The following is a 57671-nucleotide window of genomic DNA, read 5'->3' as shown; positions in this document are numbered from 1 at the left end:
CTGGCGGATCAGCTCCTGGAGCAACTCGTTGGCGGCGGCGTCCCGGCGGTTGTTGTCGAGCAGCTGGTTCGGGTCGATGTAGCGATCCAGCTTGGTGCTCTTCATGACCTTCTTGATCAGGGCGCGCGCCAGCATCTGGCTGTTATGGTAGCTGGCGAACGCACGCGCACCGCCGGGCATCGCCTCGTCCATCTGCGCCAGGGCTTTCTGGCTGATGTTTTTTGCCCAGCTCGATTCCGTTCCGGCCCCCATGATCGCCCAGGTCAGGCTCTGGGCGCTGCCTTTGTTTTGCGGCAGGGCGGCCCATTTGCCGACGGCCTGAAACAGCGGCACCAACTCCTTGGGGACCCGCTCGGAGACGTGCCAGATCTCGAAGGCATCGTCACGCCCCGGCGCGGGGAGCGAGGGGTCCATGCAATAGCCTTTCTGCACGTAGGACAGCATGTGACCGTGGGGAATCGTCACCACGGTTCCGCGCCGCTCCACCTGCCGGCGCGGCGCGGCCGGCTTGCTGCGGGCCGTCTTGAGCGTCTGGGTGTCCCGCTCCTGGGCGGCGATTTCGTTGAACAGGGTGCGCAGGACGCCTGCCACGGCGGGGCCGACCAGCGTCGCCGTATCCTCGTAGCTGATGCGTTGCCCCGGCGCCAGGGACGCCAGCAGCGTCCGCTTGGTTTTCTCGTAGCCCTTTGCCGCGGCGATCAATGGCGCGGAGAGACCCTGGGGTGCTTGCGCCGGGACGACCGGCTGCCGGTTGTCGACCTGCCTGAAGATTGCCTGGGAGGCGGCGCGCGCCTGTGCGCCCTTGCGTTCGAACGCTGGCACCCTGGGCGTCAGCACGCTGTCGTCCTCCGCCGCCAGCTGGCGCAGCGCCGGAGGCAGGGTTTCGCAACCGGTCAGCGCAGAGAGGCCGACCGAACCGGAATAGATCAGCGCCTTTCGTCTATTGCGAAAAAACGCTTCCTGCTGGGCAGGCGAGCGCCTGGCCTGGGGTGAGGTCTTCTTTGAAAACATGACGATCCTGAAAATGCGCAGCGGCGTGCCGAAGAGAAAAATCGGAGCTTATGGGGTGGGATGGGCCGCGACAGCGGCAGCGCCCTCACATCGCTGATTGCGTACCGGGCGGACGCGGCAAACGGGGGCTGGCGTGGGCGCCCGGCTACTCGTGTGCGGCCCCGGCTTCGGCGTCGGAAAAGCGCCGGGCGATGGCCTGGAACTCGTCCTGGATGGCCAGGAAGGCATCGACGACGTCCGGGTCGAAATGTTGACCGCGGCCCGCGACGATGATCTCGGCGGCCTGCGCGTGGGACATCGCAGGCTTGTAGATCCGCCGGCTGATGAGGGCGTCGTAGACGTCGGCCAGCGCCATCAGGCGGGCCGACAGGGGGATGGCGTCGCCCGCCAGCTGCTGGGGGTAACCCGAGCCGTCCCATTTCTCCTGGTGGGACTGGGCGATATCCTTGCTCATCGACAGGAAGTCCACCTGCATTCCCAGCAGCTGCTCGGCGTGCTCGATGGCCTGCCGGCCCAGGGTGGTGTGGGTCTTCATGATCTCGAACTCTTCCGGGCTCAGGCGCCCGGGCTTAAGCAGGATGGAGTCGGGGATGCCGACCTTGCCGATGTCGTGGAGCGGCGCCGACTTGAACAGCATCTCGATGTAGCGCGGGGTGAGGATGGCGGCGAGGCCCGGGTTCTCGCACAGGCGCCGGGCCAGCGCCTTCACGTAGAACTGGGTGCGACGGATGTGGTTGCCGGTCTCCGAGTCGCGGGTTTCGGCAAGCGACGCCAGGGTGTGGATGGTGACGTCCTGGATGGCCCGGATCTCCCGCGTGCGCTTGTCCACCTCCGCTTCGAGGAAGGCGCTCTTGTCGCGCAGGAAATCAGCCTGCGCCTTGAGCGCCAGGTGGGTCTTGACGCGGGCCAGCAGCACCGGCGGGTTGAAGGGCTTGGTGACGTAGTCGACGGCGCCCGCCTCCAGGCCGGCCCGCTCGGCTTCGGCGTCGGCGCAGGCGGTGAGGAAGATCACCGGGATGTCCCGGGTGGCCGCCTGCAGCTTGAGCTGCCGGCAGACCTCGTAACCATCCATCCCGGGCATCATGATGTCGAGCAGGATGAGGTCGGGGGGAGGCGCCGCGGCCGCGATCTTGAGGGCCTTGGCGCCGCTGTTGGCGAGCTTGACCTTGTATTGCTTGCTGAGCAGGTCGTTGAGCAGCGCCAGGTTGTCGGCGGTGTCGTCGACGGCCAGCAGGGTGGGTTTGATGAGGGTGTCGTGGGTGGTGTCCATGGTCGCCTCCCGGCGTGTGTTGCGTGTCAGCTCGATGGCGAGCCAAGTGCGTCGCCGCATGCGCGAAGCGCGTCACGGGCGAGGTCGAAGTCGAAATCGGCCAGCGCCGCAGTTACGGCCCTGGCGTGGGTGGGGCATACCGCATCGAAGTGCCCGGCGTGCGCCTCCCAGAACCCGACGGCGGCGCCATCGGAGTCGGCCAGCAGCGCGTCGAGCTGCTCGATGACGAGCGTGAGGGCCGGTGTGTCCGGCGGCTCGCCCTCCGCCGCCGTGGCCTGCACCGGGCTGGCCTCGCCCAGCCCGCCGAGGCCGTCGATCACCGGTTCGAGCTGGGCCAGCACCTCGTCGAGGCGGGCCTGGAGTGCATCGCCCGGGGCGCCCTGGTGGCACGCCAGCTCAAGCCGCGATGCGGCATCCTGCAGGCTGCGCGCGCCGATGGTGCCGGCGGTGGACTTGAGCGTGTGGGCGCAGCGCTCCTGCCCGGACGGGTCGGCCGCCTGCCCGGCCTCGGCAAAGCGCCGGGCGAAGTCTGCCTGCCCGGCGCGGAAACGCAGCAGCATCTTGCGGTAAAGCCGCGGGTCACCCTGGGCCAGGGCCAGCCCGGCGGCGGTGTCGACTCCGGGCAGGGTCGGCGGCACCGACGCGGCAGAGGCCATCGCGGGGGCATCCTGCGGCGCCGGGCTCGCCGGGGCCCGGGAGGCGGCGGGCTGTATCCATCTGGCCATGGTGGCAAACATCACCCCCACGTCGAGGGGCTTGGCGATGTGGTCGTTCATGCCGGCGTCGAGCACCTTCTGCTGGTCGCTGGCCATCGCGTTGGCGGTCATCGCCAGCACCGGCAGGTGGCGCAGCAGCGGGCTGGCGCGGATCTCGCGGGTAGCGCTGTAGCCGTCCATCACCGGCATCTGGCAGTCCATCAGCACACCATCGAAGTCGCGGTCGCGGGCCAGGATGTCTAGCGCCTCCTGGCCGTTGTTGGCCACGACAACCAGCAGGCCGGCCCGATTGAGCAGCTCGACGGCGAGCTCCTGGTTCATGTCGTTGTCTTCAACCAGGAGCACCCGCGCGCCGCGCAGCCGGGCCACCGCGGCCTCGCAGTTGTCGATGCGGCGCGTCACGTGGGTGTCGGCCATGATGCCCTTGTCGAGGGCGCGGCCGATGGCCTCGAGCAGCGTTGACGGCGAGGTGGGCTTGTTGAGGACGTTCTTGACGTGCACACCGCTCTTCTCGATCTGGGTGAGGACGCCGTCACGCCCGTAGGCGGTCACCATCACCATCGCCGGGATCGCGAAGGGGTACTCGGCCTCGACCCGGCGGACGGTCTCGACGCCGTCCATGCCGGGCATCTTCCAGTCGAGCAGGAGCAGGCTGTAGGGCTGCTTCGCCTGCGCCGCGGCGCCGATCTTCTCGAGGGCCTCGGCGCCGGTGCTGACGACGTCGGTGTCGAGCCCGAAGGAACGGGTCATGCTGGCCAGGATCTCCCGGGCCGAGGCGTTGTCGTCCACCACCAGAACGCGCACACCGCGCAGCTCGTCGGCGTAGAACATGCGGTAGGGGTAAGGGTTCTTCTGAACGCCGAAGCGCGCCCGGAAGTGGAAGGTCGAGCCGCGCCCGAGGTCGCTTTCGACCCACAGCTGCCCGCCCATCATCTCGACCAGGTTTTTGGAGATCGCCAGCCCCAGCCCTGTTCCGCCGTAGCGGCGGGTGGTCGAGGCGTCGGCCTGGTTGAAGGCCTCGAACAGCTGGGTGGTCTGATCCCTGCTCATGCCGATGCCGGTGTCCTTGACCCAGAAATGTAGCTCGGCCCCGTGCTCGTCCTGCGAGACGACCTCGACACCGATGACGACCTCGCCCTTTTCGGTGAATTTGGCGGCGTTGTTGCCGAGGTTGATCAACACCTGGCCGAGCCGCAGGGGGTCGCCCACGAGGGCGGTGGGCAGGTCGGCCTTGACGTCGAAGAGCAGCTCGAGGCCCTTCTCCTCGGTCTTCAGGGTGATCAGGTTGGCGAGGTTGTCCATGACGTCCTCGAGCCGGAAATCGATGGACTCCATGACCAGCTTGCCGGCCTCGATCTTCGAGAAATCCAGGATGTCGTTGATGATCCCCAGCAGGTTCTGCCCCGCCCGTTCGACCTTCTCGAGGTAGTTCCGCTGCTGGCGGTCGAGGTCGGTCTGCAGCGCCAGGTGGGTCATGCCGATGATCGCGTTCATGGGCGTGCGGATCTCGTGGCTCATGTTGGCCAGGAACTCCGACTTCATGCGCGTGGCCTCCTCGGCTTCGTGGCGGGCACGCTTGATGGCCTCGGTGGCCTGCCGCTCGTAGGAGACATCCTCCATCAGCCACACCACGCCCTCGTCGGGGTCGTCGGGGTCGACGGCGCTGCCGATAAGGTGGCACTGGAAGGTCGAGCCGTCCTTGCGCTGCAATTCAATATCGCCCTGATAGGTTTCGCCCCGCTCGATGACCGGATAGGCCTCGGCGCCGATCGCCTGGTAGTGGGCATCGTCGATGTGCAGCACCCTGGCGTTCTGGCCGAGCAGCTCGTCGGCCCTGTAGCCGAACAGCTTGAGGAAGGCCGGGTTGGCATGCACGATGGTGCGGCGCTTGAAGAGCACGATCCCGGTGCGGGCCGATTCGAAGATCGCCGTCTGCTCGCGGTTGGCCTTGTTGAGCGCCTCGGCCGCGGCCTTGCGTTCGCTGATGTCGAGGATCGCGGCAAACACGCTGCGGCCATGGCCTTCGAGGGCCGGCAGGCGGTCGAGGATCAGCTCGAGGGGGATCACGTGGCCGGCCTTGTGACGGCCCACCACCTCGCGCACCAGGATGCCCTCGTTGACGTGGCTCGTCCCGCGGATGAAGCCGTCGCGCAGCGCGACGTGGCTCTCCCGCCGGTCGAGGGGCAGCAGGGTCTCGATGGGCTGCCCTTCCAGCTCGCTGCGGGCGTAGCCGAGGAGGCGCTCGACCGTCGTGTTGCACAGCGTGACGTGGCCCTCTTCATTAACCACCAGGATCCCCACCGGCGCCGATTCGATGATGTTGCGATACCACGCCTCGGTGGTCTGGATCTGCCACTGCTGGGTGGCCAGGTCGGCGGTCTGCTGGGCCAGCTTGTCGGTCTGGAGTTGTAGCGTGTGGGCCTGGCGCTGGGTTTCGGCCAGCAGATCCTGGGTGTGCAGGGTGCGCTGCAGCACCATCAGGCGCGGGGTGACGGCTTCTGAGAGCTCCTGCACCAGCGCCCATTGGGTGTCGTCGGGCGCGCTGAACAGCGCCAGCTCGAGGACGCCGACGACGAGATCAGCGTCTTTCAGCGGGACGAGCACCAGCACACCGGGCTCCTTCTCGCCCAGCCCTGAGGCCAGCAGCAGGTAGCCCGCCGGCAGGTCGTGGATCACCCGGGGCTGCGCGTCGCGAGCAGCCTGGCCGAGCAGCCCCTCGCCCAGCACGAAGCGGCGTTCACCCAGCGCCTGCTCCTGCACACCCCAGCCGCCGCAAAAGGTGCAGGCGTCGGTGTCGCACAGGTAGAGCGCAGCGGCGCCTCCGCCGAACATGGGCATGAGCGGCGTGAACAGGCGCTGGGCGAAGTCGGCCAGGGTGTCTGCCCGCTGCAGCGACGCGCCGATGTCGGCCAGACCGCTGCGCACCCAGCGTTGCCGGGCGGCTTCGGTGCTGGTGCTGCGGTAGCGGTCGAGGGCCCGCGCCAGGTCGCCGATCTCGGTCTTGTTGTCCAGGTGGGCGATCTCCGCCCCCAGCTTGCCGGCGGACATCTGCTCGGTGCTGGCCGTCAGCCGGATCAACGGCAGGATCAGCTTGCGCCGCACGAAGATCAGCGACACCGCCCAGAACAGCAGCAGGTTGGCGATCAAGAGGCCCAGCGCAGCGCTGGAGGCCAGGGACGCCTCCCGGCTGATCAGGTTGATGTCATCCTCCAGCCGCTGCAGCAGGGCGGCGCGCAGCTCCAGGGCGGCGTCGAATTGCGTCGCGACGAGGCTACGGAACTCCAGCCCGGACACCATCTCGGTGGCCTTGGCAAGCTGGCCGCGCTGGGCCGCATCGACGATCCGCGCCGACAGGGCCAGATAGCTGTTGTAGCGCTCCTGCAGGCGCTGCAGGCTGAGGCGCTCGTGCTGGTTGAGCGGCGCACCGCGGAGCAACTCGAAGGCCGCCTCGCGCTCGAGGCCCATCGTCAGCTCGGTCTGGAACTGGCTGCGCTGGGCGATATCGCCGGTGGTGGCGTACAGGTGCAACGCGCTGTTGGTCTTGTACAGGCTGCGCTGGATGTGCTCGAGCCCTTGCGAGATCTGGGCCCGGTAGTTCTGGGCCTGCAGGCGCGCATCAAAATAATGCAGCGACAGCGCATACGAGCCCAGCGTCAGGGCCGAAACCAGGGCACTCAGCGCAATGAGCCAACGATGAACGCGCAGAATCGACATTTGGACTCGCCTTTACACAAATACCCACATCCAGAGACACCCGCACCGACCACCGCATGGTCGAAAATTTGGGCTTCAGCCAGCCGTTTACGGCACGACTGCGCCAATCCGAAGGGTGCCTGGACGTATATAGTGAAGAGCCCATGTGGCAGACAGCACATCGGGCACAGCTGTCTGCCCGGCACACTTACAACCATGATGAAGGGATCTCCGTGAAACCCTCCTTCGTCCGGCTCGGCCTGGCGACGCTCCTGGCCATCATCGCCACGGCAGCGGCAGCCCAGGAAAAGACCCTCCGGATCGCCACGCAGAACCCCCGCGGCCACCCGATCGTGCTCGGGCTGGAGCGCTTCGCCGAGCTCGTCGAGGCGCGCTCCCGCGGGCGCGTCAAGGTCATGGTGTTTCCTGGCGGCACGCTGGGCTCCGACGAGGTCAGCATCGCCGCACTCCAGGCGGGCACCCTCGAGATGGCGTCCCTCAACTCGGGCATCCTGGCCAATCAGGTCAAGGCCTTCGCGGTGTTCGACCTGCCGCTGCTGTTGTCGGGCGACGGCGATGCCGACGCGCTCCTCGACGGGCCCTTCGGGCGGTCGATGCACGACGCCCTGCACGATAAGGGGCTGGTCGGCCTGGCCTATTACGAGCTGGGTTTTCGGCAGATCACCAACAGCCTGCGGCCGATCCACACCGTCGCCGACCTCCAGGGCCTGAAGCTGCGCGTGATCCCCACCCCGCTCAACCTCGACTGGGTCAGGGCGCTGGGCGCGCAGGCCGTGCCGATTCCCTTCCCGGATGTCTACGCCGCCCTCGAAACCAAAGCCGTCGACGGGCAGGACAACCCCGTCACCGTCATCGACGCCAACCGCTTCGACCGCGTACAAAAGTACCTGCTGCTCAGCCGCCACCAGTACAACCCCCAATCGGTGCTCATCAGCAAAAAGGTCTGGGACGGCCTCGACGCGGCCCACAGATCGATGCTCGCCGACGCTGCCCGCGAGTCGGCCGCGTTCCAGCGCGGCCGAGCGCGCAGCATGGAAGGCGCTGCGCTCGAGAACCTCAGGAAACGCGGCATGGTCGTCACCCGGCTGCCCGATGGCGAGGCACGCAAGATGGCCGACCTGCTGCGCCCGGTCACCGACAAAACCCTGAAAGCCCTCCCCCCGGGCGTGGTTGCCGGGCTCAAGCAGGCACGCGGAGCAAGCACCGGCAAATGAGCCCCCCAGGGCCGGGCTCCGCCACCCCCGTGGGGTCCTTGAGAGCCGCCATCTGCGCGCAAAACCCTTATAACGCAGCACATTTAGCTTCCTGGGCTTCGTCCAACCGACGGGCCCGCCCATGCAGAAGAAGCCCGCCGGGCAACTCCCAGCTGTCGGACAAGGCCGCCGCGCGCCCGACGAACATCGCGCTGCCCTTCAACTTGAAAACGGCAGTCGACCGCTTTCCGCAAGGTCAAGCACCGCATGAGCACTCACTTTCCTACCTTCCGAGGGTGAGCACGCGACACGACCGCCGGCACGCCTGGACATCCGTCGGGCCTACTTGTGGTCGCTGCCATTGAAGCTCGCCAGCAGACGCAGCCCGGCGCGCAGCGCGTCGAGCGCGTCCCGAAACATACTCTTCGCTTGCGGCTCACTAACCCCGACGGCCGGGGCCGGCATGAGCACCGGGTTGTACACACCGCCCCACCGAGCGAAGCCCGGCCGCCGCACACCAGCGATGGGCTAGAATCAGCGGCCCTTCCCGGGCCGATCGCACCCACCACCCCACCAGGAGAACACCATGAGCATCCGCATCATCGCCCGCCTCATCGCCCGCCCCGACGCCATCGACGCCCTGCGCGCCGAGTGCCTGGCCATGCTCGAACCGACCCGCAAGGAAGCCGGCTGCGTCCGCTACGAGCTGCTCGCCAACATCGCCAACCCGGCCGAATTCACCTTCGTCGAAGAATGGGCCGACCAGGCCGCCATCGACGCGCACATGGCCACCGCCCACCTCAAGGGCCTTGTTGCCAACACCCAGGCCCTGCTCGCCGAACCCCTCGACGTGCGCCTGTACACCCTCGCCTGAGGCGCGTGCCCCGCCGCCCCGGCAGGTCATGCCGACGGCCCGGGCGACGGCTCTGCACGCGTTAACAGCGCTGCAGCCTTCCCGTCGCCGGGCTGTCATCCAGGGCCCCTAGCATCGCCATCAACGCTGGCCCGGCCAGCAGCGACAAGCCCTGGAGCAGAGCATGCACATCGTCGAAGCAACCCTTAGGCAAACCTGGCAGCGCCTCTTCGGCCCCGAGATCACCGCGTTTCTGGTGGACGACCAGTGGCCGTCGCTGCTGTTCGTGCCCGATCTCGACGCCTCCCGGCCCACTCCGGCAAGCCCCAGCCCCAACGACAACGCCGCCTGGCCCGAAGACGGAACCGAGGCGGCGCTGGCAGCCTGAGGCCACCGCGGCAACGCGGCGGCCGGGCGAGCCCGCTTACCAGTGGGTCTCCCGGTCCGGCGTCGCGGTGATCTTGTGGATCGTCAGGTCGGCGCCGTCGAACTCCTCCTCCGGGTCGAGGCGGATGCCCACCAGGGTCTTTAGCGTGCCGTACACGATGGTGCCGCCCGCCAGCGCCACCACGATGGCCGCCAGGGTGCCGATGAGCTGAGCCGTAAAGCTCACCCCGCCCATCCCGCCCAGCGACTGGATGCCGAAGATCCCCGCCGCCAGGCCACCCCAGGCACCGCACAGCCCGTGCAGCGGCCACACGCCCAGCACGTCGTCGATCTTCCAGCGGTTCTGGGTGATGGTGAATAAATGCACGAAGAGCCCCCCGGCGATCAGGCCGGTGATGAGCGCCCCCACCGGGTGCATCAGGTCGGAGCCCGCGCACACCGCCACCAGCCCGGCCAACGGCCCGTTGTGGATGAAGCCAGGGTCGTTCTTGCCCAGCACCATCGCCGCCAGCGTGCCGCCCACCATCGCCATCAGCGAATTGAGGGCCACCAGCCCGCTCACCTTGTCGAGGGTCTGGGCCGACATCACGTTGAAACCGAACCAGCCCACCGTGAGGATCCACGCCCCGAGGGCCAGGAAGGGGATGTTGGACGGCGGGTGGGCCGAGACGTGGCCTTCCTTGGTGTAACGGCCGCGCCGGGCGCCCAGCAGCAGCACCGCCGGCAGCGCGATCCAGCCGCCCATCGCATGAACCACCACCGAGCCGGCGAAGTCATGGAACTTGGCGCCGAAGGTGGCCTCCAGCCAGGGTTGCAGGCCGAAGTTGTCGTTCCAGGCGATGCCCTCGAAGAAGGGATACACAAAGCCCACCAGCATCAGCGTGGCGATGCTCTGGGGGTGAAACTTGGCCCGCTCGGCGATACCGCCCGAGATGATCGCCGGGATCGCCGCCGCGAAGGTGAGCAGGAAGAAGAACTTCACCATCTCGTAGCCGCTCTTCTGCGACAGCACCTCGGCGCTCGCGAAGAAGTGGGCACCATAGGCGATGGTGTAACCGATGAAGAAATAGGCGATCGCGGAAACGCAGAAATCCGTCAGGATCTTGACCAGGGCATTGACCTGGTTCTTCTTGCGCACCGTTCCGACCTCAAGGAAGGCAAAGCCTGCGTGCATGGCCAGCACCATGATGGCACCGAGCAGGACGAAGACCACATTGCTGGCGTGACTGACTTGCTCCATTTTGGGCTCCAGAATCGAAGTGCGGCACTATGCAAGTGCCGCGCCAGCTGAGCCCACACAACAAATCAAGTCAAATCAACAACTTGAAATTCTCCCCCCCAAGCACGACGCACCATGAACGTGCATGACGGCTCACCACGCACCAATTAAAGGCACGCGCCGCTCACCCAGGCACCGTTTGCGGGCACGTCACCAGGCGTTTTCCACCGCGATCTGCGCCGGAGCTGCCAGCCGGCTGAGCCGAAAACCCCGCTCCATCAGCGCCTTGTGGCAATCACGCACCATCTCGGGGCTACCGCAGATCATCACCCGCGATTCATCCAGGCCGAGGGGCAGGCCCACCGCCGCCTCCAGGCGCCCATCGCGGATCAGCTCGGGGATGCGCGCCGGCAGCGCCCCGGCCAGCGGCTCCCGGGTCACCACCGGCTGGTAGATCAGCTTGTGGCCGTGCTCGGCCCACAGGGGGTGGGCCCGCAGCGCGGCGATCTCGTCGCGGTAGGCCAGGTCGACCGCCTCCCGCGCGCCATGCACCAGAATCAGCCGCTCGAAGCGCTGCCAGGTCGTCTCGTCCTGCAGAATCGCCAGGTAAGGCGCGAGGCCGGTGCCGGTAGCCAGCATCCACAGGTCGCGACCATCGGCGAAGCGGTTGGTGGTGAAGAAGCCGTTGGGCTTACGCTCGATCATCAGGCTGTCGCCCACCTTCAGGGCCACCAGCTGCGACGTGAATGCCCCGCCCGGCACCAGGATCGAATAAAACTCCAGATAGTCGTCCCAGCTGGCCGAGGCCATCGAGTAGGCCCGCCACACCGGCACCCCGTCAGCGCTCACGCAGCCCAGGCGTGCAAACTGCCCCGGCACGAAGCGAAAGCCCGGCTCGCGCTCGATCCGGAACGACAACAAGCGCGGGCTCCAGCGCCGCACCCACAGGATGCGGGCCGAAGCGAACCTGTCATTACCGTCCATGAATCCATCCTCCATTCCCGGCCAGATCGGTGGCCCATGTAGCGGAGACAAGGCCCACCCGCGATTCGTTCTGCCCGATTTTGTCAGACGGACTGCCGAAAATTGTCACTATCTGACGCTGCTGCCGTGCCCGGCGGATCGAAACCCGCTCAAGAAAGAAATCCAGGCTGCTGTATTACAAGCGATTTTCAATTTAGTTCGATTTCTGGCACGCCGATTGCATTGGACAACCCGTCGGGTCCAAATCCCGTTCGTCATCCAACCAAACGGAGAATCTCATGCAAAAGAGAAAGCAAGCCGGTTTTACCCTGATCGAACTCATGATCGTCGTTGCCATCATCGGCATCCTGGCCGCGGTCGCCGTGCCCCAGTACCAGCAGTTCCAGCGTAAGGCGAAGTTCTCGGACCTCATCTCCCAGACGGGCGGTTACAAGTCTGCCGTTGAGCTTTGCATCCAGAACAACAACGGCGCGACGGGCTGCGACGGCGGCGCAAAGGGCGCTGACGGCAGCTGGTCGATCCCTGCGGACATCGCTGCAGGGTCTGGGGTCGGCAGCGTCGCTACCCTTGCCGTCAAGAACGGCATAATCACCGCCACCGCAATCGCCACCGGCGGCCTGGGCGGCGAAACCTACATTCTGACCCCGACTGCCACTGCGGGTGCGGCTTCGATCACCTGGGAAAAGACGGGCTCCTGCAAGACGGCCAGCCCCCCGATCTGCTAATTCCCATGCACCCGGTCGCCGCATGGCGACCGCGTGATCAAGGCCCGGAACGGCGCAAGCCCTCCGGGCTTTTTCATTGGCTATGTCACCGTTACCTGTGGAGTCTTTTGAAAGCCCGTGCCCAGGCCGCATTGCTGGCACAACGTGTAGGGGCGAGCTTGCTCGCCCGCGGAGGCGAAACAAGGATTACGCGCTCTTCAACCCGCGCTGTGCGAGCAAGCTCGCACCTACAGGGAGCATCCCCGGGTTGGTGTATTTCCACAGATAACGGTGACAGAGCCTTTTCATTGGCGCCGGCCGCGTGATCCCGCAGCATATTCCGGGGCCAGGCCTCCAGCCACATCGCCAAGTCCGACAGCCGTGCGGATCGCCCCGGCGATTGCGCTGCGCCCGCCGGCCCGCCATAATTTTCAACGATTCGTTTCAACCGACTTCCCACCGCACTTGCCCCGGAACAAGGTTCCCGTGCCGCCAGAGGGCGTATAACAACGCTCCCAGCTTCAGTCTCCCCGAGACGATGAACCAGAAAGTCATTCCCCTCGCCGACGAGCGTCAGCTCCGGCAGCAGCCGGTGGTCCCGGCCGAACTCCCGCCCCCCAGCGGCCGGCTGGTGGACAGCCGTGGCCGGGCGGTCAAGGATCTGCGCATCTCGGTCACCGACCGCTGCAACTTCCGCTGCGTGTATTGCATGCCCAAGGCGGTGTTCAACGACGACTACCGCTTCCTGCCGCGGCAATCCCTGCTGAGCTTCGAGGAGATCACCCGCCTCGCGCGCATCTTTGCCGCCCACGGCGTCAGCAAGATCCGCCTCACCGGCGGCGAGCCGCTGCTGCGCCGCAACCTCGAACGCCTGGTCGCCAGCCTCGCCGAGATCCCCGGCATGGAGGTGACCCTCACCACCAACGGCGTGCTACTGCCCAAGAAGGCCGCCGCCCTCAAGGCCGCCGGGCTGGCCCGGGTCACGGTCAGCCTCGACTCCCTCGACGACGCCACCTTCCGCGCCATGAACGACATGGACGTGCCGGTCTCCGACGTGCTGGCCGGCATCGCCGCCGCCGAAGCCGCCGGCCTCGCGCCGCTCAAGGTGAACATGGTCGTCAAGCGTGGCCTCAACGACCACGAGATCATCCCCATGGCCCGCCATTTCCGCGGCAGCGGCCACATCCTGCGCTTCATCGAGTTCATGGACGTCGGCAGCTCCAACGGCTGGCGCATGGACGATGTGGTGCCCTCGGCCGAGGTGGTGCGGCGCATCCACGAAGCCTTACCCCTCGAAGCCATCGACCCCAATTATCCGGGCGAGGTGGCCGAGCGCTGGCGCTACACAGACGGCGGCGGCGAAATCGGCGTGATTTCGTCGGTCACCCAGGCCTTCTGCTCCACCTGCACCCGCGCCCGCCTGTCCACCGAGGGCAGCCTGTACACCTGCCTGTTCGCCCAGCAAGGCCACGACCTGCAGACCCTGCTCCGCCAGGGCCGCAGCGACGCCGAGCTGTCGGCGGTGATCGGCCGCCTGTGGCAGCAGCGGGGTGACCGCTACTCCGAGATCCGCACGGCCGAGACCGCCGCGCTGCGCAAGATCGAGATGTCCTACATCGGTGGATGATGACGCGATGATCCCCCCCACCCCCGAACGCATCACCGGCCTGGTGCTCGCCGGCGGCCTCGGGCGCCGGATGGGCGGTGTCGACAAGGGCCTCAGCCTGCTGGGCGGCGAACCGCTGGTGGAGCACATCATCCGGCGCCTGGCACCCCAGGTCGGGCAGCTCATCATCAACGCCAACCAGAACCACGACATCTACGCCGGCTTCGGCTACCCGGTCGTCGGCGATCGCATCGAAGGCCACGCCGGGCCGCTGGCCGGCCTCGAAGCGGGGCTGGCCGCGTGCACCACGCCCTACCTGCTCACCGTGCCCTGCGATTCGCCCTTCCTGCCCGCCGACCTGGTGAGTCGCCTCGCGGCCTGTCTCACGGCTCACAAGGCCAGCATCGCGGTGGCGCGCACCGGCGAGCAGCTGCACCCGGTATTCAGCCTTATCCGCAGCGACGAGCTGCCCGAGCTGCAGGCCTTCATCAACGCCGGCGGGCGCCGCATGGAGGCCTGGCTGCGGCGCCTGTGCTGGGCCCCCTGCCCCTTCGACGACTGCCCCGAAGCCTTCGCCAACATCAACACGCCGGACGAGCTCCGCGCGCACCAAGCTGGAGACACCGCCCGGTGACATCCCTCGCCCTGCAGTTCCAGGCTCACGCCGACTATCGCCCCGAGACCCTGTCGGTGGACACCGGCCGCCAGCTCATCATCGACGCACTCAGCCCCATCGCCGGCACCGAACACATCCCGCTGCGCGACGCCCTCGGCCGGGTGCTCGCCGAAAGCGTGATCTGCCCCATAGACGTCCCCGCCCACGACAACTCGGCCATGGACGGCTACGGCCTGCGCGGCGCCGACCTCGCCGCCGACGGCCCGACGACCCTCGAGATCGTCGGCACCGCCTACGCCGGCCAGCCCTGCGACGCCAGCGTGGGCCCCGGCCAGGCCGTGCGCATCATGACCGGCGCCCGCCTGCCGGCCGGTGTCGACACCGTGGTGATGCAGGAAGCCGCCCACGCCGAAGGCGGCCGCGTCACCCTCGCCCCGGGCCAGCGCGCCGGCCACAACATCCGCCGCGCCGGTGAAGACCTCCACGCCGGCCAGGTGGCGCTGGCCGCCGGGCGCCAGATCCGCCCGGCCGAGCTCGGCCTCGTCGCCTCCCTCGGCATCAGCGAGGTGGCCGTGCGGCGGCGCCTGCGGGTGGCCTTCTTCTCCACCGGCGACGAGGTGGTCACGCTGGGCAGCGCCGCCCGTGACGGCCAGATCTACGACAGCAACCGCTACACCCTGTTCGGCATGCTCACCCGCCTGGGCGTCGACGTGATCGACATCGGCGTCGTGCGCGACGACCCGGACGCCCTCGAGACCACCCTGCGCGAAGCCGCCTCGGTGGCCGACGTGGTGATCACCAGCGGCGGCGTCTCGGTGGGCGACGCCGACTTCACCCGCGACATGATGGCCCGCCTCGGCGAGGTGCTGTTCTGGAAGATCGCCATGAAGCCCGGCCGACCGATGGCCTTCGGGCGCATCGGGCGCGCGGGCGACTCCGCCTGGCTGTTCGGCCTGCCCGGCAACCCGGTGGCGACGATGGTGAGCTTTTACCAGTTCGTGCAGCCGGCCCTGCTGCGCCTGGCCGGCGTTCATCCGCTGCCGGCACAGCCCATGCTGCAGGCCCCATGCACCACTCCGCTGCGCAAGGCCCCCGGGCGCACCGAGTTCCTCCGCGGCGTGCTGTCTCAAGAGAGCGGCGCCTGGCAGGTGCGGACCACCGGCGCCCAGGGCTCCGGCATCCTCAGCTCGATGGCCGACGCCAACTGCTTCATCGTCCTCGGCCCCGACCAGACCAGCATCGCCGCAGGCGAGCCGGTGGCGGTCCAGCTCTTCGACGGGCTGGTTTAAGTTCCTCCACGAAACCGAAATTGACAGTCGATTGCGTCCGCTGGCGTTTTATGGTGCAAAATTTGAGCCTTGGACGGCCAAGCCGCCCCGATCAACCACCCCGAGCGGACCATGGATAACACTGTTCCGGAAGGCACTCGTCGGATCATCGACGGGCGCGAGCGCGTCTTCTACTCAGATTACTGGGTCAAGACCTACACCGTCCCCGAAGACACCCTGCAGGCCAAGCGCAAGCTGATCGGCGCCCTCACCCGGCGCCTGTTCAACCACGTCGAGCACGGCCTCAACATCCCCGGCAGCCGCCTCAACGAAGCGCGCAAGAGCTATGAGGACGAAACCGATCCCGAACGCCGCCGGGTCAAGGGCGCGATGCTCGCCGGCGCCCTCTTCAACCGGGCCGCCGACATCTTCACCAAGCTCGTCGAGCTGCAGAGCGTCGGCATCGAGATCCAGTCCGACAACGCCCTGATGCGCGAATGCGGTCGCTGCCTCCAGGAAGCCCTCGGCCTCGGCCGGCTGGTGCTGCACCGCTCCGGCGAGGAGGGCATCGACGAGCTGTGGGGCGAGCCCTTCAAGGCCTTCTCGATCCCCCTCGAAGACTTCTACGAGAGCCGCTACGTCAAGATCGCCCTCACCCTGCGCGACATCGACCGCATCGCCGGAGCCATCGCCGCCAACTTCGGGCCGCTGCCCTGCTTCGCCGGCCTCGGCCCCCACGTGCAGGCGTTCGCCTGCGCCGCCAAGACAAAAACCGAGACCCTGCGCACCGACCCCGACATCTTCGACGTCTGGACCAGCTTCGTGACGGCCGGCGAGCGCCTGTGCGCCCATTTCAACGCCGCCGCGATGCCCGAGGGCCTCGAAGACCAGCACCTGGTCGCCGACGGCCGCCAGCTCCTCCAGCGCGGCCGCGACCTCATCAGCGACATCACCCGCGCCCGCACCCCGATGCCCAAGAGCGCCCAGGAATACATCGAGCGCTGCGAGGCCTACTCGGCCCGCTGCGCCCGCGCTGAAACCCGCGCCTAGCGCCCACCAAGCGGCGCCGGATTTTTACGGCAAGGGGTGCACAGCTTTTGCGTTTTATCATGGTCACGGCAGGCTGATTCTCCGAAACTTGATGCTTTGCACATGCGCCGGAAGCACCCTCCGCCGCAGGTCGCGATAATTTCAATAACAGGAGAGGAACGCCATGAGCACCAAGGACGACACCCCCGCAGCGCCCGCCATCCCCGCCGAATCCCCCCGCAAGCCGGCCACCTCGCGCGCCAAGGCCCCCCGCCGCGCCGCCGCCGGTGACATTGCCCCCAAGGCCACCCCCGCCGCCATCGAGGAGTTCGCCGTCGACGAGGCCGTCGAGGCGGCCCGCGACTCCAAGCTCACCGCCGTCAGCGACATCGTGGCCACGCTGGCCCGCCACGACACCCACAGCATCGCCGAGACCCTCCAGGCCATCCTGGCCGGCGCCTCGCCCGACGACGCTGCCATCCTGCGCAAGGCCCTGTTCGCAGAAGAAGAACCCATCTATCGCAAGCTCCCCTCCCACCCGGACGACGAGCTCGCCGAGGGCTGGCGCGAAGGCGCCTACCCCTACAAGAACCTGATGTCCCGCAAGGCCTACGAGAAACAAAAGTACCGCCTGCAGGTCGAGCTGCTCAAGCTCCAGGCCTGGGTCAAGGAGTCCGGCCAGCGGGTGGTGATCCTCTTCGAAGGCCGCGACGCGGCCGGCAAGGGCGGCACCATCAAGCGCTTCATGGAGCACCTCAACCCCCGCGGCGCCCACGTGGTGGCCCTTGAAAAACCCACCGACACCGAGCGCGGCCAGTGGTATTTCCAGCGCTACGTGCAGCACCTCCCCACCGCCGGTGAGATGGCGCTGTTCGACCGCTCCTGGTACAACCGGGCCGGCGTCGAGCGCGTCATGGGCTTCTGCTCCCCCGACGAATACCTCGAGTTCATGCGCCAGACGCCCGAGTTCGAGCGCCACCTGGTACGCAGCGGCGTGCACCTCATCAAGTTCTGGTTCTCGGTGAGCCGCGAAGAACAACGCCGCCGCTTCAAGGAACGCGAGGCCCATCCGCTCAAGCAGTGGAAGCTCAGTCCCATCGACCTGGCCTCCCTCGACAAGTGGGACGACTACACCAAGGCCAAGGAGGCCATGTTCTTCCACACCGACACCGCCGACGCCCCGTGGACGGTGATCAAGTCGGATTGCAAGAAGCGCGCGCGCCTCAACGCCATGCGCTACATCCTCCACAAGCTGCCCTACACCAATAAAGACCTGGAGCAGATCGGCACCCTCGACCCGCTGCTGGTCGGCCGCGCCCACGTGGTGTACGAGCGCGGCGAACACGCCGGCAGCCCCTTGCTGTAAGCCGCTCCCCGGGGCCGCCCAAGCGCGGTCCCGCAACTTCCACCCTTCCTCACGCTCCGCCGGCACGGCCTTCGGACCGTCGCCACGGGCTGGCTTCACACTGCAAGCGCTACGCGGCCGCGGCGCGAGCGGGTAAACTGCGCCGCGTGCCAGCCAAGCCCTCCACCTCCGCCACTTCCCCCGCCTTCGCCCTGTTCGACAGCCGCGACGACAGCTCACCCGCCGGCGCGTGGCTGCTGACGCAGCTGCGCGAAGAAGTCCGCTGCACCGATCCATCCCGCTGGGCAGCCTGCCTGCAAACGCTCGAAGACGCCGCCCGAGGCGGCGCATGGGTCGCCCTCGCCGCCCATTACGAGCTCGGCTACGCGATCGAACCCCGCCTGCAGCCCCTGCTCCCGCCGGAGCACGGCCCGCTCGTCACCGGCTGGGTCTTCGAACACGGCGAATGGCTCGACGACGACGCCTGCGAAGCCTGGCTCGCCGCCCGGGCCGGCAGCGACGTGGGCGGCACCGGCCGGATGCAGCCGGCGATCAGCGAGGCCAACTACCTGGCGCAAGTCGAGCGCATCCGCCGCTACATCTCGGCGGGCGACTGCTACCAGGTGAACCTCACCTTCCCCCTCGATGGCGAAGCCTTCGGCAACCCGGCCCGGCTCTACCAGGCCCTGCGGGCCGCGCAGCCGGTGCGCTACGGCGCCTTCATCGCCCATGCCGGCGGCGCCATCCTGTCGCGCTCCCCCGAGCTCTTCCTCGAGCGCCAGGGGCAGCGCCTGGCGAGCCGGCCGATGAAGGGCACCGCCCCGCGCCACACCGACCCGGCCGCCCTCGCCGCCTCCGAGAAGGACCGGGCCGAGAACGTGATGATCGTCGACCTCATCCGCAACGACATGGGCCGCCTCGCTCCGCCGGGCGGCGTGCGCGTCGAAGACCTGTGCCGCATCGAGGCCTACCCCACCGTCTGGCAGATGACCTCCCGGGTCGTCGCCGAGCCGGTGGACGCCAGCCTGCCCGAGATCTTCAGGGCGCTGTTTCCCTGCGGCTCGATCACCGGCGCGCCCAAGATCCGCGCGATGGAGATCATCCGCGAGCTCGAGGAGCGCCCCCGCGGCTTGTACTGCGGCGCCCTCGGCTGGATCCGGCCCGGGGGCGACTTCCGCTTCAGCGTGCCGATCCGCAGCCTGTTCATCGACGCCGCCGGCAAGGCCCGGCTCGACGTGGGCAGCGGCATCGTGATCGACTCCCGGGCGGGCGCCGAGTGGGCTGAATGCCACCTCAAGTCGCGCTTCCTGACCGCCCTGCCCAAGGGCCTGCGCCTGATCGAGACCCTGCGCCTCGAGCCGGGCGCGGGCTACCCTTTTCTCACCGAGCACCTGGAGCGCCTCGCCGCCTCGGCAGCGGCCTTCGATTTTCCGTTCGACGAAGCGGCCTTCCGCGCCGGGCTGGCGCAGATCCACGCCGCCGACGCCCGCCGCGTGCGGGTGACCCTCGGCCAGTCGGGCGATTTCAGCTTCGAGAATGCCAGCCTCGCGGCCGGAGCGCCGGGAGATTCGCCCACCATCGTGGTGTCCCCCTGCCGCGTGGACAGCCGCGACATGCTGCTGCGCCACAAGACCACCGCCCGCGCGCTCTACGATTCGGAGCTCGCCCGGGTGATGGCCGCCGGGCATTTCGACGCGGTGTTCCTGAACGAAAAGGGAGAGCTTACGGAAGGCGCCCGCACGAATGTCTTCGTCGAGCGGGGCGGCGTGCTGATGACGCCGCCGCTAGCGGCGGGGCTGCTGAACGGCGTGCTGCGCCGCCGCCTGCTGCGGGAAGGCCGGGCTGTGGAAGCCCGCCTCGGCCTCGACGACCTGCAGGAAGCGGAGGCGGTGTTTGTCGGCAACGGGCTGCGCGGGCTCGTCCGCGTCCGGGTGGCCGGCGGCGCAGGCTAGCTGCCGGACAACGCCTCGATCACCGGCAGCCCCCGCCGGCGGCTGCCGGCCAGCGCTTACTTGGCGCTCTTGCCCTTAGGCACCACCGGCAGAGCTTCCACCAGCGCCTTCGCGTCGGCGGCGGGCACCTTCAGCAGCAGCTGGATGCCGGCGCGCAGCAGCTCGGACTTGGTGCAGATGCGTCCGCCCTTGGCCAGGGTCTCGCGCAGCACCTTGAGCTGAGCGTGTTCGCTCTTGGGCATCGAAAACGAATCGCGCACGACCTTCTCGCGGGGCAGCTTGACGGGCTTTTCCGCCTTGGCCGGCTTTGCAGCCTTGGCGATCTTCTCGACCTTCGCGGGCTTGACGGCCTTCTCCACCTTCACAGCCTTCACCGGCTTGGCGGGCTTGGCCTTCTTGTCGGCGGCCTGCGCCGCCGGTGCGGCGACCGGGGCTGCCGGCTTGGCCACCGCGGCCTTTGCCGCAACGGGGGCGGCCTTGACGGGCTTTACCGCCGCCACAGCGGCCTTGGTGGCGCGCGGAGCCGCTGGTTTCCTGGGAGCGGCGGCTTTCTTGGAGGCAGCGGCGGGCTTGGCGCTCTCAGGCACGACGGCCGGCGCGACAGCTTCCGCGACGACCGGCGCCGCCACAGGCTCCGGCTCGACCTTGGCCGGCGCCGCGACGGGCGCCACTTCGACCGGCGCGGGCACGGCTTCGGGCACAGCCAGCGCAGCGGGGGCCGCCTCGACGGCGGCGACGCTGACGGGGGCTTCGGCCACCGCTTCGGGCAGACGCGCCTCGAGGGCCTTGCTCTCCTGCTCCAGGCTGGAGCGGAGGGCCGCTTTGGTCTTGGTGTTCATATCTTCTCTCCTGTCAGTTTCAATACTTCGGTAACAAGCTTGTCCACCTCCCGCGCAGCCTCGGCAGCGGCCCGGCCCAACTGATAGACCGAGCCGCCGATGACCGCGCTCTGCGCGAAGGCGTTGCGCTGGGATAAGCCGGCGCCCAGCACCGGCAACGAGAAATCACGCATCACCTCGAGCACGTCCCAGGCGAGGTTGGTGCGCAGCACGCGGTTGGGCACCAGCGCCGCCTTGAGAGGCCGGGCGGAACCCTTGCGGCCCGCCTGAACCTGCAGGATCAGCCGCTCGACGCCCTTGGTGGACCACAGGTCGGCCGGGCTCGGCACCACCGGCACCAGGGCCAGGTCGGCCTCGTCGAGGGCGGCGAGCGTGGCGGCGTGCTCGATGGAGGGCGGGCAATCCAGCAGCACATGGTCGACGCCCTTGCGGGCGGCCTTGATCTGCTGATGCAGACCGGCAGGCTCGCCCTCCAGACGCACGACGTGGGCCGGGAAGGGCGTGGCCGGGTCGGCCGACTGCGCCCAGCGCAGGGATGTCTCCTGCGGGTCGAGGTCGATGATGGCCACCCGCCGACCCGCGCGGGCGAGGCCACCCGCCAGCTGCATCGTGAGTGTGGACTTGCCTGCCCCGCCCTTCTGGGAGAGGACGGTGATCACCCCGGGTTTCCCCATGCCGCACCTATTGCGTAATACCGTATTACCGAAAATATAGCATGACTCAGGACGGGTGCCTACCCGCGGCATGGGCGCGGCTTCATGCCGACGCGGCGTCGGTGCAGAATTGCGGCTGCAACCAGGGAGAGGGAAACATGAACGAGGTAAAAGGAATCCGCGTCTGGCAAGGCGACATCACCACCCTCGCCGTGGACGCGATCGTCAATGCAGCCAATTCGAGCCTGCTGGGCGGCGGTGGGGTGGATGGGGCCATCCACCGGGCGGCAGGGCCGGAGCTCACCGCCTTCTGCGCCGGCCTGGGGGGCTGCCCGACGGGCGCGGCAAAGATCACGCCGGGCTTCCGGCTGCCGGCGCGCCATGTGATCCACACCGTCGGGCCGGTGTGGCGCGGAGGCGAGTGCGGAGAAGCCGCCGCGCTGACCGACTGCTATCGCAACAGCCTGGCCCTGGCCGCGGCCCACGCGCTGCGGTCGATCGCGTTCCCGGCCATCAGCTGCGGCGTGTATGGTTTTCCGCCCGAAGCCGCCGCGCGCATCGCGGTGGAAAGCTGCCGTGCCGCCCTGGCAGGGCCGGGCACGATCGACGAGATCGTGCTCGCCGCCTTCGATCAGCGCATGGCGTCGCTGCTGAGCGAAACCCTCGGCCAGATGGTTTGAGACTGCCCGCCAGACAGCCCGCCGCGGGGCCGACCGTCGGCGCAGACGCACAGGCCGCGACGGCCGAGGCGCATGCACTGCACGTCCTGCCGGCCGCAGGGCGTGGGTGACTCGCAGGCCTCGCCGTCTTCCATGTGATCGATGCGCAACAGCCCGAGAAAGCGCATCAATGCGTCCCGGCACTTGAAAACGGTCAGGCGGCCGTCGTTGGCACACAGCCAGCGCTCGTCCAAGGTGATCGCCAGGCAGCCCGCGTGGCCGCCTCCCAGCGCATGCACCCGGACCCGCGCCTGACCGAGCCGCCACAGGGGCGCCACGGCAAGCTCGAGCCAGGTGGACCGGCGTGCTTTGATTTCCATTTCCTCCTCCTTGCCTCTCAAGGAAACACCGGGCCACCCAAAGTTTCCTTGCCCCCCACGGGGGGCGGGCTGGGCGGAACCCGGCCCTGGAGGCGCTCAGGTGTGTCGCTGCGCGCCCGTAGGCCCCGCCCGGTATTGTTTTGTTTCCGGGCTTGCCAAAGATCAGGACTGTCCACGCGTCACTTTGCGTATTATCCCCAGGCGACAAAAGGACGGGGAGCTGGCAATTCCCGGAGGTCCCCCCGGGAAAACCCTGAAAAAGCAGGGCTTTATTCCACCGTCCCGCCATTTCAACCCGGAGAAAGACGATGAAACTCGAAACCCTGGCCGTTCATGGCGGCTACAGCCCGGACCCGACCACCAAGGCCGTGGCGGTTCCCATCTACCAGACCACCTCCTACGCCTTCGACGACACCCAGCACGGGGCCGACCTGTTCGATCTGAAGGTGGCGGGCAACATCTATACCCGCATCATGAACCCGACCCAGGCCGTGCTCGAAGCCCGCGTGGCGGCCATGGAAGGCGGCATCGCCGGGCTGGCGGTGGCCTCCGGGATGTCGGCCATCACCTACGCGATCCAGACCATCGCCGAAGCCGGCGACAACATCATCTCGGCCTCCACGCTCTACGGCGGCACCTACAACCTGTTCGCCCACACCCTGCCCCAGCTCGGCATCCAGGTGCGCTTTGCGGACTACCGCGACCCGGCCTCGTTTGCGCCGCTGATCGACGCCCGCACCAAGGCCATCTACTGCGAATCGGTGGGCAACCCGCTGGGCAACATCACCGACTTCGAGGCCCTGGCCGCCATCGCCCACGCCCATGGTGTCCCGCTGATCGTGGACAACACCGTGCCCTCGCCCTACCTGTGCCGGCCCATCGAGCACGGCGCCGACATCGTGGTGCATTCGCTCACCAAATACCTGGGCGGCCACGGCACCACGCTGGGCGGCATCATCGTCGACAGCGGCAAGTTCCCGTGGGCCGAGCATAAGGCGCGCTTCCCGCGGCTCAACGAGCCCGACGTGTCCTACCACGGCGTGGTGTACACCGAGGCCCTCGGCCCGGCCGCCTACATCGGTCGCGCCCGGGTGGTGCCGCTGCGGGGCATGGGCGCAGCGATCAGCCCGTTCAACGCCTTCATGATCCTGCAGGGCATCGAGACGCTGGCCCTGCGCATGGACCGCATCTGCGAGAACACCACCAAGGTGGCGGCCTTCCTGCAGAGCCACCCGAAGGCCGCGTGGGTCAATTACGCCGGCCTCGCCGACCACCCGGACCACGCCCTGGTGCAGAAGTACATGGGCGGCCGCGCGTCGGGCATCATCAACTTCGGCGTCAAGAGCGCCGACGGTGACGGCAAGTCCGCCGGCGCCCGCTTCCAGGACGCCCTCAAGCTGGTCACCCGGCTGGTGAACATCGGCGATTGCAAGAGCCTGGCCTGCCACCCGGCCTCCACGACCCACCGCCAGCTGTCCGCCGACGAACTCGCCAAGGCCGGCGTGGCGGCCGACATGGTGCGCCTGTCGATCGGCATCGAGCACATCGACGACATCCTGGCCGACATCGACCAGGCGCTGGCGGCGGTTTAAACAAAATGGGCCGGGGATGACCCGGCCCATTTTTCGCTAGCCTTTACCGCGTTCAGGTGGCACAGTCGGCGGCCTCGGTGGCCGCCGCGGTGTCGCCCCGCCGCACCCGGATGCGGTTGGCCGCACTGACGATGGCCCGCACCGAGGCCGTCACCGTGTTGCGATGCATGCCGGCACCGAAGCAGCTGCCGGCCACCCCGTCCATCGCCACCTCGACGATGGCCACCGCCGCCGCGTCGGCCCCCTCGCCCATCGAGCGCTCCTCGAAGCCCTGCACCCGAATCGGCACGCCGAGGGCCGCCACCGCAGCCTCGACCGGGCCATTGCCCTCGCCGGTAAATACCACCGGCTGGCCGCCCACCTCCGCCTCGATGCGGATGCCCTGCCGGCTGCCCGCCTCGAAGAGGTGGTGGGCCACGTAGCGCACCGGCGCATCGGCCTCGAAATACTCCTCACCGAAGAGTGTCCACAACTGGTGGGCATCCACCTCCTGGCCGCTGCGGTCGGTGAGGCGCTGCACCGCGGCACTGAACTCCACCTGCATCCGCCGCGGCATCACGAGCCCGTAGTGGGCCTGGAGCAAGTGCGCGACACCGCCCTTGCCCGACTGGCTGTTCACACGGATCACCGAATCGTAGCTGCGGCCGAGGTCGGCCGGGTCGACGGGCATGTAGGGCACGGCCCACGGGGCATCCGGACGCTGGCGCTCGAAGCCCTTCTTGATCGCGTCCTGGTGGGAACCCGAGAAGGCCGTGAACACGAGATCGCCCACGTAGGGGTGGCGGGGATGCACCGGCAACTGGGTGCATTCCTCGCTGATCCGGGCCACGGAGTTGATGTCCGAAAAATCGAGGCCCGGGTGGATACCCTGGGTGTACATGTTGAGGGCGAGGGTCACCACATCCACATTGCCGGTGCGCTCGCCGTTGCCGAAGAGGCAGCCCTCGACCCGGTCGGCGCCGGCGAGCATCGCGAGCTCGGCCGCGGCCACGGCGGTGCCCCGGTCGTTGTGGGGATGCACGCTGAGGACGATCTGCTCTCGGCGGGCGAGGTGGCGGTGCATCCACTCGACCTGGTCGGCGTACACGTTGGGCATCGCCACCTCGACGGTGGCCGGGAGGTTGAGGATCACCTTCTCGCCCGGCTGCGGGTCCCAGGCGGCGACCACCGCATCGCACACCTCGCGGGCAAAATCGAGCTCGGTGGCGGTGAAGGTTTCGGGGCTGTACTGGAGCACGAACTCGGTGCCCGGCTGCTCGGCGGCGAGCTGCTTGACGAGCATCACGCTGTCGACGGCAAGCTGGCGGACTTCGTCCCTGCTCATCCCGAACACGGTCTCGCGGAAGACCGGCGAGGTAGCGTTGTAGATGTGCACGATGACACGCCGCGCGCCGCGCACCGATTCCATGGTGCGGCGGATAAGGTGCTCGCGGGCCTGGCTCAAGACCTCGATGGTCACGTCGTCGGGGATCTCGCCGTTCTCGATGAGCTGGCGGACGAAGTCGAAATCGGTCTGGGAGGCGGAGGGGAAAGCGACTTCGATCTCCTTGAAGCCGATCGCCACGAGCTTGCGGAACATCTGCAACTTGCGGGCGGCGTTCATGGGTTCGAAGAGGGCCTGGTTGCCGTCGCGGAGATCGGTGCTCATCCAGATGGGCGGATGGGTGATCTGGCGGCTGGGCCACTGGCGGTCGGCGAGGGCGACCGGGGGAAAGGCGGAATACTTGGTGTTCGGGTTCTTCAACATGATGATCTTGTCCTTGTCTGTCGTCGGATGCGCTGCGAATGATGGGATGCGGACACGGGGCTGCCAGACTGCCGCGGGTTCGAGGCCTGGCAACCGGGGCGCAGTCGCAGGGACAGCAGGGCAAGATTCGACGAGGTCATGGCAAGGGCTCCAAAGGCTGTGCGTACGGGGGCGCATTCCGCCCACATCGGGCGACACTGGAAAAAACCAACAGGGAGGGGAGATAGATGTGTGCCCGTCAGGGCAGCAGCAGACCCAGCCCGGGGAGGGCCAGAGGAGAGAAGCGAGTGGTCTGTTGCGCGGCGTTCATGAGCGCAAAGTTAGCAGCTGGAAATCTGCGCGTCAAACATTGGTTCGATATGAAGCCCATAGCGGGCATTTATCGTGCCCTCAAACCACATTGCACCCGACGATCTGGTAGCCGGGCCCGTTTTGCAGAATGCCCGCCGGCGTGAGCTTGAGGAGGCGCCCTGCCACCTTGGCGAACACGTGGATGCCGGTGCGCAGTACGCCCGGCTCGCAGGCGATGCGCACACCCCGGCCGGCCACCGGCACGTCGCACAGGATGCCGTTCCAGCTGCGGCTGCCGTCGTCGAACACCAGCAGCTGCGGGTCGCTCGAGATCGTCTGCAGGCCCATCGCGGCGCCCCGCTCGCCCAGGCGGACCCGGCGCACCACGGCCAGCACCCAGCGCCCGCCGTCGCCCAGGTTGGCCGCCACCATCGCCCCGACCCGGCACACCTCGCCATCCACGTTGGGCGACGAGACGGCGAAGCCGTTGCGGCTGGCGTCGGTGAGCGACCAGGCGGCGGCCGGACGCATCAGCGCCTCGCCGGAGATCAGCGAGCGGATGAAGCCCAGCCCCGTCGCCAGCGCGATGGAGCCCTGCACCGGGTGGCGGCGGTACTGCCGCATCGGCGGCACCGGCCCCCACTGGCGCGACAGATGGCGGATCGCCGACGCCACAGCACCCGCGCCGACGCCGGCAAAGGCCGGGTCGAGGGCACCCTCGGCGAGCATCCGGCGCAGCTCGTCGAGCATCGGCACCGCGTCGGCAGCGCGGAAGTAGCGCAGCGAACCCGGCTGGGGCTCGGCCGCCCCGAGCACGCGGCGCGGCGCGGCGAGCTTGGCGAGATCGATCGAGAACAGGCTGCCATCCGCCGGCTCGATGGAGAGGTCGAGGGATGTTTGCAGGTAGCGCACCAGCTTGTCGGTCGCCTCGATGCGGTCGGGCGGCAGCTGGTCGAGGCTGGCGCATTGCAGGGCCACCAGCCGGGTGAACTCGCGGGAGATCGTCGAACGGGTCTCGCGCCCCTCGCGTACCGTGACCGGCACGTTGAGCCCGCCCGCCGCGTGGGCCGCCCGATAGGCGGCGCCGGCCCGGCGCCAGACGGCTTCGGTGAGCTCGTGGTAGTCGAAGGCCACCCACTTCATCTCGCCGGCCGCGGCGCGCACCATGCGGAGCAGCATCTCGAGGCGCAGGCGATTGCCGGGCTCGAGGGAGAAATCGGTGGCCAGGCCGGCCATCACGAGGTCGTAGGCGCGGCCCAGGCTGGCGTAGTAGTCGCGCCCAATCGCCTTGTAGCGCGCGCTGCGCGAGCCATAGGCGTTGGACAGGTAGAGCTCGGAGGCGTAGCGCAGCTGGGGCTGGGCCGCCTCGTCGAGGGCGACGACCAGGCGGGCCAGATCGGCGAAGGGCACCTCTTCGAACTGAAAGGAGTCGAGCCAGCGGATCACCTGGACCAGGGCCGCCGGTGCGCCGTTGCTGCCGATGTCCGCGAGCGTGCGGCCGAGGGCCTCAGCTTGGAGAAGCGGATGCGCCTTCTCGACCACCGTGCCTGCTGCCATAAACACTCGCGCCTTTCAAATTGTTGCAAAATATCGTTAAGCCTTCGATGTTAGCACAAAGGCCTTTCGAGGCCTTTGGCCCCCAGGCGTGCGGGCACACGGGGCGCCCTGGGAGGCAGGATTCGCGGCTTCGCTCGGGCCCGGATCGGTTAAAATCGGGCTCCTTTTTAAAGCCCCGGGCCCGCCATGCGACAGTACCTCGAACTCATGCGCCACGTGGCCGAACGCGGCCACAGCAAGAGCGACCGCACCGGCACCGGCACCCTCTCCGTCTTCGGCTGGCAGATGCGCTTCGATCTGGCCGAAGGCTTCCCGCTGCTCACCACAAAAAAGCTCCACACCCGCTCCATCATCCACGAGCTGTTGTGGTTTCTGCGCGGCGACACGAATATTAAATACCTGAAAGACAACGGCGTTTCGATCTGGGACGAATGGGCCGACGAAAACGGCGAGCTCGGCCCGGTCTACGGCAAGCAGTGGCGCAGCTGGGAAGCCCCTGACGGGCGCAGCATCGACCAGATCAGCCAGCTCATCGCGGCCCTCAAGAACAACCCGGACTCCCGCCGCCACATCGTGTCGGCCTGGAACCCGTCCGAGGTCGACCGCATGGCCCTGCCGCCCTGCCACGCGCTGTTCCAGTTCTACGTGGCCGGCGGCAAGCTGAGTTGCCAGCTCTACCAGCGCAGCGCCGACATCTTCCTGGGCGTGCCCTTCAACATCGCCAGCTACGCGCTGCTCACCCTGATGGTGGCCCAGGTGTGCGGCTACGAGCCGGGTGATTTCGTGTGGACCGGCGGCGACTGCCACCTGTATGCAAACCACCTCGAACAGGCCCAGCTGCAGCTCTCACGCGAACCGCGGGCCCTGCCGCAGCTACGGATCAACCCGGAGGTGAAGGACATCTTCGCGTTCAAGATCGAGGACTTCACCCTCGAGGGCTACGACCCGCACCCGCACATCAAGGCCCCGGTGGCGGTATGAGCAAGCCCATCCTGGCGCTGATCGCCGCCTGCGCCCGCGGCGGCGTGATCGGCGTCGAAAACCGCCTGCCCTGGCACCTGCCCGAAGACATGAAGTTCTTCCGCGAGACCACCCGCGGCAAGCCGGTGATCATGGGCCGCAAGACCTGGGAATCGCTCCCCGCCGCCTTCCGCCCGCTGCCGGGCCGGGTGAACATCGTGGTGAGCCGCAACCCCGCCTTCGAGGCCCGCGGCGCCAGCGTGGTCGCCAGCCTGGAGGCCGCCGTGGCGGCTGCGGGCGACGCCGAGACCGCCTTCGTGATCGGCGGCGCCGAGCTCTACCGCCAGGCCCTGCCGCTGGCCGACCGCCTGGTCCTCACCGAGATCGACCAGCCTTACGAAGGCGACGCCTTCTTCCCCGACTTCGACCGCAGCCTCTGGCACGAAACCGCCCGCGAGCCCCGCGTGGCGGAATCCGGCCTGCCGTTTGCGTTCGTCACCTACGAGCGACAAGGCTAGGGCCGGCAACAGGGGCTGGATCTCGCGGCTAAAGCAAGGGCTTCAGCCACCCCCACAACACGCCGTTCAACTCCGCCGGCCAGCGCTCCAGCGACCACCACAGCGCGAATATCCAGATCGCCAGCGCAATCATTGCCAGATTCCAGCGCAGAAGACGCCGTACCGGTTGAGCGAGACGGGTGAACTCGGCTTTCAGTTCTGGATCGTAACCCTTGTGGAAATCGCCGGCCCCTTCAAGGGCCTTTGCATGGGCTGCGCGCATCCGGTAGGCGGCAAACAGCAACGCCGCCATCAACAGCACGACACACCACAGCAGGAAGTAGCGCAACCCAAGGTCAGGCGCCGGCCAGCGGGCCCGCGCGGTTTGCAGCCAGCGCGGTAATTCGCCGGCCAGATCGGCCTGCAGAAAGCCCATCGACAGCCAAGCCGCCAGCGCCACAGCACCGCTTCCCATCGCAGACTGCAGCACCCAGGTGGTCCAGAACGCAGTCTTGCTCCGCATCGCCTCGTCATTCACCCACACCACCGGCCTCAGAACGAACGCCACCGGCCCCCACAGCCAGGAACTGGCCTTGATGTTCCAGCGGTAGAGCAGAGCCGGGACATAAATCAGAAATATCAAGCCGACTTTGATGACTGCGTTCAACACTCTCTCAACGACCGAACCGCTAGGTAAGGACATACGCCAGAGCTGGGCAACAGGAAGGCCCCCGAAGACCGGACCAGCCCCAGGCAGCAACACAGGCGGATGCAGCAGGTCAATGGTGAGCACGGTTTCCCACCAATTTTTCGCATATTCATCCAATCCTTCACTGAAATGATGCAGGGTTGCACAAAAGCGCATAAGAGTGATTCGCGAGACCATGCCCACCAATGGCAGCAAGGCAAATAACAAAGCCTGCACCTCCTTCGCATGCACAAGCGCACTATTGCCCACGATCGCGCCTGCAACGGTAGCCGCGCCCCTGACCATATCAAAGTCAACGACTGCAATCGTGACAGCTACCGCCGCTGCTATTTTCACGGCAATCTCGACTTCAGCCACATTGAACCTTGCCAACTTGGTTCCTAGAACCAAACCTAACCCAGCGATCACAATCGCGCGTACAACAACAACCGCAAGAACCCCAACCACCACGCATCCGAGGAATGATGACCAACCTCCGAGCCCCGTCAGAAAATCTGGCGCCCACGTGAAACAGATTGACCCACTCGCCATCGCGGCAAAACCCGCAATGACAACAAGTTGCGTCCGGGCGAGCAAGTTCCCACTATTCGAATAGGCTTGGAAGCTCGCCTTCCCCGCCGCAATCGAGGCCGGCGAGCGCAGTAACAGCATGGGCGCGGCCATCAAACCAACAACCGTGAACCAAGGCCACGGCGAGATCGTGGTGATCCACCAGAACAAAGCCACTGCGCACGGGACCTCCAGCACGGCGAGCACCGAAATCTGGCCCCGCGCAATGGATTCGTCGCTGCTGCACCATACCCACTTTCGCGAAGGAGGTTCGAGCGAGGAGGCGGGCTGAGCCGAGGAGTGTTCTGGTTCAACGGACATTGTTAAGGCTCATGAGCTACGGCAAGGCGGAAGCTGCCAGAAATGCTGGACAGGTGTGCCGAAGTGTAAATCGCCTCCTCTGCCCGGCCAAGCGCGCCGCGCCTTCAGACCCGAAATGAAAAAACGCCGCGGACTCCGCGGCGTTTTTATTGGGGCAGACAGGGCGCTCAGCCCCTCACACAATCCACAAAGTAGTGGATGCGCCCGTCCTTCACCTCCTTCACGAGGCCATGCACGTCGGTCTCGAAGCCCGGGAAGCGCTCGTTGAACTCGCGGGCGAACTGCAGGTAGCGCACCACCGTGCGGTTGAAGCGCTCACCCGGGATCAGCAGCGGAATGCCCGGCGGGTAGGGGGTGAGCAGCACGCTGGTGACGCGGCCTTCCAGGTCGTCGATGGGCACGCGCTCGATCTCGCGGTGGGCCATGCGGGCGAAGGCGTCGGCGGGTTTCATGGCCGGCACCATGTCCGAGAGGTACATTTCGGTGGTGAGGCGGGCCACGTCGCTGGCGCGATACACCGCGTGGATGTCGCGGCACAGGTCGCGCAGGCCGACGCGCTCGTAGCGCGGGTTCTTCTGGACGAACTCGGGCAGCACCTTCCAGAGCGGCTGGTTCTTGTCGTAGTCGTCCTTGAACTGCTGCAGCTCGGTCACCATGCTGTTCCAGCGGCCCTTTGTGATGCCGATGGTGAACATGATGAAGAAGCTGTAGAGGCCGCACTTTTCGACGATAACGCCGTGTTCGGCAAGGTACTTGGTGACGATGGCCGCCGGGATGCCGCGCTCGGCAAACTCGCCGTCCACGTCGAGGCCCGGGGTGATGATGGTGGCCTTGATCGGGTCGAGCATGTTGAAGCCTTCGGCCAGATCGCCGAAGCCGTGCCAGCGCTCGCCGGGCTTGAGCATCCAGGCCTCGCGCTCCTCGATGCCTTCCTCAGACAAGTCGTCCGGCCCCCACACCTTGAACCACCAGTCGGCGCCCCACTCCTCGTCCACCTTGCGCATGGCGCGGCGGAAGTCGAGGGCTTCGGCGATGGATTCTTCGACCAGCGCGGTGCCGCCGGGCTCTTCCATCATCGCCGCCGCCACGTCGCAGGACGCGATGATCGCGTACTGCGGGCTGGTGGAGGTGTGCATGAGGTAGGCCTCGTTGAACACGTCGCGGTCGAGGTGCTGGTTCTGGGCGTCCTGCACCAGGATCTGCGAGGCCTGGGACAGGCCGGCCAGCAGCTTGTGGGTGGACTGGGTCGAAAAGATCATCGACTCGCGGCAGCGGGGCCGATCGGCGCCGATGGCGTGGTAATCGCCGTAGAAATCGTGGAAGGCCGCGTGGGGCAGCCAGGCCTCGTCGAAGTGCAGCGTGTCGATCTTGCCGTCGAGTTCGTCCTTGATGGCCTCCACGTTGTAGAGCACGCCGTCGTAGGTGGACTGGGTGATGGTGAGCACCCGCGGCTTGACCGTTTTATCGGCGATGAAGGGGTTGGCGGCGATCTTCTTCTGAATGCTCTCCCAGTCGAACTCGCTGCGCGGGATCGGGCCGATGATGCCGAAGTTGTTGCGGGTCGGCATCAGGAAGACCGGGATCGCGCCGGTCATCATGATCGCGTGGAGCACCGACTTGTGGCAGTTGCGGTCGACCACCACCACGTCGCCCGGCGCCACGGTGGAGTGCCAGACGATCTTGTTGGAGGTGGACGTGCCGTTGGTGACGAAGTACAGGTGGTCGCAGTTGAAGATGCGCGCCGCATTGCGCTCGGAGGCCGCCACCGGGCCGGTGTGGTCGAGCAGCTGGCCGAGCTCTTCGACAGCATTGCAGACGTCGGCGCGGAGCATGTTCTCGCCGAAGAACTGGTGGAACATCTGCCCCACCGGGCTCTTCAGGAAGGCGACGCCGCCGGAGTGGCCGGGGCAGTGCCACGAATACGAGCCGTCGGACGCGTAATGGACCAGGGCCTGGAAGAACGGCGGCGGCAGGGACTCGAGGTAGGCCTTGGCCTCGCGCACCACGTTGCGGGCGATGAACTCCGGCGTGTCCTCGTACATGTGGATGAAGCCATGCAGCTCGCGCAGCACATCGTTGGGGATGTGGCGGGAGGTGCGGGTCTCGCCGTGCAGGAAGATGGGGATGTCGGCGTTGCGCATCCGGATCTCGCTGACGAAGGCGCGCAGGTCGGCGATGGCCTTGGCGGCGGCCTCGGGCGACGAGAACTCCTCGTCGTCGATGGACAGGATGAAGGCCGAGCCGCGGCTCTGCTGCTGGGCGAAGGACGCCATGTCACCGTAGCTGGTCACGCCCAGAACCTGCAGGCCTTCCTTCTCGATGGCTTCCGCCAGGGCGCGGATGCCCAGGCCAGAGGTGTTTTCCGAACGGTAATCCTCGTCGATGACGATGACCGGAAAATTGAAGCGCATGCTCGACTCCTCGATGCCCACGCTGGGGCGGGCGGGATCAACAAAAAGCTTTGGGCGGACCCGCGTGGCTACGCGTGGTCCGCCCGATGTTCAAAACTCTAGCCTACAAGTATTTCAGATTTTCGGCAGCGTGACGCCGGTCTGCCCCAGATACTTGCCGCCCCGGTCTTTGTACGACGTGGCGCACACCTCGTCGGACTCGAAGAACAGCATCTGGGCCACGCCCTCGTTGGCGTAGATCTTGGCGGGCAGCGGCGTGGTGTTGGAAAACTCCAGCGTCACATGGCCCTCCCACTCGGGCTCGAGGGGCGTCACATTGACGATGATGCCGCAGCGGGCATAGGTGGACTTGCCCAGGCACACCGTGAGCACGCTGCGCGGGATGCGGAAGTATTCCACCGTGCGGGCCAGCGCGAAGGAGTTCGGCGGGATGATGCACACGTCGCCGGTGAAATCCACGAAGTTCCGCTCGTCGAAGTTCTTCGGGTCGACGATGGTGGAGTTGATGTTCGTGAAGATCTTGAATTCGTTGGCGACGCGCACGTCGTAGCCGTAGCTCGAGGTGCCGTAGGAGACGATCTTGCCGCCCTCGTTCTGGCGCACCAGCTCCGGGGCAAAGGGCTCGATCATCTGTGCATCGCCCTCCGCCATGCGGCGAATCCACTTGTCCGACTTGATGCTCACGCTGGCAGCCCTTGCTCAAAAACGCGCATTCTACATGCAGCCCGGCGGAAATTTCCGGGCAATCCGCAACGCCATCGCCCGGGGCTGGCCCGAGCAGGCGATGATCAGTCCTTCTTGGGTGCGGGCTCGTCGTCCTTCACCACGTCGTAGATGCCCTTGCCGACCTTGAACGGCACCTTGACGACCTCGACGCCCACGTCGACGGCGGTGCCGACCACCGTGCCGACGATGCAGCCGGACAGGCCCAGGGTTGCAAGCGCGAGCACGCCTGCGCCGGCCAGCTTGATGAAACGCTTCATGTGTTCTGTACCACGATGTTGGGGAATTTGTGGCTCATGTCCTTGGCCCGCTCGGCCACGGTGATCGCCACCCGGCGGGCGATGCCCTTGTAGAGCTCGGCGACACGGCCGTCCGGGTCGGCGACCACGGTGGGCACGCCGCTGTCGACTTCCTTGCGGATCTGGATGTCGAGCGGCAGCGCCCCCAGGAAGGGCACGCCGTAGTCCTTGCACATGGCCTCGCCACCACCGGCGCCGAAGATGTGCTCCTCATGGCCGCACTTCGAGCAGATGTGGATGCTCATGTTCTCGACGATGCCGATGATCGGCACGCCGACCTTCTCGAACATCTTGAGGCCCTTGCGGGCGTCGAGCAAGGCGATATCCTGGGGCGTCGTGACAATCACCGCACCGGTCACCGGAACGGTCTGCGACAGCGTCAGCTGGATGTCGCCGGTGCCCGGCGGCATGTCGATGATCAGGTAATCCAGATCCTGCCAGTGGGTGTCCTTGAGCAGCTGGTTGAGGGCCTGGGTGGCCATCGGGCCGCGCCACACCATCGGCGTCTCCACATCCACCAGAAAGCCGATCGACATCACCTGCAGGCCGTGGGCCTCGAGCGGCTCCATGGTCTTGCCGTCGTGGCTCTCGGGGCGCTCGCCGCCGATGCCCAGCATCTGCGGCTGGGACGGGCCGTAGATGTCGGCGTCCAGCATGCCCACCCTGGCCCCTTCGGCCACCAGCGCCAGCGCCAGGTTGACCGCCGTGGTGCTCTTGCCCACGCCGCCCTTGCCCGAGGCCACCGCGATGATGTTCTTCACCCCCGGCAGCAGCTTCACGCCCTGCTGCACGGCGTGGGGGACGATCTTGACGTGCACATTGGCGCTCACGTTGCCGACGCCCGGCACCGCCTTCACCTGGGCGATCAGCGCGGCACGGATGGCGTCGATCTGCGTTTTTGCCGGGTAGCCCAGCTCGATGTCGAAGGACACGTCGGCGCCGCTCACGCGCAGGTTCTTCACCGCGCGGGACGCAACGTAATCCTTGCCGGTGTTGGGGTCGGCAAACTGCTTGATGCTGTCGAGGACGCTTTGTTCGCTGAGGCTCATGGTGTCGGTGGCCGGTTTGCGGCGAAAGAAGGAGAACATGGGTCGGACGGGAGCGGTAAAACCCGAGTAATTTGGTACAGTTTAACCAAAAGCCGGCCCGACGTTAAGCACCGGGCCGAATGCCACGCCGGGCACCACGCCTCGGCCCGGTACGGAGAGCCCCGCAGCGCCCCGGCGCGCACCGCAGCCCGCACCGCAACCCTTGGGCCGGCCCGCGCTTTGCTAGAATGCGGGGCTTAGAACAATCACGCATCAGGCCCCACCCATGACTTCCGTGCGCAAGATCCTCGTCACCAATGCCCTGCCCTACGCCAACGGCGACATCCACCTCGGCCACCTGGTGGGCTACATCCAGGCCGACATCTGGGTGCGTTACCAGCGCATGCGCGGCAACCAGGTGCATTACGTCTGCGCCGACGACACCCACGGCACGCCGGTCATGCTGCGCGCCGAAAAAGAGGGCCTGACCCCCGAGCAGCTCATCGACCGCGTGCACGGCGAGCACAGCCGCGACTTCCGCGACTTCGGCGTGGCCTTCGACAACTACCACTCGACCCACAGCCCCGAGAACCGCTGGTACGCCGAAGACATCTACACCCGGCTGCGCGACGGCGCCAAGCTCATCGACACCCGCTCCATCGAGCAGTTCTACGACCCGGTCAAGGAGATGTTCCTGCCCGACCGCTTCATCAAGGGCGAGTGCCCCAAGTGCGGCGCGGCGGACCAGTACGGCGACAACTGCGAGGCCTGCGGCGCCGCCTACGCCCCCACCGAGCTCAAGAACCCCTACTCGGCCGTCTCCGGCGCCAAGCCGGTGCTGCGCACCTCAGAGCACTACTTCTTCCGCCTGTCCGACCCGCAGGCCGTCGAGTTCCTGCGCGGCTGGACCCAGGGCAGCACCCCCGACGGCAGCCGCCGCCTGCAGCAGGAGGCCGCCAACAAGATGAAGGAGTGGCTCGGCGAGGCCGGCGAGAACAAGCTCTCCGACTGGGACATCTCCCGCGACGCGCCCTACTTCGGCTTCGAGATCCCCGGCGCGCCGGGCAAGTACTTCTATGTGTGGCTCGACGCCCCGATCGGCTACTTCGCCAGCTTCAAGAACCTCGCCGACAAGCGCGGCGACATTAACGTCGCCGAATTCACCGAAGCCGGCCCGGCCGCGGCGGCCGGCACCGAGCTGATCCACTTCATCGGCAAGGACATCCTGTATTTCCACGCCCTGTTCTGGCCCGCGATGCTGCACTTCGCCGGCTACCGCGCGCCGACCCAGCTGAGCGTGAATGGCTTTCTCACCGTCGACGGCGCCAAGATGAGCAAGAGCCGCGGCACCTTCATCACCGCCCGCAGCTACCTCGATCAAAAGCTCAACCCCGAGTGGCTGCGCTACTACTTCGCCGGCAAGTCCAACGGCACCATGGAAGACGTCGACCTCAACCTCGACGACATGATCGCCAAGGTCAATTCCGATCTGGTCGGCAAGTTCGTCAATATCGCCAGCCGCTGCGCGGGCTTCATCGCCAAGCGCTTTGGCGGCCAGCTCGCCGCCCACGACCCGGCCATCGGCCTCGACTGGAAGGCCGACGAGGTCGCCGCCGCCTTCGAGGCCCGCGACTTCAGCCGCGCCCTGCGCAAGATCATGGAGTTCGCCGACCAGGCCAACGGCTACGTCAACGACAACAAGCCCTGGGAGCTCGCCAAGCTCGAGGGCCAGGACGCCCGCCTGCACGTCGTGTGCTCCACCGCAATCAACATCTTCAAGGCCCTCACCGGCCTCCTCAAGCCCGTGCTGCCGGCCCTCGCCGCCCAGGTCGAGGACTTCCTGGCGATCACCCCGATCACCTGGGCCGACGCCCTCGCGCCGCTCCCCGCCGGCCACGCCATCAAGCCCTACACCCACCTCATGACCCGCATCGAGCGCAAGCAGGTCGACGCCCTCCTCGAGGCCAACCGCGACTCCCTCGCCCCGGCCGCCGACGCCAAGCCGGCCAAGGCTGCCGCCAAGGAGGCCCACTCCGAGCAGCGCCACGCCCAGCACCAGGCCCACGCCGCCGCCACCGAAACCGCCCAGGCCAGCGAGTTCGAGCCCTTCATCTCGATCGACGACTTCACCAAGGTCGACCTCCGCATCGCCCGCATCGTCTCGGCCGAGCACGTCGAGGGCGCAGCCAAGCTCATCAAGCTGATGCTCGACATCGGCGAGCCGCAGCCGCGCCAGGTGTTCGCCGGCATCAAGAGCGCCTACGACCCGGCCACCCTGGTCGGCCGCCTCACCGTGATGGTCGCCAACCTGGCGCCGCGCAAGATGAAGTTCGGCATGTCCGAGGGCATGGTGCTGGCCGCCTCCGGCGAGGGCAACCCCGGCCTCTTCATCCTCAGCCCCGACGCCGGCGCCCAGCCCGGCATGCGGGTCAAGTGACGGCCCGGGCGGCGCCACACGCCGGGCTACGTAAGCCCAGCGTCAGCGCCGCCCCCTAGACTGAGTCCCGACATGCAAAACCGGCAATCTCCCCTTCCCCGCCTCACCCCGGCCTTCTGGGGCTGGGCGCTGCTCGACATCATCGGCGTGCTGGTGCTCGCGGTGGGCGCGGCCTACCTCATGGAAGACCGTGCCTCCATCCTGCCCGGCTTTCCGGCCAACACGCTGCAGGCCTGGATCTGCATCGGTGGTGGCATCGTCACCGTCTTCATCGCGGCCGTGAAGATGCTGGTCGAGGTCATGCATGCCGCCTCCCGCGGCAAATCCGCCGCCAACGACGGCCGCTTCTCGTAGATCACGCCGGCCGTGCCGCTGACCCCGAGCAAACGCTGGATCATCCAGCACCGCACCGGCCCCGGCCAAAGCCCTCCGCACCTGGCGCCCCACGGCGCCGCGCCCATTCCCCCTCGACTGCGGAGGCACCATGAAATTCTCGTTCCACCCCAAGCTCCTCGACACCCTGCCCGGCTACGGCAAGGGGCAGCTCAGCCATGACGTCTCCGCCGGCCTGACGGTCGGCGTACTGGCGCTGCCGCTGGCGATGGCCTTCGCGATTGCCTCCGGCATGTCGCCCACCGCCGGCATCTGGACGGCCATCGTGGCCGGCTTCATCATCTCGGCCCTCGGCGGCTCGCGGGTGCAGATCGGCGGCCCCACCGGCGCCTTCATCCCCATCATCTACGCCATCGTCGTCGACTACGGCGTGCAGAACCTGCTGGTGGCCACCATGCTGGCCGGCGCCATGCTGGTGGCGATGGGCGTCTTCCGCATCGGCAACCTGATCCGCTTCATCCCCAAGACGGTGGTGATCGGCTTCACCAACGGCATCGCGGTGGTGATCTTTCTCGCCCAGATCAAGGATTTCCTCGGCCTCCAGATCGAGCACATGCCCGGCGAGTTCTTCGGCAAGGTCAAGGCCCTGGTCACCCACCTGGACACCCTCGACATCCCCACCGTCGCCCTGTCGGTGGCCTCGCTGCTGGTGCTGCTGTCGTGGAACCGCCTGGCGCGGCGCTACCCGGCGGTCGGCCGGCTGCCGGGGCCGCTGGGTGTGCTGGTGCTGGCCACCGCGGCCAACGCCATCCTGCAGCTGCCGGTCGAGACCATCGGCAGCCGCTTCAACGGCATCCCCCAGGAGCTGCCCGCCATCGGGCTGCCCGAGCTCTCCCTCGCCACGCTGGGCAAGCTGATCTCCCCGGCGCTCACCATCGCGCTCCTGGGCGCCATCGAATCGCTGCTGTCGGCGCGGGTCGCCGATTCGGCCATCGACGACCGCCACGACCCCAACCAGGAGCTCATCGCCCAGGGCCTCGCCAACCTGGTGGCGCCGCTCTTCGGCGGCTTTGCGGCCACCGGCGCCATCGCCCGCACCGCCACCAACGTGCGCACCGGCGGCCGCACGCCGGTGGCCGGCATCGCCCACGCGTTCGTGCTCCTCGCCATCGTGCTGGTGTTCGCCCCCTTCGCCCGCCACATCCCCCTCGCCACCCTGTCGGCGATCGTCGTGGTGGTGTCGATCAACATGGGCGAATGGCACGAGTTCAAGGGCCTCAGCCGCTTCTCGCTGCCCTACCGCACGACCCTGCTGACCACCTTCTTCGTCACCGTGCTGTTCGACCTCACCCTCGCCGTCGAGCTCGGCATGGTGCTGGCGAGCCTGTTCTTCATCTACCGGATGTCCGACCTCACCCGCGTCGAGCGCCTGCCCCTCGCCGAGCTGTCGATGATGCCCGGCTTCCTCTACCCCGACGGCGCCCCGCGGGTGGTGGCCTATTCCGTGTACGGCTCGCTGTTCTTCGGCGCCATCCACAAGCTCGAGGCCCTGCTCGACCCCGCCGAGAACCACCCCGAGGTGGTCATCCTCGAGATGCAGCACCTGGTGAGCATGGACACCACCGGCATGGAAGGCCTCGAGAGCCTGTGCAAGAACCTCCACAAACGCGGCTGCGCGCTGATCCTGTGCAACCTCAACACCCAGCCCGAATCCCTCATCCGGCGCTCGGGCTTCGGCGACGAGGTCGGCCCCAACAACCTGTGCAGCGACCTCTACAGCGCCCTCGCCCGGGCCCGCCAGCTCCTGCCGAGGTTCATGGATGAAGACACCCTCTGAAGCGTCCGCCCGCCTGCTGCGCATCCGCGGCCTGGTGCAGGGAGTCGGCTACCGCAACGCCCTTCACCTTGAAGCCACCCGCCTCGGGCTCTCCGGCTGGGTGCGCAACCGCAGCGACGGCAGCGTCGAGGCCCTCGTCGCCGGCCCCGCACCGGCCCTCGACGAACTCATCGCCTGGGCGCGCCGTGGGCCACCGGCCGCCCGGGTCGGCGAGGTGAGCTGGGAGGCCGCCCCAGCCCCCGTCGAGGCGGGTTTCCGCCGCGAGGAGACCCTTTAACCTGGAAGGCATCCATGCGGTTCTCGAGGCAGCGGAAAGCGGTCAACTGCCGTTTCTAGGTTCAACACGCACCGCCGGCCCACATTGCACGCAAGACGGGCAGATAATCGCCGTTATCACTCAACATCTGCCACCTGCCCAACCGCCTCGCGCCCCACCTGCGAACATGGACGCTCCTTTCCCCTCTGCCGGTGACGACCCGTGGGACTTTCCGATGTCCCTGTTCGAGCACTTTCCCACGCTCATCTGGCGTGCCGGCACCGACACCCACTGCAACTACTTCAACCAGACCTGGCTCGACTTCACCGGCCGCAGCCTCGCCGAGGAGGTGGGTAACGGCTGGACGCGGGGCGTTCACAGCGAAGACTTCGACCGCTGCGTGCGCACCTACCTCGAGCACTTCGCGGTGCGCACCCCCTTCGAGATGGAATACCGGCTGCGCCGCCACGACGGCGAGTACCGCTGGATCATCGACGCCGGCCGCCCGATCTACGCCCGCAACGGCGAGTTCGCCGGCTACATCGGCTCCTGCCTCGACATCACCGACCGCCGCAACACCGAGGCCGAGCTGCGCGACCGCGAGCAGCACATGCGCACCCTGCTGTCGGCGATGGGCGAAGGCGTGATCCTGCGCGACGCCACGGGCCGGGTGCAGAGCTACAACGCCGCCGCCGCCGAGCTGCTCGGCCTCAGCCCCCAGGAGATGGCCGACTGGCAGACCGAGGACGGCCGCCTGCGCTATTTCGATGAAAACGGCGACATCTTCCCGCCCCGTCACATTCCGTCCCTGCGCGCGCTGGCCAGCGGCAAACCCAAAACCGGCACCCTCGGCATCGAGCGCCCGGACGGCAGCCGGCGCTGGCTGTGGATCAACGCCAAGCCCTTCTTCGACGACGAGAGCGGCGAGCTCCGCGGCGTGGTCAGCACCCTCGCCGACATCACCCTCGGGCGGGAGCACGAAGAGCAGCGGCGGCTCGCCCTCACGGTGTTCCGCAACAGCGTCGAGGCGATCATCGTCACCGACGCCGAAGAGCGCATCCTGTCGGTCAACCAGGCCTTCACCGAGGTCACCGGCTATGCGGCCGAGGACGTCATCGGCAAGACGCCGCGCCTGCTCGGCTCGGGCACCCACGGCCGCGAGTTCTACGAAGCCATGTGGCGCGACCTGCGCATCCTCGGCGTCTGGAAGGGCGAGATCCAGGACCGCCGCAAGGACGGCAGCCTCTACCCGGCCTCCCTGTCGATCAGCACGGTGCGCGACAGCAACGGCCGCATCACCCACTACGTGGCGGTGTTTTCCGACATCACCGAGCGCAAGGCCTCGGAGGCCCGCATCGCCTACCTGGCCCAGCACGACGCCCTCACCGGCCTGCCCAACCGGGCCCTGCTGCAGGACCGTCTCGACCAGGCCCTGGCCCACGCCACCCGCCAGGGCAAGCGCATCGCGCTGATGTTCCTCGACCTCGACCGCTTCAAGACCATCAACGACTCCCTCGGCCACCTCACCGGCGACAAGCTGCTGCAGGGGGTGGCCGGGCGGCTCCGCCAATGCGTCCGCGAGACCGACACGGTGAGCCGGCAGGGGGGCGACGAATTCATCATCGTGCTCACCGGCGTCGATTCACCCGACGAGGCCGGGCGGGTCGCCGCCAAGATCCTCGACCAGCTGGATGCGGCCTTCGACGTGGACGGCCAGCAGCTGCGCACCTCGTTCTCGATCGGCATCGCCCTCTTCCCGGAGGACGGCCATGACCCCGAGACGCTCATGAAGAACGCCGACACGGCCATGTACCACGCCAAGGAGAGCGGCCGTAACACCTACCGCTTCTTCGACGAGCGCATGAACGTGAACACCCTCGAGCGCCTGCAGCTCGAGAACGGCCTGCGCCAGGCCATCGGCCGCCAGGAGCTGCGGCTCGCCTACCAGGCCCAGGTGGATCTGGCCAGCGGCCGCATCATCGGCCTCGAGGCGCTGCTGCGCTGGGCCAGCGAGCCCCTCGGCAACGTGCCGCCGTCCCGCTTCATCCCGCTCGCCGAGGAGTGCGGGCTGATCATCCCGATCGGCGACTGGGTGCTGCGGGAGGCCTGCCGCCAGGCCCGCCAGTGGCAGGACGCGGGCCTCGACCCGGTGCCGGTGGGGGTCAATCTGTCGGCGCTGCAGTTTCGCCGCAGCGACATCGTCGCGGGGGTCGCCGCGGCCCTCGACGAGAGCGGCCTGGACGGCCGCTGGCTGGAGCTCGAGCTCACCGAGTCGCTGCTGATGGAATCCGGCCCCGACGTGATCCTCACCCTCGGCCGCCTGAAGGCGCTGGGCGTGCGCCTGTCGATCGACGACTTCGGCACCGGCTACTCCAGCCTCGCCTACCTCAAGCGCTTCCCGGTCGACCGGCTCAAGATCGACCAGAGCTTCGTGCGCGACCTGGCCCAGAACCCGGACGACGCGGTGATCATCCGCACCATCATCCAGCTCGGCCACAACCTGCGCCTCGAAGTCATCGCCGAGGGCACCGAGACCCTCGAGCAGATGGACTTCCTGCGCCGCGAAGGCTGCACCGCCGCCCAGGGCTACCTGTTCAGCCGCCCCGTGCCGGCCGACGCCATCCCGGCCCTGCTGCAGCGCGGCCTGCCCCTCAACCGCTGAAGGCCGCCCCCATCGCGGCCAGCGCCTCGGCCACCCCGGGTTCGCCCTCGGCCGGGGCCCAGGTGCCCCACTCGGCATCCAGCGGCACCGCGTAGGGGCCGGCCTTGGCCTCGATGAACAGCGTCCCGGCCGCCAGGCACACGATGCTGTGGAAGACCCCGGGCGGAATGTTGTAGCCGATCACCGCCCCGCCCGGCGCCATCTCGCGGGCCGCCTGCAGCCGCCCCTCGTCATCGAACACCAGCACCCCGAGCCGCCCGCGCAGCACGATGATGGTCTCGGCCTTGTTGGGGTCGAGGTGACGATGGGGCCGCACGTAAGAGCCGGGCTCCATCGCCACCAGCATCCGATGCGCCGGCGCCTCCGGGCTGTCATGCAGGTTGTGATGGGCCCGCAGGCGGGGCACGTCGCGCGCGCGGGCGCTGAGTTCGTCGAGCAGGGCGGCGTCTAAGAAGAAATCGGACATGGGGTGGGTGGGGAGTGGGAAATGGGTAATGGGGATTGGGTGGAGCGGGCTCGACGGGCGTCACCCGGAGGCAGGCTGCGGAGGGGCGTTGGGGGAGTCGGGTCGGAGTGAGGATGGGCTAGGTTTGAGCGAGGACGAGTCAGGTCTGAGCGAGGCTGGGCTAGGTTTGAGCGAGGACGAGTCAGGTCTGAGTGAGGCTGGGTCAGGTCTGAGTGAGGACGAGTCAGGTCTGAGTGAGGCTGGGTCAGGTCTGAGCGAGGACGAGTCAGGTTTGAGTGAGGCTGGGTCAGGTCTGAGCGAGGACGAGTCAGGTTTGAGCGAGGCTGGGTCAGGTCTGAGCGAGGACGAGTCAGGTTTGAGTGAGGCTGAGTCAGGTTTGAGTGAGGCTGAGCCAGCAAACCGGGGGAGTGTCAGTGGGAACCCGCCCCCACTCCCCACTACCCACACCCCACCCTACGGATAGATCACCTCCACCGCCCCCGGCGGCAGCCATTCGCGCAGGCTGTCGAGCAGGCTGTCGTCGGGGCGTACGCGCCAGTTGGGGCCGAGGGGCAGGTCGCCCTCGGCCTGGGCGTTGCGGTAGCGCACGCGGAGCTGGCAGTCGCCCTCGCGGAAGGGTTCGAGGGCGGCCTGCAGGCGATCGACGGCCGCCACCGGGCCGCCGGCCTCGCCCACCTCGCCGTTGAGCCGCAGCTGCAGCGCCCGGGCGAAGCGGCCGCGGGCTTCGCCGAGGGTCATCAGCTTGTCGGCGACGATGCGCAGGCCGCCCGAGAAGTCGTCGTTGCTCACCTTCACCTCGACGATCAGCACCTCATCGATGACGATGCGCTGGCGGTTGTTGTCGAAGACCTCGGAGAACACCGACACCTCCCGCGGCGTGGTGCCGTCGTCGAGGAGCACGAAGGCGATCTTGCCGCGGGCGGTCATCTTGGCGCGCACCTCCATCACGACCCCGGCGAGGGTGATGAGCTCCTTGCTCGGCTCGAGCTGGGACAGGGGGCGCCGCACGAAGCGCCGCACCTCGTCCCGGAAGGCGTTGAAGGGGTGGCCGGATAGAAAGAAGCCGATGGCGAGCTTCTCCTCACGCAGCTTGTCGCGCTCGCCCCACGGGCGCACCTTGACGTAGTCGGCCATCGGCGGCGCGGCTTCGCCGGGAATGTCGAAGAGGCCGCCCTGCAGGGCGTTGGCGGCGATCTGGTCGGCGGCCTCGATGGCCAGGCCGACACTGGCGAGCAGGGTGTGACGCTCGGCCGGCTGGCTGGGAGCGATGGTGTCGAAGGCGCCGGCCCGCACCAGGGCTTCAATGACGCGGCGGTTGGCGAGGCGCTTGTCGACGCGGCAGGCGAAGTCGAAGAGGTCCTTGAAGGGCCCGCCCTTGTCGCGCGCGGCCAGGATCGCCCGCACCGCCGGCTCGCCGACGCCCTTCACGGCGCCGAGGCCGTAGCGGATGGTCTTGGAATCGGTGGGCACGAAGCGGTAGTCGGAGGCGTTCACGTCCGGCGGCAGCACCTTGATGCCGTTGGCCACCGTGTCTTCGTAGAAGATCTTGATGGTGTCGGTGTTGTCCAGGTCGGCCGACATGGTGGCCGCCATGAAGGCCGAGCAGTGGTAGGCCTTGAGCCAGGCAGTGTGGTAGGTGACCACCGCGTAGGCGGCCGTGTGCGACTTGTTGAAGCCGTACTCGGCAAACTTGGTCATCAGGTCGAAGAGCTGCTCGGCCAGCGCCGGGTCGTAGCCCTTGGCCTTGGCACCGGCGGCGATGGTCTCGCGGTGCTTGGCCATCTCGTCGGCCTTCTTCTTGCCCATCGCCCGGCGCAGCATGTCGGCGCCGCCCAGGGTATAGCCCCCGATGATCTGGGAGATCTGCATCACCTGTTCCTGGTACACGATCACCCCGTAGGTGGGCGACAGGCAGGCGGTGAGGTCGGGGTGGAAGTAGTCGATGGCCTGCTGGCCCTTTTTACGCAGGATGAAGTCGTCCACCATGCCCGAGCCGAGCGGCCCCGGGCGGTAGAGCGCCAGCACGGCGATGATGTCCTCGAAACGGTCGGGGGCGAGCTTTTTAAGGAGCTTCTTCATGCCGTCCGATTCCACCTGGAAGATCGCGGTGGTGTTGGCTTCGCGGAGGATCTGGTAGGCGGCCTGGTCTTCGAAGCCGAGGCTCATCAGATCGGGCCGGCTGCCTGTCAGCTGCTTCACGTATTCGAGGGCGAGCTCGATGATGGTGAGGTTCCGGAGGCCCAGGAAGTCGAACTTGACGAGGCCCACCGCCTCCACGTCGTCCTTGTCGAACTGGGACACCGGGGTGGCGTCCTCGCCGTCGGCGATGTAGAGCGGGCAGAAGTCGGTGAGCTTGCCCGGCGCGATCAGCACCCCGCCGGCGTGCATGCCGACGCCGCGGGTGAGGCCCTCGAGGGGCTCGGCGAGGCTCCACAGCTCCTGGATCGACTCGCCGTCGCTGGAGTCGTTCATCAGCTCGTTGATCTGCGGCTCCTGGGCGCGGGCGTCGGAGAGCGACAGGGGCTTGTTCTGCACCACCGGGATCAGCTTGGAGAGGCGGTCGCACAGGCCGTAGGGCAGGTCGAGCACGCGGCCGACGTCGCGCACCACGGCCTTCGAGGCCATGGTGCCGAAGGTGGCGATCTGGCTGACGGCGTCCTTGCCGTAGCGCTCGCGCACGTATTCGATCACGCGGTAGCGGTTGTCCTGGCAGAAGTCGATGTCGAAGTCGGGCATCGACACCCGCTCGGGGTTGAGGAAGCGCTCGAACAGCAGCGCGTAGGCGAGCGGGTCGATGTCGGTGATCTTGAGCGAATAGGCCACCAGCGAGCCGGCACCCGAGCCCCGCCCCGGGCCCACCGGCACGCCGTTGGCCTTGCCCCACTGGATGAAGTCGGCAACGATCAGGAAGTAGCCCGGGAAGCCCATCTGGATGATGGTGTCGGTCTCGAACTTGAGCCGGTCTTCGTAGCGCTGGCGCTGCTGCTCGCGCTCCTCGGGCTGCGGGTAGAGCTGGACGAGGCGCTCCTCGAGGCCGGCCTTGGCTTCCTGGATCAGGAAGTCGTCGAGGCTCATGCCCTCGGGCGTCGGGAAGAGCGGCAGGAAGTTCTTGCCCAGCTGCACCGTGAGCGAGCAGCGGCGGGCGATCTCGACGCTGTTCTCGAGGGCCTCGGGCAGGTCGGCGAAGAGCGCCGCCATCTCGTCCTGGGTCTTGAAGTACTGCTGCTCGGTGAAGTCTTTCGGCCGGCGCTTGTCGGACAGCACGTAGCCCTCGGCGATGCACACCCGGGCCTCGTGGGCCTTGAAGTCTTCGGGGCGGGTGAACTGGATCGGGTGGGTCGCCACCACCGGCAGCTCGAGCTTGGCGGCGATCGCCACGGCCTCGCGGATGTAGGTCTCGGTGCCCGGGTGGCCGGCGCGCTGGAGCTCGATGTAGAAGCCGCCAGGAAAACGCCGCGACCAGTCGGCCGCGAGCTGTTCGGCGAGGCGGGTGTTACCGGCGGCCAGCGCATGGCCCACGTCGCCGTCACGGGCGCCGGAGATGCACAGCAGGTCGGAGGCGGACTCGGCGGTCAGCCAGTCGCGGCGGATCTCGGCCCGGCCGCGGTACTTGTTCTCCATGTAGGCGCGGGTCAGCAGTTCGCACAGCTGGCCGTAGCCCTGGCGGTTCTTGCAGATCAGCAGCACCCGGTAGGGCTTGTCCCGGTCGGGCTCGGCGGTGATCCAGCAGTCGGCGCCGATGACGGGCTTGATGCCCTTGCCACGGGCGCCCTTGTAGAACTTGACCATCCCGAACAGGTTGGCCAGATCGGAGATGCCGAGGGCCGGCATGCCGTCGGCGGCAGCGCGGGCGATGGCGGCATCCACCTGCACGATCCCGTCGGAGATCGAGTATTCGGTGTGAACGCGCAGATGGACGAAACGGGGGGCGTGGGATTCAGGCATCCGCGGATTTTACCCGCCACCCGCGGCCCCATCACCCCCAGGGTGCAATTTCTCGCTGCGGCGCTAGCGCCCGGCGGCCTCCAGCGACCGGCGCAGGCGCATCTGCAGGAGGATGTTGTCGGCCTGCAGCTGCAGGCTGCGGGAGCGCTCGAACCACAACGGCTGCCGGGTCTCGAAGCCCTGCACCATGGCCTGGAGCGCGTCGCGGCGGGTCTGGGCGTAATGCACCAGCTCGTCGCGCTGCATCTCCTGGCCGGCCGGGACCTGGCGCCAGCCGAGCTGGGTGATGGCGCGCTCCCAGCGGGGGATGAGGTCGTGCTCGAGCTTGTCGAGGGCGGCGCTGTCGCTCAGGCGTTTCTGGCGCAGCGCCTCGAGGAGCGCGGCCTGCTCCCGCAGCAGCTCCTGCTCGTCCACCGAGAAGCGCTGCAGGGCCTGGGTGTAGGCGCTGTCCACCTCGAAGCGGCGCACGCTCTGGGGCGCCGACCACCACAACCCGGCCCCGAGCGCGATGCTGAGGGCGACCCCGCCCAGCGCCCGGGGCGAGCGCCAGCTCACCGGCTCGGGCGCCACCACCGGCTGGGCCAGCGCCGCGCCCATCACCAGCCCACCGAGCAGCCCGCCCAGGTGGGCGGCGTTGTCGATACCGGGGATGGAGAAGCCTGCAAACAGCGAATAACCGATGAAGCCCAGCGTCCCCGCGCGCATCTCGCGGAAGATCTCGTTGGGCACCGAGCCGCGCTGGAGCACCAGATAGGCCAGCAGCGCGCCATAGACGCCGAAGATCGCCCCCGAGGCGCCCACGCTCACCGGCCCCGGCTTCCACCACAGGCTGGCCAGGTTGCCCAGCAGCCCGGCCACCAGGTAGAGCACTGCGAAACCGGCACGGCCATACAAGCGCTCGACCACCTGCCCGGCCTGGTGCAGGGCCCACATGTTGAGGCCCACGTGGAGCAGCCCGCCGTGCAGGAAGAGCGCCGTGAAGAGGCGCCACGGCTCGTCCTTCTGGACCAGCGGTGCGAAGTTTCCGCCCATCCGGATCAGCAGATCGGAGGGGATCTGCATCGGGTTCATGCACAGGAGGGCGAGCAGCGCGAAGATCAACGCATTGGCGACCACCAGGGCGCGTGTGACCACCGCCCCCTCGACCCGGGAAAACAGCACGTTGATGAAAGTGTCGTAGTTCAAGGAGAGCGCCAGGCTGGTGACAGATCGATCCCGATTATACCCACGGCCTCCCCCTCGCCGCCCCCGACCTGCCGGCCTCGCCCCGCCGGCCCGGCCGGTGTTTCGTGACGGATGGCCGCAAGCATCACAACAAGGCGCAAGCCACCCGATTTGAGGCAATATAATAAAAGGTTATCTCGCACACCCCAGGGCACCATGATCCACGTCCTCAAGCACGTCGAATCGATCACCCAGCACCGGGACCGCAGCCTGCTCGAGGCCGGCGTTGCATCGGCCCTCTTCGAGCTGGTGAAGGCGAAGGAGGTCAACCTCTACAAGGTGCAGTCCGAAGAGAGCGGCCATTTTCTCGAGCGGGTCACCCACGTCGGCCAGGATGGCCTGCGTTTCAACTCCGAGTTCGAGCCGGGCAGCGACCCGGTGCCGGTCAGCACACGGCCCGAGATGCAGGCCTGCGTCGAAGCGGCCCAGATCGTCCGGCGCCACGATGAGGCGGGCGGAGTGTTCGTGCATTGCTTCCCGATCCGCGTCGAACGGGGCGTGCTGGGGGTGCTCGAGGTCATCTGCGCCGCGCCCCTCGACGATGACGACCTGGGCACCGCCGAAGGCTTTCTGGGGCTCTACCGCAACTACCTCAACCTGCTCGACTACAGCGAGCGCGACACCCTTACGGGGCTGCGCAACCGCAAGACCTTCGACGAGAACATCGGCAAGATTCTCGGCAACATCGCCCGCCCCACCGACGACGACAAGCGCCGTCGACGCCCCGAGGACAGCCACCAGCACTGGCTGGCGGTGGTGGACGTGGATCACTTCAAGCGGGTCAATGACCAGTTCGGCCACCTGTACGGCGACGAGGTGCTGCTGCTGCTCGCCCGCATCATGCGCCAGAGCTTCCGGCAGCAGGACAAGCTGTTCCGCTTCGGCGGAGAAGAGTTCGTGGTGGTGCTGCGGGCGGCGACCGAGGCCGAGGTGCACCGCGCCCTCGAGCGCTTTCGCCGGGCCGTCGAAGACTACAACTTTCCGCAGATCGGCCGGGTGACCGCCAGCATCGGCTACACCATGATCAAGCCCGAGGACACCATCCCCGAGATCGTCGGGCGGGCCGACGACGCGCTGTATGTGGCCAAGGAAAACGGCCGCAACCAGCTCGCCAACTACGAGGCCCTGCTGGCCGAAGGCATGATCTCGGTGCGCGAGCAGCCCTCCGGCGACATCGAACTCTTCTGAAAACCGGCACAGCGCCGCGCCCCCAAAGCCGGGGGCGCGTGCTTACCTGGCGGCGGCCTGGGCCGGCAGATCCTTCAGGGCCTGCTTGCGCTCGCCTTCGGCAGCGTAGATGCGGCCCTGCTGCTCATCGGTGAGCGGCGCCTTCAGGTCGCGCTCGAGGGCGTTGTAGATGCGCGGCAGGCGGTCGGTCAGGCGGCCCTTGGCGGGGATCGCCCGAAGCACCTGCTCGCGGCTCGCCCCGCTGATGAGCATCACCTTCTGCACAAAAGCCTCCTCGATGCGGCGGGTTTCGGCCTGCAGGTAGGCCACCTGGATCGGCGTCAGGACGGGTGCCGCGGGCGACTGGGCGAGGCCCGGCCGGGGCGACAGACCGAGGGACAGGACAAGAAGGGCCGCCAGCAGGCCGCCGCGGGAAATCAGGCTTTTCATGTTCACGGAATCAATACGGTGGAGCCGGTGGTACGCCGCGCCTCGAGCGCCGCGTGGGCCAGCGCGGCATCCTTGAGGGGATAACGCTGGTTGACCGAGATGCGCACCTGCCCCGCGGCGACCATGGCAAAGAGCTCGTCGGCCATCGCCAGCAGGTCGGCCCGGCGGGCGGTGTAGTGGAACAGGGTCGGCCGGGTGAGGAACAGGGAGCCCATCTTCGCCAGCAGGGCCGGCTCGAAGGCCGGCACCGGCCCCGAGGCGTTGCCGAAACTGACCATCATGCCGAGGGGGCGCAGGCAGGCCAGGGAGTCCATGAAGGTATCCTTGCCGATCGAGTCGTAGACCACCGGCACACCCTCACCGGCGGTGATCTCGCGCACCCGCACCGAGACCTTCTCGCGGCTCGTCACGATGGGGTGGTCGCAGCCGTGGCTGCGGGCGAGTTCGGCCTTCTCGTCGGAGCTCACGGTGCCGATCACGGTGGCGCCGAGGGCCTTTGCCCACTGGCAGACGATCAGCCCGACGCCGCCGGCCGCGGCATGGATGAGGATGGTGTCGCCCGGCTGCACGCGATAGGTGCGCCGCAGCAGGTACTGGGCGGTGAGGCCCTGCATCATGACCGCTGCGCCCTGCTCGAAGGACAGCGCGTCGGGCAGCTTCACCAGCTCACAGGCGGCAATGTTGCGCGCTTCGGAGTAAGCCCCCAGCGGCCCGCCCGCGTAGGCGACCCGGTCGCCCGGGGCGAATTCGGTGACGCCCTCGCCCACCGCCTCCACGACGCCGGCAGCCTCTTGGCCGAGGCCGGACGGCAGCGGCACCGGGTAGAGCCCGGAGCGATGATAGGTGTCGATGAAATTGACGCCGACCGCCAGGTGGCGGACCTGCACCTCGCCGGTAGCCGGCGCAGGCAGGCTGGCCTCGACCCATTGCAGGACGTCGGGGCCGCCGATGCGGTCAAAGCGGATGAGACGGGGCATGCGTCACCTCAGGCAGATCTGTATGACACAGATTGTACCGGACGAAGTGAGGCAGACGCATGACCGCCGCCCCGGGTTGCGGGGCGGCGTGCCGGACAGCGTTAGACCGGCGATTCCTCGCGCTGCTCGCGGGCATCCACCACCGCCAGCGCGGTCATGTTCACCAGCCGGCGCACCGACGCCGACGGGGTGAGGATGTGCACCGCCCGGGCGCTGCCCAGCAGGATCGGGCCGACCGCCACGCCGTCGCCGTTGGCCACCTTGAGCAGGTTGAAGGCGATGTTGGCGGCGTCCAGGTTGGGCATCACCAGCAGGTTGGCCTCGCCGTGGAGGGTCGAGTCCGGGTGCAGGCGATCGCGGATCTCCGGCGACAGGGCCGAGTCACCGTGCATCTCGCCGTCGCACTGCAGGTCGGGGGCCTTGAGGCGCAGGATGTCGCGGGCCGCGCGCATCTTCTGGGACGAGGAGCTGCGGGCGCTGCCGAAGTTGGAGTGGGACAGCAGGGCCACCTTCGGCTCGATGCCGAAACGGCGCATCTCGTCGGCCGCCATCAGGGCGATCTCGGCGGTTTCCTCGGCGTTGGGCATCTCGTTCACGTAGGTGTCGGCGATCGCCAGCACGCGCTTGGGCAGCAGCAGGATGTTCATGGAGGCGAACAGGCTGGCGCCGCGCTTCTGGCCGATGAGGTTCTCGACGTGGCGGAAGTGCTGGTCGTAGGAGCCGGTGGTGCCGCAGATCAGGGCGTCGGCGTCGCCGCGGCGCAGCAGCATGCAGCCGATCAGGGTGGAGTCGGCGCGCAGGGCCTCGCGGGCGGAATCCGGCGTGACGCCGTCGCGGCCCATCAGGCGGTAGTACTCTTGCCACAGCTCGCGATAGCGGCTGTCGGACTCGATGTTGACCACATCGAAATCACGGCCGGACTTGAGGTTGAGGCCGAGCTTCTCGATGCGCATGTCGATCACCGACGGGCGGCCGATGAGGATCGGGCGCGCCAGGTTTTCGTCAACAACCGCCCGCACGGCGCGCAGCACGCGCTCGCTCTCGCCTTCCGAGTAGAGCACGCGCTTGTTCTCGAGGGACACGCTCTTGGCGCGGGTGAACACCGGCTTCATGACGATGCCGGACTGATACACGAACTCGTTGAGGCTCTGGATGTAAGCCTCCATGTCGATCTCGCGCGTGGCGACGCCCGAGTCGATGGCGGCCTGGGCCACGGCCGGGGCGATCTTGACGATCAGGCGCGGGTCGAAGGGCTTCGGAATCAGGTAGTTGGGGCCGAAGTTGAGGTCGGCGTCACGGTAGGCCTGGGCCACCACGTCGGACGACTCGGCCTCGGCCAGCTCGGCGATCGCCTTCACGCAGGCGAGCTTCATCTCCTCGGTGATCTTGGTGGCCGCCACGTCGAGGGCGCCCCGGAAGATGAAGGGGAAGCACAGCACGTTGTTCACCTGGTTCGGATAGTCCGAACGGCCGGTGGCGATGATCGCGTCGGGGCGCACTTCCTTGGCCAGCTCGGGCATGATCTCGGGCGTCGGGTTGGCCAGCGCGAAGATCAGCGGCTTGTCGGCCATGCTCTTGACCATGTCCTGCTTGAGCACGCCGGAGGTGGACAGGCCGAGGAAGACGTCAGCACCGACCATCGCGTCGGCGAGGGTGCGGAACTCGGTATTCTGGGCGTAGCGGGCCTTGGTGGGCTCCATGTTCTCGTCGCGGCCCACGTAGATCACGCCCTTGGAGTCGCACACGTAAACGTTCTCGCGGCGGATGCCGAGGCCGCACCACAGCTCGAGGCAGGCGATCGCCGCGGCGCCGGCGCCGGAGCACACCACCTTGACGTCCTCGATCTTCTTGCCCACCACCTTGAGGCCGTTGAGCATCGCCGCCGCCGAGATGATCGCGGTGCCGTGCTGGTCGTCGTGGAAGACCGGAATGTTCATGCGCTCACGCAGCTTCTTCTCGATGTAGAAGCACTCGGGCGCCTTGATGTCTTCGAGGTTGATGCCGCCGAGCGTGGGCTCGAGGGCGGCGATGATGTCGATGAGCTTGTCCGGGTCGTTCTCGGCCAGTTCGATGTCGAACACGTCGATATTGGCGAACTTCTTGAACAGGCAACCCTTGCCTTCCATAACCGGCTTGGCGGCCAGCGGGCCGATGTTGCCCAGGCCCAGCACCGCGGTGCCGTTGGTGACCACCGCCACCAGATTGCCGCGGGAGGTGTATTCCTGCGCATCGGCCGGGTCGGCAACGATCGCATCGCAGGCAGCCGCCACGCCCGGCGAATAGGCCAGCGCCAGGTCACGCTGGTTGGTCAGGCCCTTGGTGGGCACCACCGAGATCTTGCCGCGGGTCGGGCTGCGGTGGTATTCGAGGGCGGCGGCGATGAAATCCTTGTCCATGTATCTCTCTTCTTCTCGCTAGTTATTGTTCTGACGGCGTTGCGGCACAAACGCAGCGTCGACAGCGGAAAAACGGCCCTCATCCGCTAGATGGATGATCGTGGCCGGAAGTCTTGAACCCTGGTGTTGCCCGGAAACGGGCAGTCGCTCATGCGGAGCCCGGCGCACCAACGCTTGCAGTTGGCAGCCCGCCTGCCGCATGAGGACAAGAACGCGCCATCGGTACAGCGGCGTACACTGCCTGTTCTCAATCAATAAGAGTTTACCCGAGGAGCCGTGATTTCGCACCCTCGGTAAATACGGAGAGACCCCGATTGCGTGGCACAATCGCGCGCATTCCAAAATATTCCGCACAAAGGGGAGAGAAGATGCGACGCGTGGTGTTCAACCAGAAGGGCGGCGTGGGCAAATCCACCATCACCTGCAACCTGGCTGCGATCAGCGCCCACAACGGCCTGCGCACCCTGGTGGTCGACCTCGACCCCCAGGGCAACTCGACCCACTACCTGCTGGGCGATTCCGCCGACGACGCCGAGAACACCGTGGCCGGCCTCTTCGAGCAGAGCCTGAACTTCAAGTTCAACCCCAAAAAAACCGCCGACTTCATCCACGCCACGCCTTATTCCGGGCTGGCCATCATGCCGTCCCACCCCGATCTGGGCGACCTGCAAAGCAAGCTCGAGTCCCGTTACAAGATCTTCAAGTTGCGCGAGGCCCTCGACGAGATCGCCGACGACTTCGACGCGGTCTTCATCGACACCCCGCCGGCGCTCAACTTCTACACCCGCTCGGCACTGATCGCCACCCAGCGCTGCCTGATCCCCTTCGACTGCGACGACTTCTCGCGCCGGGCGCTTTACGCGCTGCTCGACAACGTCCAGGAGATCAAGGCCGACCACAACCGCGACCTACAGGTCGAGGGCATCGTGGTGAACCAGTTCCAGCCCCGCGCCAGCCTGCCCCAGAAGCTGGTCCAGGAGCTCATCGCCGAAGGCCTGCCGCTCTTCAAGACCTATCTTTCCAGCTCGATCCGCATCCGCGAGAGCCACGAGCAGGCCAAGCCGATGATCCACCTCGACCCGAAGCACAAGCTCACCCAGGAATTCGTCGCCCTGCACGCCGAGCTGCAGGCCTGACGCTTTCGCCCGCAAGCCGGCCCGCCGCGGCCGGCAGGGCACTCAGCCCTTCAGCGTCTCCGCGTGGCGCGGCGCGCGGTAGAAGGTCAGGATGCGGCGCACGTATTCCTGGGTTTCGGCAAAGGGCGGCACGCCCTTGTAGCGCAGCACGTTGCCCTCGCCCGCGTTGTAGGCCGCCGCCGCCAGCGCCACGTCGCCCTTGAACTGGCTGAGCAGCCAGCGCAGGTAGGCCAGGCCGCCGCGCACGTTCTGCTCGGGGTCGAGGGCGTCGCGCACGCCGAAACGCTCGGCGGTGTCGGGGATCAATTGCATCAGCCCGAGGGCGTTCTTCGGCGAGCGGGCCGCCGCGTCGAAGTTGGATTCTGTACGCACGATCGCCAGCGCAAGGCGCGGGTCCACCTTGAAACGCGGCGCCAGCTTCTGCACCAGCATGGCGTGGCGGCGCTTGTCGGTCGGCAAGGCCTTCACGAAACGCTCGACCACCTCGTGGGGCACCACCTCGTTCACATCAGCAGCCACCACCGGCGCCGCGCCGGTGAGCAGGCAATCGGGCAGTCGCTCGCCCACGCCCAGCCCGCCCACCAGGCTGGCCGCCTTCTCGTGGCCGCGCTGGGCCGCGATCGACAGCAGCGTGAGCGCCACCTGGTTGTCCCGCGCCACGCCCTGCCCCATCAGGTACAGGCGGCCCAGGCGATACTGGCCTTCCACGCTGCCGTCCCGCGCCGCCGCGCAATACTCGGCCGCCGCCACCCCGGGCTGACGCTTGAGCTCGGCCCGATAGCCGCTCTCCAGCAGGCGGGCGATGGCCGGCGGCTCCTCGCTCCACGCGGGCGCCTCGGGCTCTGCGCCGGCCGCTTGCACACCCAGGGCAGAAACGGCCAGCAGAAGCGCGGCAAGGAGGCGGGGGGCACGGGGAAGGCTCATCGGGGACGGAAAGTGAAAGGATCAGGGCCGAATGATGACGTAATCGCGGCCGCCCCGCCGTGACGGCGTTCCGCCCGCGGCCCGGATTGGGGCGTGGCGGCCGTGGACGTAACACCGCGCAACAAAAACACCGGCCCGACGGCATCGCCGGTGGCCCCGCACCATAACGGCCATGCTCCAATGGCCACCTCCGCCGCACCTGGCGGTTTCCGCATTCCAGGCGCAGCGACGGCCCCGCGACACGACGCTGCCCGGCGGAATACACGTAAAAAAGCCGGGCAAGCCCGGCTTTCATGAACCTGCAGCGGGCTCGACATCCTTACTGGACGCGAACCTCCACGCGGCGGGCTTCGGCGGGATCGGCACCACCGAGGGTCACGGCCGGCTTGCGCATCTTCACCTTGTCGGCAGCCAGGCCGGCGGCGACGAGCGCGTCCTTGACCGCCACGGCGCGGTCCTTGGCCACTTCGGCGTTCACCGCGGCACCGCCGGTTTCGTCGTGGTAGCCGGACAGCAGCACCAGCTTGGACGGGTCTTCGTTCAGCTTGGCGATGACCTTGGCGAGTTCGTCGGGCGCGCCGGCGGGCAGCTCCGCCTTGCCGGATTCGAAGTAGAACTTGACCAGCGGCTCGCCCACTTCGGCGATCTCGGGTTCTTCAGCCACCACGGCAGCCACCGGGGCGGGAGCGCGGTTCTGGCCGGTCACATAGACACTCAAGCCGATCACCAGGCCAACCACCAGCGCGATGATGCCGAACAGGATACCCAGCACGAGGTTCTGGTTGTCGTCGTCTTCTTGCATCGAAAAATCCTTTACGGGTCAAGGTTGAAATTAAGTCGCGCAAGTATACCGGTTAACCCGGATGCGCTTGAGGGGGTGGGCCGCAGAATTGTTAAATTCCCGGCCACCCGCCACTATCCGCTCCGTCGTTCGGCCAGCACCATCAGGTTTCGGGGCGTCAGGGCGCGGTCGCAGAAGGTGCCCACCTCCACCTCGAAGCCTGCCTCCTCGAGGCCCAGCGCCAGGTCCATCACCAGCCACACCTCCAGCGCCCGGCGGAAGCCGTGGCGCACCAGCTCCAGGCGCCGCACCTCGCCGCGGCGCTGCTCGCCGGCCGCCTCCCAGCGGGCCCAGTCCACCTCGTCCGGCAGCGCCAGGCCTTCACGCCCGGCCAGCAGGCGGCAGTAGTCGGCGAAGCTGCCGCCCTGCCAGGCCGTGGGCACCGGCTTGAAGGGGCGGATCGCCTCGCCCTGGAGCGCGTTGCGCAGCGCGACGAAGCCCAGCTTCCAGGCCTGGTCCCGGGCCAGCTTGTGCTGGATGCGCCGCGGCGCGGTGACGGTCTCGGTCACCGCCAGGCGCAGCGCGCCGCCATCCAGCTGCAGGTCGGCGTCGCGGCTCAAGGGGCGGTAGCCATCCTGGGCGCCCCGGTAATAACAACAGGGGGCGATCCGGTAGCCGCTCGCCCCGTCGCTGGCCGCCGACCGCACCAGCGAGCGGTGCAGCTCGCCACAGGCATGCAGCGCCAGCACCGCCTGCCCACGCACGTGGTGGCGGGAGTCGGGCGCCAGGGCGTCGGCGCACAGCACGGTCTGGGCCACGCCGGCGCGGGCGGCGAGGTGCTCGGCGTCCGCGCAGAGGGCCGGGTCGATCTCGAGCGAGCTCACCGGCAGCCCGTCGCTCACCGCCAGCCGTCGCCCCAGGTGCCCCTTGCCGGCACACCACTCCAGCAGCGGCACCCACAGGGCCGGGCTGTGGGCCGCGAAGGCCTCGATCTGCTCCCGCTTGCGGCCGGGGATGTGCCAGTCGAAATGCCGTCCGGAGGGCGGCAGCGCCCGCTGGGGCAGCGGCGCGAGGTCGCACAATTCGCCCAGCCGGGCGGCCACCGGCAGCCGCGGCGCCAGCCAGGCCCGGCAGGCGTCCGGGTCGGCGACGAGATGCTCCAGTGCCACATCGTCCAGCGCCAGCGCCGCCGCCGCAAGGGCCGGCCAGGCCTCGCACCACGGGGGCCGGCGCATATAGAAAGGCGACGGTCGCCACAGGGCTTCATGAGCCTTGAGGGCGGACTGCAACTCGAGAAAACGCTCGCGGTGGTTCATGGCAGCAGGCCTTGCAGGCCCAGGGAGGGTCGAGACCGGACGCACGATAGCAAAAGCCGGGGCGCGGGGCCCGCCTTATCGCCACGGCGTGCATTTATGCGGAAAGACGGGATTGCACCCAGCGATTTCGCTTTTGAGCGCCCCCAGGGCCGGGCTCCGCCCAGCCCGCCCCCGTGAACTTGAGGCGGCCCTGCGTTTCCTTGAGAGCATTCCAAGGCCATGCAGGCCTCGGCGGGGGCGGAGAAACATTGGCCTGTTTCTCAAGAGAACAATCGGAGTTAA

At 67.7% G+C, this 57671-nt stretch carries 45 protein-coding genes (1 of these 45 running past the window's edge); 21 read left to right on the top strand and 24 right to left on the bottom strand.

All coding sequences use genetic code 11. The features are described 5' to 3' along the window. From ZRA01_RS08010 to ZRA01_RS08000, 3 genes are all read right to left on the bottom strand, one after another. On the bottom strand, nucleotides 1–1011 hold the 5' portion of the coding sequence (locus tag ZRA01_RS08010; protein ID WP_141351055.1) for a pre-toxin TG domain-containing protein. The gene continues 942 nt to the left of window position 1, outside the view; the window shows 1011 of its 1953 coding nt (coding positions 1–1011); the start codon lies at nucleotides 1009–1011; its stop codon lies off the left edge, out of view. Nucleotides 1012–1156: 145 nt separating this feature from the next. Beyond that, nucleotides 1157–2281 carry a response regulator gene (locus ZRA01_RS08005; protein WP_141351053.1) on the bottom strand — a complete coding sequence of 375 codons (1125 nt, stop codon included), beginning with the start codon at nucleotides 2279–2281 and terminating at the stop codon, nucleotides 1157–1159. Nucleotides 2282–2307: 26 nt separating this feature from the next. Further along, nucleotides 2308–6711, bottom strand: coding sequence for a response regulator (locus ZRA01_RS08000; RefSeq protein ID WP_141351051.1), 4404 nt, complete (start codon nucleotides 6709–6711; stop codon nucleotides 2308–2310). 212 nt (nucleotides 6712–6923) lie between these two features. Between ZRA01_RS08000 and ZRA01_RS07995 the strand changes: the two genes are divergently transcribed. The 3 genes from ZRA01_RS07995 (at nucleotide 6924) to ZRA01_RS07985 (ending at nucleotide 9145) form a co-directional block, all read left to right on the top strand. Then, nucleotides 6924–7925, top strand: a complete 1002-nt coding sequence (locus ZRA01_RS07995; protein WP_218028681.1) for a DctP family TRAP transporter solute-binding subunit — start codon at nucleotides 6924–6926, stop codon at nucleotides 7923–7925. Between the two features lie 565 nt (nucleotides 7926–8490). Then, entirely contained in the window at nucleotides 8491–8778 is a 288-nt protein-coding gene (locus ZRA01_RS07990; RefSeq protein ID WP_141351047.1) for a putative quinol monooxygenase, read from the top strand. Nucleotides 8779–8941: 163 nt separating this feature from the next. Next, nucleotides 8942–9145, top strand: coding sequence for a hypothetical protein (locus ZRA01_RS07985; RefSeq protein ID WP_141351046.1), 204 nt, complete (start codon nucleotides 8942–8944; stop codon nucleotides 9143–9145). Between the two features lie 36 nt (nucleotides 9146–9181). Here the strand turns inward: ZRA01_RS07985 and ZRA01_RS07980 are convergent, their stop codons facing one another. Together ZRA01_RS07980 and ZRA01_RS07975 are read right to left on the bottom strand one after the other, a co-directional pair. After that, nucleotides 9182–10384 carry an ammonium transporter gene (locus ZRA01_RS07980; protein WP_141351044.1) on the bottom strand — a complete coding sequence of 401 codons (1203 nt, stop codon included), beginning with the start codon at nucleotides 10382–10384 and terminating at the stop codon, nucleotides 9182–9184. A 189-nt stretch (nucleotides 10385–10573) separates the two neighbouring features. Next, nucleotides 10574–11347 carry a ferredoxin--NADP reductase gene (locus tag ZRA01_RS07975; protein ID WP_141351043.1) on the bottom strand — a complete coding sequence of 258 codons (774 nt, stop codon included), beginning with the start codon at nucleotides 11345–11347 and terminating at the stop codon, nucleotides 10574–10576. Between the two features lie 278 nt (nucleotides 11348–11625). Here ZRA01_RS07975 and ZRA01_RS07970 point away from each other — a divergent pair, with 278 nt between their 5' ends. The 7 genes from ZRA01_RS07970 (at nucleotide 11626) to pabB (ending at nucleotide 19867) form a co-directional block, all read left to right on the top strand. Next, nucleotides 11626–12072, top strand: coding sequence for a pilin (locus ZRA01_RS07970; RefSeq protein WP_141351041.1), 447 nt, complete (start codon nucleotides 11626–11628; stop codon nucleotides 12070–12072). Between the two features lie 517 nt (nucleotides 12073–12589). Continuing rightward, entirely contained in the window at nucleotides 12590–13678 is a 1089-nt protein-coding gene (moaA, locus tag ZRA01_RS07965) for a GTP 3',8-cyclase MoaA (protein ID WP_141351039.1), read from the top strand. A 7-nt stretch (nucleotides 13679–13685) separates the two neighbouring features. Then, nucleotides 13686–14291, top strand: a complete 606-nt coding sequence (mobA, locus tag ZRA01_RS07960; protein ID WP_141351037.1) for a molybdenum cofactor guanylyltransferase MobA — start codon at nucleotides 13686–13688, stop codon at nucleotides 14289–14291. Next, entirely contained in the window at nucleotides 14288–15562 is a 1275-nt protein-coding gene (moeA, locus tag ZRA01_RS07955) for a molybdopterin molybdotransferase MoeA (RefSeq protein ID WP_246093433.1), read from the top strand. The genes mobA and moeA overlap by 4 nt, the downstream gene beginning before the upstream one ends. Nucleotides 15563–15673: 111 nt before the next feature. After that, complete coding sequence (locus ZRA01_RS07950) at nucleotides 15674–16591, top strand: hypothetical protein (protein ID WP_141351035.1); 918 nt, start codon at nucleotides 15674–15676, stop codon at nucleotides 16589–16591. 163 nt (nucleotides 16592–16754) lie between these two features. Next, on the top strand, nucleotides 16755–17936 hold the full coding sequence (gene ppk2 / locus ZRA01_RS07945) for a polyphosphate kinase 2 (RefSeq protein WP_141351034.1): 1182 nt from the start codon (nucleotides 16755–16757) through the stop codon (nucleotides 17934–17936). A gap of 146 nt (nucleotides 17937–18082) precedes the next feature. Next, the gene (gene pabB, locus ZRA01_RS07940) at nucleotides 18083–19867 is read left to right on the top strand and encodes an aminodeoxychorismate synthase component I (RefSeq protein ID WP_141351032.1); all 1785 of its coding nucleotides are present in this window, start codon (nucleotides 18083–18085) and stop codon (nucleotides 19865–19867) included. A 56-nt stretch (nucleotides 19868–19923) separates the two neighbouring features. On the opposite strand, the gene ZRA01_RS07935 is transcribed toward pabB, so the two are convergent. Then, a complete protein-coding gene (locus ZRA01_RS07935; RefSeq protein ID WP_141351030.1) occupies nucleotides 19924–20706 on the bottom strand; it encodes a hypothetical protein in 783 nt (260 codons plus the stop codon). After that, nucleotides 20703–21365, bottom strand: coding sequence for a ParA family partition ATPase (gene parA / locus ZRA01_RS07930; RefSeq protein WP_307724343.1), 663 nt, complete (start codon nucleotides 21363–21365; stop codon nucleotides 20703–20705). The genes ZRA01_RS07935 and parA overlap by 4 nt, the downstream gene beginning before the upstream one ends. A 152-nt stretch (nucleotides 21366–21517) precedes the next feature. On the opposite strand from parA, the gene ZRA01_RS07925 reads away from it, so the two are divergent. Then, entirely contained in the window at nucleotides 21518–22039 is a 522-nt protein-coding gene (locus ZRA01_RS07925; RefSeq protein ID WP_141351026.1) for an O-acetyl-ADP-ribose deacetylase, read from the top strand. On the opposite strand, the gene ZRA01_RS07920 is transcribed toward ZRA01_RS07925, so the two are convergent. Continuing rightward, nucleotides 21991–22398 (bottom strand): hypothetical protein, encoded by a 408-nt coding sequence (locus tag ZRA01_RS07920; protein WP_141351024.1) that lies wholly within the window; start codon nucleotides 22396–22398, stop codon nucleotides 21991–21993. The two genes, ZRA01_RS07925 and ZRA01_RS07920, sit on opposite strands and share 49 nt — an antisense overlap. Nucleotides 22399–22706: 308 nt before the next feature. On the opposite strand from ZRA01_RS07920, the gene ZRA01_RS07910 reads away from it, so the two are divergent. After that, nucleotides 22707–23990, top strand: a complete 1284-nt coding sequence (locus ZRA01_RS07910; protein WP_141351022.1) for an O-acetylhomoserine aminocarboxypropyltransferase/cysteine synthase family protein — start codon at nucleotides 22707–22709, stop codon at nucleotides 23988–23990. A 52-nt stretch (nucleotides 23991–24042) separates the two neighbouring features. On the opposite strand, the gene leuA is transcribed toward ZRA01_RS07910, so the two are convergent. Both leuA and ZRA01_RS07900 read right to left on the bottom strand, forming a co-directional pair. Then, a complete protein-coding gene (gene leuA / locus ZRA01_RS07905; protein WP_218028680.1) occupies nucleotides 24043–25737 on the bottom strand; it encodes a 2-isopropylmalate synthase in 1695 nt (564 codons plus the stop codon). A gap of 390 nt (nucleotides 25738–26127) precedes the next feature. Continuing rightward, complete coding sequence (locus ZRA01_RS07900; RefSeq protein ID WP_141351020.1) at nucleotides 26128–27585, bottom strand: cyclic-di-GMP receptor FimW-related protein; 1458 nt, start codon at nucleotides 27583–27585, stop codon at nucleotides 26128–26130. 186 nt (nucleotides 27586–27771) lie between these two features. Between ZRA01_RS07900 and ZRA01_RS07895 the strand changes: the two genes are divergently transcribed. Together ZRA01_RS07895 and ZRA01_RS07890 are read left to right on the top strand one after the other, a co-directional pair. Further along, nucleotides 27772–28566, top strand: coding sequence for a thymidylate synthase (locus tag ZRA01_RS07895; protein ID WP_141351018.1), 795 nt, complete (start codon nucleotides 27772–27774; stop codon nucleotides 28564–28566). Further along, nucleotides 28563–29063, top strand: a complete 501-nt coding sequence (locus tag ZRA01_RS07890) for a dihydrofolate reductase (protein WP_141351016.1) — start codon at nucleotides 28563–28565, stop codon at nucleotides 29061–29063. Before ZRA01_RS07895 ends, ZRA01_RS07890 begins: the two co-directional genes overlap by 4 nt. A gap of 28 nt (nucleotides 29064–29091) precedes the next feature. Here ZRA01_RS07890 and ZRA01_RS07885 read toward each other — a convergent pair whose 3' ends face one another. The 5 genes from ZRA01_RS07885 to apbC form a co-directional block, all read right to left on the bottom strand. Further along, a complete protein-coding gene (locus ZRA01_RS07885; protein ID WP_141351014.1) occupies nucleotides 29092–30621 on the bottom strand; it encodes a hypothetical protein in 1530 nt (509 codons plus the stop codon). Between the two features lie 167 nt (nucleotides 30622–30788). After that, a complete protein-coding gene (locus tag ZRA01_RS07880; RefSeq protein ID WP_141351012.1) occupies nucleotides 30789–33032 on the bottom strand; it encodes an arginine/lysine/ornithine decarboxylase in 2244 nt (747 codons plus the stop codon). 114 nt (nucleotides 33033–33146) lie between these two features. Then, nucleotides 33147–33716, bottom strand: a complete 570-nt coding sequence (dcd, locus tag ZRA01_RS07875; RefSeq protein ID WP_141351010.1) for a dCTP deaminase — start codon at nucleotides 33714–33716, stop codon at nucleotides 33147–33149. 104 nt (nucleotides 33717–33820) lie between these two features. After that, nucleotides 33821–34015 carry a hypothetical protein gene (locus ZRA01_RS07870; protein WP_141351008.1) on the bottom strand — a complete coding sequence of 65 codons (195 nt, stop codon included), beginning with the start codon at nucleotides 34013–34015 and terminating at the stop codon, nucleotides 33821–33823. Further along, nucleotides 34012–35103 carry an iron-sulfur cluster carrier protein ApbC gene (apbC, locus tag ZRA01_RS07865; protein ID WP_141351065.1) on the bottom strand — a complete coding sequence of 364 codons (1092 nt, stop codon included), beginning with the start codon at nucleotides 35101–35103 and terminating at the stop codon, nucleotides 34012–34014. The genes ZRA01_RS07870 and apbC overlap by 4 nt, the downstream gene beginning before the upstream one ends. 265 nt (nucleotides 35104–35368) lie before the next feature. On the opposite strand from apbC, the gene metG reads away from it, so the two are divergent. The 5 genes from metG (at nucleotide 35369) to ZRA01_RS07840 (ending at nucleotide 42607) form a co-directional block, all read left to right on the top strand. Beyond that, complete coding sequence (gene metG, locus ZRA01_RS07860) at nucleotides 35369–37519, top strand: methionine--tRNA ligase (protein WP_141351006.1); 2151 nt, start codon at nucleotides 35369–35371, stop codon at nucleotides 37517–37519. 72 nt (nucleotides 37520–37591) lie between these two features. After that, nucleotides 37592–37873: a hypothetical protein gene (locus ZRA01_RS07855; protein WP_141351004.1), complete on the top strand. Its 282-nt coding sequence runs from the start codon at nucleotides 37592–37594 to the stop codon at nucleotides 37871–37873. A gap of 130 nt (nucleotides 37874–38003) precedes the next feature. Next, complete coding sequence (locus ZRA01_RS07850; RefSeq protein ID WP_141351002.1) at nucleotides 38004–39689, top strand: SulP family inorganic anion transporter; 1686 nt, start codon at nucleotides 38004–38006, stop codon at nucleotides 39687–39689. Further along, nucleotides 39673–39966 (top strand): acylphosphatase, encoded by a 294-nt coding sequence (locus tag ZRA01_RS07845; protein WP_141351000.1) that lies wholly within the window; start codon nucleotides 39673–39675, stop codon nucleotides 39964–39966. Before ZRA01_RS07850 ends, ZRA01_RS07845 begins: the two co-directional genes overlap by 17 nt. A 166-nt stretch (nucleotides 39967–40132) precedes the next feature. After that, a complete protein-coding gene (locus ZRA01_RS07840; protein WP_141350999.1) occupies nucleotides 40133–42607 on the top strand; it encodes a sensor domain-containing protein in 2475 nt (824 codons plus the stop codon). Here the strand turns inward: ZRA01_RS07840 and ZRA01_RS07835 are convergent. From ZRA01_RS07835 to ZRA01_RS07825, 3 genes are all read right to left on the bottom strand, one after another. Beyond that, nucleotides 42597–43073, bottom strand: a complete 477-nt coding sequence (locus ZRA01_RS07835; protein WP_141350997.1) for a WbuC family cupin fold metalloprotein — start codon at nucleotides 43071–43073, stop codon at nucleotides 42597–42599. The genes ZRA01_RS07840 and ZRA01_RS07835 overlap by 11 nt on opposite strands. A gap of 453 nt (nucleotides 43074–43526) precedes the next feature. Continuing rightward, on the bottom strand, nucleotides 43527–47018 hold the full coding sequence (gene dnaE, locus ZRA01_RS07830) for a DNA polymerase III subunit alpha (protein WP_141350995.1): 3492 nt from the start codon (nucleotides 47016–47018) through the stop codon (nucleotides 43527–43529). A 63-nt stretch (nucleotides 47019–47081) separates the two neighbouring features. Continuing rightward, nucleotides 47082–48203: a rhomboid family protein gene (locus ZRA01_RS07825; RefSeq protein ID WP_141350993.1), complete on the bottom strand. Its 1122-nt coding sequence runs from the start codon at nucleotides 48201–48203 to the stop codon at nucleotides 47082–47084. A 195-nt stretch (nucleotides 48204–48398) separates the two neighbouring features. Here ZRA01_RS07825 and ZRA01_RS07820 point away from each other — a divergent pair, with 195 nt between their 5' ends. Further along, nucleotides 48399–49430: a GGDEF domain-containing protein gene (locus tag ZRA01_RS07820; protein ID WP_170182920.1), complete on the top strand. Its 1032-nt coding sequence runs from the start codon at nucleotides 48399–48401 to the stop codon at nucleotides 49428–49430. A 42-nt stretch (nucleotides 49431–49472) separates the two neighbouring features. On the opposite strand, the gene ZRA01_RS07815 is transcribed toward ZRA01_RS07820, so the two are convergent. From ZRA01_RS07815 to ZRA01_RS07805, 3 genes are all read right to left on the bottom strand, one after another. After that, nucleotides 49473–49859 carry a hypothetical protein gene (locus tag ZRA01_RS07815; protein WP_141350990.1) on the bottom strand — a complete coding sequence of 129 codons (387 nt, stop codon included), beginning with the start codon at nucleotides 49857–49859 and terminating at the stop codon, nucleotides 49473–49475. 2 nt (nucleotides 49860–49861) lie between these two features. Next, on the bottom strand, nucleotides 49862–50836 hold the full coding sequence (locus ZRA01_RS07810; RefSeq protein WP_141350988.1) for a quinone oxidoreductase family protein: 975 nt from the start codon (nucleotides 50834–50836) through the stop codon (nucleotides 49862–49864). A gap of 101 nt (nucleotides 50837–50937) precedes the next feature. Then, nucleotides 50938–53232 carry an NADP-dependent malic enzyme gene (locus ZRA01_RS07805; RefSeq protein WP_141350986.1) on the bottom strand — a complete coding sequence of 765 codons (2295 nt, stop codon included), beginning with the start codon at nucleotides 53230–53232 and terminating at the stop codon, nucleotides 50938–50940. Between the two features lie 368 nt (nucleotides 53233–53600). Between ZRA01_RS07805 and ZRA01_RS07800 the strand changes: the two genes are divergently transcribed. Beyond that, on the top strand, nucleotides 53601–54368 hold the full coding sequence (locus ZRA01_RS07800; protein WP_141350984.1) for a ParA family protein: 768 nt from the start codon (nucleotides 53601–53603) through the stop codon (nucleotides 54366–54368). 42 nt (nucleotides 54369–54410) lie between these two features. Here the strand turns inward: ZRA01_RS07800 and ZRA01_RS07795 are convergent, their stop codons facing one another. The 3 genes from ZRA01_RS07795 to ZRA01_RS07785 form a co-directional block, all read right to left on the bottom strand. Further along, a complete protein-coding gene (locus tag ZRA01_RS07795) occupies nucleotides 54411–55292 on the bottom strand; it encodes a transglycosylase SLT domain-containing protein (RefSeq protein ID WP_141350982.1) in 882 nt (293 codons plus the stop codon). Nucleotides 55293–55611: 319 nt separating this feature from the next. After that, nucleotides 55612–56094 carry an OmpA family protein gene (locus ZRA01_RS07790; RefSeq protein WP_141350980.1) on the bottom strand — a complete coding sequence of 161 codons (483 nt, stop codon included), beginning with the start codon at nucleotides 56092–56094 and terminating at the stop codon, nucleotides 55612–55614. A gap of 113 nt (nucleotides 56095–56207) precedes the next feature. Then, a complete protein-coding gene (locus ZRA01_RS07785) occupies nucleotides 56208–57389 on the bottom strand; it encodes a methyltransferase (RefSeq protein WP_141350978.1) in 1182 nt (393 codons plus the stop codon). Nucleotides 57390–57671: the final 282 nt, after the last annotated feature.

Source organism: Zoogloea ramigera (genome assembly GCF_006539865.1).
Lineage (GTDB): Bacteria > Pseudomonadota > Gammaproteobacteria > Burkholderiales > Rhodocyclaceae > Zoogloea > Zoogloea ramigera.
This window is presented reverse-complemented; position numbering and strand designations above follow the sequence as displayed.

Excerpts from the sequence above, each read along its gene's own strand:
- ZRA01_RS08005 (WP_141351053.1), bottom strand. The coding sequence starts at position 2,281 with ATGGACACCACCCACGACACCCTCATCAAACCCACCCTGCTGGCCGTC.
- ZRA01_RS07880 (WP_141351012.1), bottom strand. The coding sequence starts at position 33,032 with ATGCGCTTCAATTTTCCGGTCATCGTCATCGACGAGGATTACCGTTCG.
- ZRA01_RS07845 (WP_141351000.1), top strand. The coding sequence starts at position 39,673 with ATGAAGACACCCTCTGAAGCGTCCGCCCGCCTGCTGCGCATCCGCGGC.
- ZRA01_RS07885 (WP_141351014.1), bottom strand. The coding sequence starts at position 30,621 with ATGTCCGTTGAACCAGAACACTCCTCGGCTCAGCCCGCCTCCTCGCTC.
- ZRA01_RS07990 (WP_141351047.1), top strand. The coding sequence starts at position 8,491 with ATGAGCATCCGCATCATCGCCCGCCTCATCGCCCGCCCCGACGCCATC.
- ZRA01_RS07870 (WP_141351008.1), bottom strand. The coding sequence starts at position 34,015 with ATGAAGCGTTTCATCAAGCTGGCCGGCGCAGGCGTGCTCGCGCTTGCA.
- ZRA01_RS07920 (WP_141351024.1), bottom strand. The coding sequence starts at position 22,398 with ATGGAAATCAAAGCACGCCGGTCCACCTGGCTCGAGCTTGCCGTGGCG.
- leuA (WP_218028680.1), bottom strand. The coding sequence starts at position 25,737 with ATGTTGAAGAACCCGAACACCAAGTATTCCGCCTTTCCCCCGGTCGCC.
- ZRA01_RS07975 (WP_141351043.1), bottom strand. The coding sequence starts at position 11,347 with ATGGACGGTAATGACAGGTTCGCTTCGGCCCGCATCCTGTGGGTGCGG.
- dnaE (WP_141350995.1), bottom strand. The coding sequence starts at position 47,018 with ATGCCTGAATCCCACGCCCCCCGTTTCGTCCATCTGCGCGTTCACACC.
- ZRA01_RS07835 (WP_141350997.1), bottom strand. The coding sequence starts at position 43,073 with ATGTCCGATTTCTTCTTAGACGCCGCCCTGCTCGACGAACTCAGCGCC.
- ZRA01_RS07855 (WP_141351004.1), top strand. The coding sequence starts at position 37,592 with ATGCAAAACCGGCAATCTCCCCTTCCCCGCCTCACCCCGGCCTTCTGG.
- ZRA01_RS07810 (WP_141350988.1), bottom strand. The coding sequence starts at position 50,836 with ATGCCCCGTCTCATCCGCTTTGACCGCATCGGCGGCCCCGACGTCCTG.
- ZRA01_RS07910 (WP_141351022.1), top strand. The coding sequence starts at position 22,707 with ATGAAACTCGAAACCCTGGCCGTTCATGGCGGCTACAGCCCGGACCCG.
- ZRA01_RS07815 (WP_141350990.1), bottom strand. The coding sequence starts at position 49,859 with ATGAAAAGCCTGATTTCCCGCGGCGGCCTGCTGGCGGCCCTTCTTGTC.
- ZRA01_RS07890 (WP_141351016.1), top strand. The coding sequence starts at position 28,563 with ATGAGCAAGCCCATCCTGGCGCTGATCGCCGCCTGCGCCCGCGGCGGC.
- ZRA01_RS07800 (WP_141350984.1), top strand. The coding sequence starts at position 53,601 with ATGCGACGCGTGGTGTTCAACCAGAAGGGCGGCGTGGGCAAATCCACC.
- ZRA01_RS07820 (WP_170182920.1), top strand. The coding sequence starts at position 48,399 with ATGATCCACGTCCTCAAGCACGTCGAATCGATCACCCAGCACCGGGAC.
- ZRA01_RS08000 (WP_141351051.1), bottom strand. The coding sequence starts at position 6,711 with ATGTCGATTCTGCGCGTTCATCGTTGGCTCATTGCGCTGAGTGCCCTG.
- moaA (WP_141351039.1), top strand. The coding sequence starts at position 12,590 with ATGAACCAGAAAGTCATTCCCCTCGCCGACGAGCGTCAGCTCCGGCAG.
- ZRA01_RS07895 (WP_141351018.1), top strand. The coding sequence starts at position 27,772 with ATGCGACAGTACCTCGAACTCATGCGCCACGTGGCCGAACGCGGCCAC.
- apbC (WP_141351065.1), bottom strand. The coding sequence starts at position 35,103 with ATGAGCCTCAGCGAACAAAGCGTCCTCGACAGCATCAAGCAGTTTGCC.
- ZRA01_RS07790 (WP_141350980.1), bottom strand. The coding sequence starts at position 56,094 with ATGCAAGAAGACGACGACAACCAGAACCTCGTGCTGGGTATCCTGTTC.
- ZRA01_RS07785 (WP_141350978.1), bottom strand. The coding sequence starts at position 57,389 with ATGAACCACCGCGAGCGTTTTCTCGAGTTGCAGTCCGCCCTCAAGGCT.
- ZRA01_RS07925 (WP_141351026.1), top strand. The coding sequence starts at position 21,518 with ATGAACGAGGTAAAAGGAATCCGCGTCTGGCAAGGCGACATCACCACC.
- ZRA01_RS07850 (WP_141351002.1), top strand. The coding sequence starts at position 38,004 with ATGAAATTCTCGTTCCACCCCAAGCTCCTCGACACCCTGCCCGGCTAC.
- ZRA01_RS07980 (WP_141351044.1), bottom strand. The coding sequence starts at position 10,384 with ATGGAGCAAGTCAGTCACGCCAGCAATGTGGTCTTCGTCCTGCTCGGT.
- mobA (WP_141351037.1), top strand. The coding sequence starts at position 13,686 with ATGATCCCCCCCACCCCCGAACGCATCACCGGCCTGGTGCTCGCCGGC.
- ZRA01_RS07840 (WP_141350999.1), top strand. The coding sequence starts at position 40,133 with ATGGACGCTCCTTTCCCCTCTGCCGGTGACGACCCGTGGGACTTTCCG.
- ZRA01_RS07985 (WP_141351046.1), top strand. The coding sequence starts at position 8,942 with ATGCACATCGTCGAAGCAACCCTTAGGCAAACCTGGCAGCGCCTCTTC.
- ZRA01_RS07795 (WP_141350982.1), bottom strand. The coding sequence starts at position 55,292 with ATGAGCCTTCCCCGTGCCCCCCGCCTCCTTGCCGCGCTTCTGCTGGCC.
- ZRA01_RS07935 (WP_141351030.1), bottom strand. The coding sequence starts at position 20,706 with ATGAACACCAAGACCAAAGCGGCCCTCCGCTCCAGCCTGGAGCAGGAG.
- ppk2 (WP_141351034.1), top strand. The coding sequence starts at position 16,755 with ATGAGCACCAAGGACGACACCCCCGCAGCGCCCGCCATCCCCGCCGAA.
- ZRA01_RS07950 (WP_141351035.1), top strand. The coding sequence starts at position 15,674 with ATGGATAACACTGTTCCGGAAGGCACTCGTCGGATCATCGACGGGCGC.
- ZRA01_RS07900 (WP_141351020.1), bottom strand. The coding sequence starts at position 27,585 with ATGGCAGCAGGCACGGTGGTCGAGAAGGCGCATCCGCTTCTCCAAGCT.
- ZRA01_RS07970 (WP_141351041.1), top strand. The coding sequence starts at position 11,626 with ATGCAAAAGAGAAAGCAAGCCGGTTTTACCCTGATCGAACTCATGATC.
- ZRA01_RS07805 (WP_141350986.1), bottom strand. The coding sequence starts at position 53,232 with ATGGACAAGGATTTCATCGCCGCCGCCCTCGAATACCACCGCAGCCCG.
- metG (WP_141351006.1), top strand. The coding sequence starts at position 35,369 with ATGACTTCCGTGCGCAAGATCCTCGTCACCAATGCCCTGCCCTACGCC.